Annotated in this window: 41 protein-coding genes; 9 read left to right on the top strand and 32 right to left on the bottom strand. The window is 50.6% G+C overall.

Annotated features, from left to right (window positions below; translation table 11 throughout):
- Positions 1–437 precede the first annotated feature (437 nt).
- From A372_RS0116215 to leuC, 16 genes are all read right to left on the bottom strand, one after another.
- Entirely contained in the window at positions 438–2,318 is a 1,881-nt protein-coding gene (locus A372_RS0116215; protein ID WP_019421928.1) for an ABC transporter ATP-binding protein, read from the bottom strand.
- Entirely contained in the window at positions 2,315–4,087 is a 1,773-nt protein-coding gene (locus A372_RS0116210; protein WP_019421927.1) for an ABC transporter ATP-binding protein, read from the bottom strand. The genes A372_RS0116215 and A372_RS0116210 overlap by 4 nt, the downstream gene beginning before the upstream one ends.
- Positions 4,088–4,359: 272 nt before the next feature.
- Positions 4,360–8,133 (bottom strand): dynamin family protein, encoded by a 3,774-nt coding sequence (locus tag A372_RS0116205; RefSeq protein WP_237728543.1) that lies wholly within the window; start codon positions 8,131–8,133, stop codon positions 4,360–4,362.
- A gap of 78 nt (positions 8,134–8,211) precedes the next feature.
- Positions 8,212–8,484, bottom strand: coding sequence for a hypothetical protein (locus A372_RS0116200; protein WP_019421925.1), 273 nt, complete (start codon positions 8,482–8,484; stop codon positions 8,212–8,214).
- A 26-nt stretch (positions 8,485–8,510) separates the two neighbouring features.
- Positions 8,511–9,179, bottom strand: coding sequence for an endonuclease III (nth, locus tag A372_RS0116195; RefSeq protein WP_019421924.1), 669 nt, complete (start codon positions 9,177–9,179; stop codon positions 8,511–8,513).
- Positions 9,180–9,251: 72 nt separating this feature from the next.
- Positions 9,252–12,014 carry an S-layer homology domain-containing protein gene (locus A372_RS0116190; RefSeq protein ID WP_019421923.1) on the bottom strand — a complete coding sequence of 921 codons (2,763 nt, stop codon included), beginning with the start codon at positions 12,012–12,014 and terminating at the stop codon, positions 9,252–9,254.
- A 142-nt stretch (positions 12,015–12,156) separates the two neighbouring features.
- On the bottom strand, positions 12,157–12,708 hold the full coding sequence (locus tag A372_RS0116185) for a GerMN domain-containing protein (RefSeq protein WP_019421922.1): 552 nt from the start codon (positions 12,706–12,708) through the stop codon (positions 12,157–12,159).
- Positions 12,709–12,773: 65 nt separating this feature from the next.
- On the bottom strand, positions 12,774–14,255 hold the full coding sequence (locus tag A372_RS0116180) for an N-acetylmuramoyl-L-alanine amidase family protein (RefSeq protein ID WP_019421921.1): 1,482 nt from the start codon (positions 14,253–14,255) through the stop codon (positions 12,774–12,776).
- Positions 14,256–14,580: 325 nt separating this feature from the next.
- Positions 14,581–15,198, bottom strand: a complete 618-nt coding sequence (locus A372_RS0116175) for an ATP-binding cassette domain-containing protein (RefSeq protein WP_019421920.1) — start codon at positions 15,196–15,198, stop codon at positions 14,581–14,583.
- Entirely contained in the window at positions 15,195–16,085 is an 891-nt protein-coding gene (locus A372_RS0116170) for a hypothetical protein (protein WP_019421919.1), read from the bottom strand. The genes A372_RS0116175 and A372_RS0116170 overlap by 4 nt, the downstream gene beginning before the upstream one ends.
- Complete coding sequence (locus tag A372_RS0116165) at positions 16,072–16,659, bottom strand: RNA polymerase sigma factor (protein WP_019421918.1); 588 nt, start codon at positions 16,657–16,659, stop codon at positions 16,072–16,074. The genes A372_RS0116170 and A372_RS0116165 overlap by 14 nt, the downstream gene beginning before the upstream one ends.
- A gap of 48 nt (positions 16,660–16,707) precedes the next feature.
- Positions 16,708–17,415, bottom strand: a complete 708-nt coding sequence (locus A372_RS0116160; protein WP_026011110.1) for a hypothetical protein — start codon at positions 17,413–17,415, stop codon at positions 16,708–16,710.
- Positions 17,408–19,531 (bottom strand): hypothetical protein, encoded by a 2,124-nt coding sequence (locus tag A372_RS0116155; RefSeq protein WP_019421916.1) that lies wholly within the window; start codon positions 19,529–19,531, stop codon positions 17,408–17,410. The genes A372_RS0116160 and A372_RS0116155 overlap by 8 nt, the downstream gene beginning before the upstream one ends.
- 64 nt (positions 19,532–19,595) lie before the next feature.
- Positions 19,596–20,459 (bottom strand): ABC transporter ATP-binding protein, encoded by an 864-nt coding sequence (locus A372_RS0116150; RefSeq protein ID WP_019421915.1) that lies wholly within the window; start codon positions 20,457–20,459, stop codon positions 19,596–19,598.
- A 654-nt stretch (positions 20,460–21,113) separates the two neighbouring features.
- The gene (gene leuD, locus A372_RS0116145; RefSeq protein ID WP_019421914.1) at positions 21,114–21,722 is read right to left on the bottom strand and encodes a 3-isopropylmalate dehydratase small subunit; all 609 of its coding nucleotides are present in this window, start codon (positions 21,720–21,722) and stop codon (positions 21,114–21,116) included.
- A 15-nt stretch (positions 21,723–21,737) separates the two neighbouring features.
- Positions 21,738–23,162, bottom strand: a complete 1,425-nt coding sequence (gene leuC, locus A372_RS0116140) for a 3-isopropylmalate dehydratase large subunit (protein ID WP_019421913.1) — start codon at positions 23,160–23,162, stop codon at positions 21,738–21,740.
- Between the two features lie 137 nt (positions 23,163–23,299).
- Between leuC and A372_RS0116135 the strand changes: the two genes are divergently transcribed.
- The gene (locus A372_RS0116135) at positions 23,300–24,241 is read left to right on the top strand and encodes a LysR family transcriptional regulator (RefSeq protein ID WP_019421912.1); all 942 of its coding nucleotides are present in this window, start codon (positions 23,300–23,302) and stop codon (positions 24,239–24,241) included.
- Between the two features lie 10 nt (positions 24,242–24,251).
- Here the strand turns inward: A372_RS0116135 and A372_RS0116130 are convergent, their stop codons facing one another.
- The gene (locus tag A372_RS0116130) at positions 24,252–26,066 is read right to left on the bottom strand and encodes a glycoside hydrolase family 3 N-terminal domain-containing protein (protein WP_019421911.1); all 1,815 of its coding nucleotides are present in this window, start codon (positions 26,064–26,066) and stop codon (positions 24,252–24,254) included.
- Between the two features lie 59 nt (positions 26,067–26,125).
- Entirely contained in the window at positions 26,126–26,974 is an 849-nt protein-coding gene (locus A372_RS34075) for a carbon-nitrogen family hydrolase (protein WP_019421910.1), read from the bottom strand.
- A 175-nt stretch (positions 26,975–27,149) separates the two neighbouring features.
- Between A372_RS34075 and A372_RS34070 the strand changes: the two genes are divergently transcribed.
- From A372_RS34070 to mtnB, 8 genes are all read left to right on the top strand, one after another.
- Positions 27,150–27,650 carry a hypothetical protein gene (locus A372_RS34070; RefSeq protein ID WP_019421909.1) on the top strand — a complete coding sequence of 167 codons (501 nt, stop codon included), beginning with the start codon at positions 27,150–27,152 and terminating at the stop codon, positions 27,648–27,650.
- Between the two features lie 133 nt (positions 27,651–27,783).
- Positions 27,784–28,977 (top strand): pyridoxal phosphate-dependent aminotransferase, encoded by a 1,194-nt coding sequence (locus tag A372_RS0116115; protein ID WP_019421908.1) that lies wholly within the window; start codon positions 27,784–27,786, stop codon positions 28,975–28,977.
- A gap of 580 nt (positions 28,978–29,557) precedes the next feature.
- The gene (gene proB, locus A372_RS0116110) at positions 29,558–30,673 is read left to right on the top strand and encodes a glutamate 5-kinase (RefSeq protein ID WP_019421907.1); all 1,116 of its coding nucleotides are present in this window, start codon (positions 29,558–29,560) and stop codon (positions 30,671–30,673) included.
- Between the two features lie 14 nt (positions 30,674–30,687).
- A complete protein-coding gene (locus A372_RS0116105; protein WP_019421906.1) occupies positions 30,688–31,935 on the top strand; it encodes a glutamate-5-semialdehyde dehydrogenase in 1,248 nt (415 codons plus the stop codon).
- An 89-nt stretch (positions 31,936–32,024) separates the two neighbouring features.
- Positions 32,025–32,906 carry a pyrroline-5-carboxylate reductase gene (proC, locus tag A372_RS0116100; protein WP_019421905.1) on the top strand — a complete coding sequence of 294 codons (882 nt, stop codon included), beginning with the start codon at positions 32,025–32,027 and terminating at the stop codon, positions 32,904–32,906.
- A complete protein-coding gene (locus A372_RS0116095) occupies positions 32,903–34,120 on the top strand; it encodes a 2,3-diketo-5-methylthiopentyl-1-phosphate enolase (protein ID WP_019421904.1) in 1,218 nt (405 codons plus the stop codon). The genes proC and A372_RS0116095 overlap by 4 nt, the downstream gene beginning before the upstream one ends.
- Complete coding sequence (locus tag A372_RS0116090; RefSeq protein ID WP_019421903.1) at positions 34,117–34,779, top strand: 2-hydroxy-3-keto-5-methylthiopentenyl-1-phosphate phosphatase; 663 nt, start codon at positions 34,117–34,119, stop codon at positions 34,777–34,779. The genes A372_RS0116095 and A372_RS0116090 overlap by 4 nt, the downstream gene beginning before the upstream one ends.
- Positions 34,780–34,840: 61 nt before the next feature.
- Positions 34,841–35,485: a methylthioribulose 1-phosphate dehydratase gene (gene mtnB, locus A372_RS0116085; RefSeq protein ID WP_019421902.1), complete on the top strand. Its 645-nt coding sequence runs from the start codon at positions 34,841–34,843 to the stop codon at positions 35,483–35,485.
- A gap of 685 nt (positions 35,486–36,170) precedes the next feature.
- Here mtnB and A372_RS0116080 read toward each other — a convergent pair.
- The 14 genes from A372_RS0116080 to panB all read right to left on the bottom strand — a co-directional run bounded on the left by A372_RS0116080 (position 36,171) and on the right by panB (position 51,274).
- Positions 36,171–36,851: a DnaD domain-containing protein gene (locus A372_RS0116080; RefSeq protein WP_019421901.1), complete on the bottom strand. Its 681-nt coding sequence runs from the start codon at positions 36,849–36,851 to the stop codon at positions 36,171–36,173.
- Positions 36,852–37,010: 159 nt separating this feature from the next.
- The gene (asnS, locus tag A372_RS0116075; RefSeq protein WP_019421900.1) at positions 37,011–38,306 is read right to left on the bottom strand and encodes an asparagine--tRNA ligase; all 1,296 of its coding nucleotides are present in this window, start codon (positions 38,304–38,306) and stop codon (positions 37,011–37,013) included.
- Positions 38,307–38,322: 16 nt separating this feature from the next.
- Positions 38,323–39,534 carry an acetate kinase gene (locus A372_RS0116070; protein ID WP_019421899.1) on the bottom strand — a complete coding sequence of 404 codons (1,212 nt, stop codon included), beginning with the start codon at positions 39,532–39,534 and terminating at the stop codon, positions 38,323–38,325.
- Positions 39,531–40,403, bottom strand: coding sequence for a 3-hydroxyacyl-CoA dehydrogenase family protein (locus A372_RS0116065; protein ID WP_019421898.1), 873 nt, complete (start codon positions 40,401–40,403; stop codon positions 39,531–39,533). Before A372_RS0116065 ends, A372_RS0116070 begins: the two co-directional genes overlap by 4 nt.
- 132 nt (positions 40,404–40,535) lie before the next feature.
- Entirely contained in the window at positions 40,536–42,050 is a 1,515-nt protein-coding gene (locus A372_RS0116060) for an AAA family ATPase (RefSeq protein WP_192813615.1), read from the bottom strand.
- Complete coding sequence (locus tag A372_RS0116055; RefSeq protein WP_019421896.1) at positions 42,019–42,579, bottom strand: hypothetical protein; 561 nt, start codon at positions 42,577–42,579, stop codon at positions 42,019–42,021. The genes A372_RS0116060 and A372_RS0116055 overlap by 32 nt, the downstream gene beginning before the upstream one ends.
- A gap of 242 nt (positions 42,580–42,821) precedes the next feature.
- Entirely contained in the window at positions 42,822–43,343 is a 522-nt protein-coding gene (locus A372_RS0116050; RefSeq protein ID WP_019421895.1) for a cell wall elongation regulator TseB-like domain-containing protein, read from the bottom strand.
- Positions 43,344–43,359: 16 nt separating this feature from the next.
- Positions 43,360–44,670: an amidohydrolase gene (locus tag A372_RS0116045; protein ID WP_019421894.1), complete on the bottom strand. Its 1,311-nt coding sequence runs from the start codon at positions 44,668–44,670 to the stop codon at positions 43,360–43,362.
- On the bottom strand, positions 44,667–45,314 hold the full coding sequence (locus A372_RS0116040) for a redox-sensing transcriptional repressor Rex (RefSeq protein ID WP_019421893.1): 648 nt from the start codon (positions 45,312–45,314) through the stop codon (positions 44,667–44,669). The genes A372_RS0116045 and A372_RS0116040 overlap by 4 nt, the downstream gene beginning before the upstream one ends.
- A gap of 8 nt (positions 45,315–45,322) precedes the next feature.
- The gene (dinG, locus tag A372_RS0116035; protein WP_019421892.1) at positions 45,323–48,208 is read right to left on the bottom strand and encodes an ATP-dependent DNA helicase DinG; all 2,886 of its coding nucleotides are present in this window, start codon (positions 48,206–48,208) and stop codon (positions 45,323–45,325) included.
- 118 nt (positions 48,209–48,326) lie between these two features.
- Entirely contained in the window at positions 48,327–48,971 is a 645-nt protein-coding gene (locus A372_RS0116030; protein ID WP_019421891.1) for a tetratricopeptide repeat protein, read from the bottom strand.
- 150 nt (positions 48,972–49,121) lie between these two features.
- Positions 49,122–49,508 (bottom strand): aspartate 1-decarboxylase, encoded by a 387-nt coding sequence (panD, locus tag A372_RS0116025; RefSeq protein WP_019421890.1) that lies wholly within the window; start codon positions 49,506–49,508, stop codon positions 49,122–49,124.
- 12 nt (positions 49,509–49,520) lie between these two features.
- Positions 49,521–50,408, bottom strand: coding sequence for a pantoate--beta-alanine ligase (gene panC / locus A372_RS0116020; RefSeq protein ID WP_019421889.1), 888 nt, complete (start codon positions 50,406–50,408; stop codon positions 49,521–49,523).
- Positions 50,405–51,274 (bottom strand): 3-methyl-2-oxobutanoate hydroxymethyltransferase, encoded by an 870-nt coding sequence (gene panB, locus A372_RS0116015; protein WP_019421888.1) that lies wholly within the window; start codon positions 51,272–51,274, stop codon positions 50,405–50,407. The genes panC and panB overlap by 4 nt, the downstream gene beginning before the upstream one ends.
- Between the last annotated feature and the right edge of the window lie 157 nt (positions 51,275–51,431).

The following is a 51,431-nucleotide window of genomic DNA, read 5'->3' as shown; positions in this document are numbered from 1 at the left end:
CCCACAGAGTTTGTTTGGTGTAGCAGGGGCTCTCTCTGTGTAAGGATGGTACACCCACAGAGTTTGTTTGGTGTAGCGGTAGCGCTCTTTCTCTGAGTGAATGGGAGAGTGTCGTCATAAGGGGAGAAACAAAGGATATCGATGTTAGTCCACTCCTCGAGTCGTATCGTGTGCATAAGGGACGTCATCGAACATACAAGAGCAGCGATTCATCCACGGCCGAATCAATGTCACGATGACTGTTCATTATATCTCAGGAAGTATGTCGGCAATACAGCACGCGGCGCTTTCTGAGCGATGGGGAGATTGGATCAATGTAAAGTAACGGAAACGAGAAAGGCCCATGATAGGATTAGGCTACTGCTAACCTTTTAACTAAAAAGGCAGACTGCCGAATTACTTCGTCAGTCTGCCTTGATGAACCCAGTGGCGCAGGCCTACATATATTTATATTGTGCTGCTACAAGTCCGTAGTACGTACCGCGCATGCGCATCAACTGCTCGTGCGTGCCCTGCTCTTGAATGACACCGTGATCCAGAACGACGATATTGTCGCAGCCCCGGATCGTCGACAAGCGGTGAGCAATAATGAATGATGTGCGCCCTTCCAGGAGCGTCTTCAGCGCTTCCTGAATCTTAAGTTCTGTCTCGGTATCAATGCTCGCCGTCGCCTCATCCAGTATGAGAATGCGAGGGTTCGCAAGCAATGCGCGCGCGAACGAGATCAACTGGCGTTGCCCCATAGAGAGAACGTTCCCGCGCTCCTGTACTTCCGTATCGTAACCGTCTTTCAGATTTACGATAAAATCGTGTGCGAAGACGGCTTTCGCGGCCTCCTCGACTTCCGTGTCCGTCGCATCCAAACGTCCGAAGCGGATATTATCGCGAATCGTTCCGGAGAAGATGAACGTATCCTGCAGCACGATCCCAATCTGGGAACGCAAGCTTTCCAGCGTTACATTCCGTATGTCAAAGCCGTCAATTGCAACCCGGCCTTCCGTCGGGTCATAGAAGCGGCAAAGCAAGTTAATAATCGTGCTCTTCCCCGATCCTGTATGTCCTACGAGTGCAATCGATTGTCCCGCCTGAGCCGACAAGGAAATGCCGCGCAGCGCTGGACGTCCCTTCTCATATTCGAATAGAATGTTCTCGAATGCGACATCACCATGAACCGGCGGCAGCTGCATCGCATGATCCTCTTCGCCTACGGACGGCTGTTCGTCCATGAACTCGAAAATCCGCTCGGAAGACGCCATCGCGATGAGCATCTGTGAATACATCTGACCTAGTCGGTTAATTGGTTCCCAGAAGTTTCCAACGTACTGAGCGAAGGCGAATAGCACGCCGACGGTAATTACATCGCTTTGAATGAGATGAGAGCCGTACATGAACAATACGAATGCCCCAATGGCGCTCGTAATTTCGATGACCGGACCGAATGTTTGGTTCAACGCGGATGCACGGTCCCACGATTTCTTGTTCACACTATTCATGTGATCGAAGTAATCCATGTTCGCTTGCTCTTGTGTGTATGCTTGCGTAACACGAATACCTTGAATCGCCTCGTTTAAGTGCGAATTGATGCGCGACTGCTTGATCCGCACATCCTGCCAAGCGAAACGGATACGCTTCCGCAGCTTCGTCGATACAAGAAACATAATCGGCACGGTAATCATAACCGCCACCGCGAGTTGAACATTCAAGAACAATAAAATAATGATAATACCGAGCAATTGCATACAATCGACCAATGTATTGACGGCCCCGTTCGTAAACAGTTCCTGCAAGGAGTTGACATCATTCGTCACCCGGACGAGCACGGAACCTGCCGGCCGTTTGTCATAGAAGTGAAAGGACAGCTTCTGAATGTGCTTGAACAAGTCGGCGCGCAAATCGTAAATGATGCGCTGTCCGATTACGTTCATAAATTTGATGCGGAACGTGTTTGCCCCCCACTGTATAATATACAGTCCGAGTGCGGTACCTGCGATGATATAAAGCAGTCGCAGAGAAGGATTGCCGTCCGCCGGTTGAATGGCGTGGTCAATCGCATAACTGATGAGAAAAGGTATTGCCAGCTTCGTTATTGTCCCAAGCACCATCATCACGATCAGAACCGGGAGCAACTGCCGTTTATACGGCTTCATGTAGACGAGCAGCCGCCGCATCTGCGCCCAGTTAAACGGCTTCTCGATGACGTCATCATCTTGATAGACGAAGCGTGAACGTTTCGTTGTATCGGCCGCAGCGTCAGAGTTAACGCTTCCATGGCCTGCAGACCTTCGCTCGGCAGCCGCGGATGGGTTTCCTCCACTCATGCTCTCACCTGCTCTCTCGTCGACTCAGACTGCCCTTCGAGTTTGTCTGCGTATTGAATATAGAATACATCTTGATACGTTCCCGGCTCTTGAATGAGCTGCTCGTGCTTGCCGCGCTGTACGATACGGCCTTGTTCCAGCACGATAATCTCGTCGGCATGGCGCAAGGACGAAATACGGTGTGCAATAATGAAAACGGTGCGTCCTCTCATGACCTCCTTGAAGCCGGCTTGAATTTCATGCTCGGTCTCCATATCTACGGCGCTGGTCGCATCATCCAAAATAAGAATCTTCGGATCTTTCAAGAGTGCCCGCGCGATAGCAATCCGCTGTTTCTGGCCTCCCGACAACCCCATGCCGCGTTCTCCGACAATCGTATCGTAGCCTAATGGCAGTTCCATAATGAATTCGTGCGCCTTCGCCAGCTTCGCTACACGAATGACATCGTCCATTGTCACATCATCGCGGCCGTATGCGATATTGTTATAAATCGATGATGAGAACAGGAACGTTTCCTGAAATACGGTCGCCATCTGGCTGCGCAAGCTATTTAAATCAATGTTGCGGATATCGTGACCGTCTAGCGTAATTTTTCCTTGCTTCACATCATAAGCCCGCATCAGAAGTTGAATGACGGTTGACTTACCGGAGCCTGTACCGCCAAGCAATCCAATAACTTTGCCTGGTGTGGCGTCTAACGTAATATGACTGACCGCGTCAACCTCTCCTTCATAGCGGAAGGTGACGTCCTCAAATTTCACATGGCCTTGAACCTTATCGTCTTCCAGCATAATAGGGTTCGATCGGGTCTCGATATCAACCTGAGTCTCCAGCAGTTCCAACACACGTTCACCAGAAGCCTTCGACTGCGTATAGTTATTAATGTGGAACCCAATCCCCCACATCGGTCCGATAATGTACCATATCATGCTAAAGAAAGCAACCAGCTCGCCCAGCGTCAGCGAACCGTTGATTACTTTCGTTCCGCCCATAGCAAGCAGCAGCACGATGCAGAAGCAAGCGAGCATTTCCATAATCGGAAAGTAGCGGCCCCACAACGTGGCAGCGAAAATCTGATTATCTTTGTATGCCTCGTTGCGCGAGGAGAACTTCTCCACCTCAAAGTTCTCGCGCGCAAACGATTTTACCGTACGCACCCCGGTAATATTCTCTTGTACCGCTGTCGTCAGCTGGCTGAAGGTAATTCGCATTTCGCGAAACGCGGGATGAATTTTCGATTCGAACCGCATCGCAACAAATACGAGAAGTGGAATTGATACGAGCGTAGTTAGCGTTAACTGCCAGTCTATGGAAAACATCATGGCAGCACCAAAGACTACCATCAGCACCATATTTAATATTTGCGCAAACCCAAATCCGACAAAATTGCGGATCGCTTCTAAATCCGCGGTCAAACGAGACATTAAATCGCCCGTCCTCGCTTTGTCGTAATAGCGGAACGACAAAAATTGCAGCTTACGGTAACACGCGTTGCGCATTTCGTACGCAACGTGGTTTCCAAGGCGCCCGCCGAAGAAACCGTGCAAAAATTGTAGGGTGCCTTTTACGCTGACAACGATAATAACCGTTAACGCCAGCCAAGGCACCCATTCGAACCGATTTTCTGCTATAACGTCGTCGATTAAGATGCGCAGCAGATTGGGATATACCAATCCAAGCGCGGTCGCGACCATTAAGCAGAACACCGATGCGAACAGCAGGCCTCTCTTCGGCCAATAAAACGAGCCGAGCTGCTTGAAGACGTTCATTGGACTTCTCCTCCCCATTATTCGTTCTTCGTGAGATGTAATGCAGTTTATCATCAGGCATATTCAACGGCAAAACGGCAATTTCGTCATAATATCGACTATCCCTCCTTAAATCGAGATTACTTGGAACGAATCCAATCGTTTCTTTTAAATCGTCGGTTTTCCTTTAATCCTAACCCCTATCCACAAAAGAAAGCTTACCCTGCTTAGTACAGGGCAAGCTTCTAAGGAACATTGATGCTGATTTGATATAGAAACTACAACAATTCATCTCATGATAATGTCCGTTCTATTGCCTTCATGACGGCGCGCAGCGGCTCCGGATCGTAATCGGTTCGGGAAGCATCCGCCAATCGGTCGGCATGCACGTGCACCGCATCAGCAAGCTCGGAATGGAGCACTCGGACAGTGTCCGTGAGATGGTACGCAATATGCTCTACGAACCGCTCCCGGTGTTCCTGAATAGCTGATGTTACGGCTTGCAGAGCACGTTCCTCAAGCGCTTGCCTCAGCCCATCGCGTCCCCCGCCTTCAAAGAATGATTTGCTGTTGCGGAAGAAGCTGCGGAGCCAACGTGTCGTCATGTCCTTCAGCCAGTCCCCTTCCGTTACATCCGGCGTTGGCCAAGACGGCAACGATTCGGCGGTCACAGCAAAGCCCGGCAAGTATTCCTCCACCTTGCCAGCCAGCTGCATACGATAGCTTACCGCAAGCCGCTTCGCGGATTGTTCCAGTCTTAACGTCGTCGCGTACAGCTCATTCGTCAGTTCCTTCATAAACGTACGGGACCATTCCAAGTAACACCGCTCCAAAGCCGTATCAATGTTCTGTTCATCCTTGCGCAAGGAGGCCGGGTTGAACGCATAAGCGAATCCGTCGTTGAAACGATATTGCAGCCGCTGTCTGACATGGTACAGCAGCTCATCCGCTTCCTGCTCGATGCGCTTTCGTTCATCCCGCCGCAGCCATTCATCGCACCGCCTGATCGATTCGGCTTCTGAAGACCGGATACGCTCCGTCTGCTTCGCCCTCTCGGATGCATTCGCATGCGCAGCATCCCACATAGCTTTGAGTTGAGAATCCACTCTTCGTATATCGTTCAGTGCCGCATCGACGCTGAGCGTTGCTAGCTCCTCGGAAGCAAATCGCATGAAGGCCTCCTCGAAGTCGGCAATTCCGGACTGAGCCAACGGACCGGTTAGCCCGCTCAGCTTCGCATCTAACGCCTGCAGGCTCGACACCGGGAACAAGCGCGGCTCCCGGATACCGAACTCAAGCAAACGCCCGCTCACATATTCCATGACGCTGTTCAATTCTTCATCAGAAGCAGCGAGGTCAGCCGCGTTCACGACAAAGAACATTTTATCCAGTTCAAACGCATCCTTCACCCGCCCGAGCTGAGTCAAAAATTGACGGTCCGCCTGCGAGAAAGCATGGTTGTAATAGGTGACGAACAAAATGACGTCCGCATTCTTCATATACTCAAAGGCTACTCCGGTATGGCGGGCGTTAATGGAATCCGCTCCTGGTGTATCGACGAACACGAAGCCTTGTTCCGTTAAGGGGCTGTCGATAAACAAATCAATCCGTTCCACGAAGGCGGACTTCCATTCCTCTCTGACGTACTCACGATATTCCTCCGCGCTAACGTGCAGGGATTCGCCGAAATGCTGCCGTGCGCCCTCGTAGCCTCTCTTCACCGCCTGAATGAAGCTGTAATGCGGGCGGCCTGACGGATGCAGTGTATCCGGGCGATAGCGGTCGATGGCTATGAGCGCCTTCTCCATGCTCATGGTAGACGTATTAGCCTCGCCCATGCTTTCCAGCGCGAAGCGAAGATCAGCCAGCATCTTCGCTTCGCTCTTCATTGTGACGCGCGCCGTGTCATGCGGGTGCGCGTCTGTCGGCGCCGCAATCGTATTGATGGCGGCGGTCGTTGGATTGGGCGAGACCGGCAAGGCGTCTCGGCCCATCAGGGCGTTCGCGAAGGAGGACTTGCCAGCGCTGAACGCCCCGAACAACGCGACGGTGAAGCGGTTCGTGCCGAGCCGCTCCGCCTTGTCGCGCAAGCCCTGCGCAAGCGGCTTCACGGCAGGAAGCCGTTCGAGCGCGTCCGCCGCCTGCTTGAGCCGCGTCGCGGCTTCCAGCAATCTGCGGCGGGCACGGCTTGCATCCGCTGCATGACGCGATGCGCAGTCTGATTCCGGCAAATGCGTCGGCGCGTTGGCGCCGCTCGCTGGCGCCAGGTTCATCGGTTCAGGAGAAGATATACCTGAACCAGTCACGCGCTCGTCAGACGTCGTGTCAGGCTGTCTAAGGAGCAGGTCGTCCCCTTCTGCCTCAACATGCTTGGGTACCGGCAGCAGAGCAGCCAATCCGCACGCGGACACATCGCTTGCTTGAACAGCTTCCCATGAGCGCAGCATTTGCTCTGCTCTGCCTCGAAGTTCACGCTCGCGAGCTGTGATGCGGCTATCCGTCTCTAACTCAGCGTCCAGCTTCGCTGTTCTCTTCCGCAGCTCGTCTGCTTGTGAGCCATACTGCATACCGAGCGCGTACAAGTATGGCTCCGCCTGCTTCATCACTACCCGGCGCAGGAGCGCCTTCGCTTCATCACTGATGGCGCGGCTATAGGTTAGCGTATACTCCGCCGTCCCCCACGCGCCAGGCTGAACCTCCTGTTGCAGCCATGCTTCATCCAGCTGCGGCAGGGCAGCTTCCATCTCCGCTTGCGCTGACAGCTCTTCCGCTCCCGCTTGACGAGCCAGCTCCCTTAACAGCTGGATAACGTGCACCTCCGCATTCGCGCGCAAGCCTTCCTTCCACAAGGCTCCAAAGGCTTGCAGCCGACGCTCCCGCTCGGCGGCGGTCTTGGCGGCTGTAAAAAACAGCCCGACCTTAAATCCAGGCTTCAGCGTCTCCAAGTATGTCTGCGCCATATCGCGCGTTACTGCCGGCGTAAGGTTCGCGTCGCGCAACAGCTTCTGCACAGCCGTCTGAAACGACGACTTTATTGCTTCTGCCTGCCGATCCGCTTCATCCAGCTGTGCTGTCAGACGAGCATGCTCTTCACGCAAGCCTGCAACTGCTTCTGAGCCGCCCGCCTGCTCCACCCATAATTGCCGCTCCTGTTCAAGCGGCTCCGCCAATTGCTTCGCATGCGCTTCGATTAATTCACGAGCAGCCTGCTCTACGCCATACCTGATAAGCCGCTCGCGGTCTTGAACGCTCTGCCGCAAATAACGCTCGAGCGCCTTCCATTCATTGTGCGGATGGTTCGGCTCCTTTAACGTTACAAAGAAGACGGCAGCCGGATGCAGCTGCCACGCTTCCAGAGCGCGGCTTACATCGTCTTGATACGCGACGAACGTAAGCTCCTGCTCCCGATGCTTATCGATTTGATTGACGATCCATACGAGCGGCTTGCCCGCATCCGCCACTTCCTTGGCGAAGGCGAAGTTATATTCAGATTGGACGTGATTGTAATCCGTCACATAAAATACGACATCAGCCAAGTGCATGGCAGCTTCCGTGGCCGCCCGGTGTGATTCGTCCGTGGAATCCACTCCAGGCGTATCCAGCAGGGCGACTCCGTTCTTCAGCCAATCCACGGCATCGTATATGATGACACGTTCTACCGTTTCGCCATCGCGGCATACTTCAGCCAACTGCTCAAGCGGAACCGTTTCGGCAGATTGAGCCTCGCCCGCTGCGTTCCGGCGGATAACCTCGGCGCGACTGTCACCGTAGCGTACGGTCACGACATTGGCGCTGGTCGGTATAGGACTCGACGGCAGTAAATCTCTGCCGCACAACCGATTGATAACGGTCGATTTCCCTGCGGAGAAATGCCCGCAAAAAGTCATCATTAACGTTTGTTCCTGCCATTTCGCAAGCAGTTCACGCATCTTGGCGCTCTGCAGCATATCGCCAGTCTGTTCCATGGAGCTTGCGTTTTCCTGCAACCAGACTGTAAGCGAATCTGCGCTGTCCACTGCAGCTGCGGCTGCTGTTCTCCATTGCTCGTGATTCGTTTTTACCATCATTGCATCCCCCGGTGACCATAAATATATATAGAAAAAACCGAGTCAATCGGCTTCCTCTTTTTGCCTTTGACTCGGTTTCTAGTGTACCATATTTTGCTGTTCGGGGAGAATGATTTCGAACTGTTCTCCGTGCTGCAATATCGTTATGTCTTGATCCTTGACGCGCATGACTACGACATCCCGCTTCTGCCGCATCCGTTCTACATATTGCTCGGGCACTTCACCTGCTCCATATATCGTTATGCCGTCAATTTCCCGCTCCTCGTCATCTTGAAGAGGAGTTTGAAGCACCTTTTCATAAATATCAGAGAACTGTTCAAAATCATTCGTATAAACCGAAATGCATTTCATCACGACCGACTCCCATCCGTATTCATTTATTTTCCAGTCTTTCTCGGTTTGGTCGCTTTCATACGTGCTTTCCCCACTCGACAGCAATCGATCAGCGGGCAAATTTCGCACCGCGGAGATTGCGCTTTGCAATGATAACGTCCAAAAAAGATTAACCGATGATGCGTAATTGTCCACTCTTCCCGTGGCACTTTACGCATCAACTTCTTCTCGACTTCCAACACGCTGTCAGTCTCATCTGCCAGCTTCAGCCGTTTCGAGACCCGCTCAACATGCGTGTCCACCGCCATCGCAGGTACGCCAAACGCGTTGGATACGACGACATTCGCCGTCTTCCGTCCGACCCCCGGCAGCTCTGTCAACAACTCATGCTCTTGCGGCACTTCGCCATTGTATTTGTCAATCAGCATCTGACAAAGCTTTTGAATATTTTTAGCTTTGTTCCGAAACAATCCGATGCGCCGTATATCCGATTCCAATTCTTCCAGTGGAACAGCTATATAATCTTCCGGCTTTTTATATTTCTCAAATAACGTTGCCGTCACTTTGTTCACAGTCTCATCCGTGCATTGAGCAGATAAGAGAACCGCAATCGTTAATTCGAACGGATTTGCATGATGTAACTCGCAATGCGCGTCAGGAAACATTTCCGCTATCGTATCCAATATTCGGCGTACGCGCGCGCTGGTTGCCACCCTTCCCCACTCCTTTCATCTAAAAACCGTCTCACCCTAAGGATGAGACGGCTCGTTCAACCCAATTGTATTTTAAGACAATTTCTCGATTTCAACAACCTGATTGTTAACAAAATAAAGCATAATATCTGTGCCCTCTTTCAGGGAAGAGAGGTTTATTTTGTCACCACTGGAGTGAATGTACGCATTTGGAGTTATTTTGAAAATGTAATTATTTTCCGAAAGCGAACGTTTTACATACAACTCACTATTTTGTGTATCATAGCGTGAATAGCTGCGCTTCGTGCCGCTAACCAGCTTCGCGACCGGCAAATCTTTCGCATCTTTGCGTACTTCAACCCGGTCTCCCGTTTTGAGTGCGCTCAGGTTCGAAGAAGACTGATCGACTTGAATTTGCGCATTTTTGCCGAGCTGATGCACCGACACATCGCCTGCATTGTCGCGAACCGTCAAGACGCCGGTGTTCGTATCGATCGAATCCACACGTCCGTAAGTAACTTGAACTTGACGCACTTCAACGATGGAACGTCCGTCCAATACGACATTTACGAAATCATTTGCTTTAATGTCTTCCAGCTTAATGCGATTGTCCTTCAAGTCATATACCGGTACGCCGCCGACATAGAACTCTTCAATAGTCGTGCCTGAAGAGCGCAACCGAATGCGGTTAGCGGAAGTGTCGCGGGACACGACTTCAAACTGCTCCGTTTGGCGAACAGCCAACGAGGAGATCGAAATCTGATCGTCCGTCAAGTAAGCGACAATCTTATCGCCATTGTTCAGATCAGTCAACGTCATATTGCTCTTGCCGTACTTCTCGACACTGAGCGTCGTGTTCTTAAATGGCAGCGTCACTGTCTGATCATTGGCAAGCTTCATCGTTACCGTCTTGGCGGTCGTGCTTGCAAATACGAACGTGCCCTCGAATTTGTTAACGAATTGGACGAGAATCGCATTTTTAGCCGTATATTGAATGTTCGCTTTGCGTTTGCCGTTTCTTAATTCGCTCGCAATATCATCCAGCGACACACGGTTCCCATTGTTTTCAAAACGAGTGCCATGGTTCAGGCTCAATACGTAAGGGTCTTTTTTCTCATCGACAACCGTCAACAGGTTGTTCGTCTTGTCATAGTTGAGAATCGTGACGCCGATAAGCATTTCGACTTTACGATTGACCGCCGTAATGCGCGATACGAGATCTTCGCTGTTCATCGTCAGCTCTACGCGATCCCCATACTCTCCGGCAATCAATTCATCGAAGGACGGGTTTTTCATACCTTCCATGACGATTTCGACATCACGCGCCAACATTTTTGCTTCCAGCTTGCCGTTGTCTTTCTTCACCGTCAGGCTAGTCTTTGCGGCGCCTTTTTCGTACAATGTGCCGGTAATCGTCATTTCCGCCAATTCAGTCAGCTCAATCGACTGAACAATGCTGTTTTTCACCACATATGTAATCGCGGCTTTTTCTTTCAAATCCTTAATGCCGTTCGTAAAAATCTGATCCTTGTATCTGACAATAGCGTCATCCGCTACCGTAAACGTCTCAGTGTCGCCGCTTTCCGGTTGAATCGTTATCGACTTGCTGGTGGCATCAACCGACACAATCGTGCCTTTGCCTGATTTGTTCACAGGACCGGACTTCACTTGAATTTCAATGATTTTGCGTTCGGTCGTGAACGTTTCGCGTTTCATTTCCAACACGCTGTCTGTCGTCATTTTGGAAGGCTCGATCGCATTGCCGCTTGCATCTTTAATTACGGTCGTGTTATCGAAGAAAACCTCCGTCAAATCTTCCGTTCCGTCGCTCTTCACATACATTTTATTGTCTCTGGCGACTACATATTTCAGTGTGGCGCTCGTCGTCTCTACTTTAGGCTGCGCATCGATTAATTCCACATAGGAAGCTACGCCCCCTTCTCCAACAACACGGATTTTCGTGTATAGAGCGATGTCGCTTGCCTTGATAGACTCTTCACTATCACCCTTGTAGTACGTCGTCTTGCTGTCGCGGCGGTACGTCTGTGACTTCCCGTCTTCGGTATAAAGACGAATCTCCTGATCGCTCAGGCTCATGGCATATCCGTATGTTTCCGTGGCATGCTGAATCGACGCAACCTTATCCCCACGGCTGAAGAACGTCGCGAGTTGATCACGCGTTACTTTTCCTTGCGGTTCAAAACGGTTGCCGGCCATGCCTGTCGTTATCTGCAAATCAACCGCCGTATTTACATAGCCGAGTGCAGACGAACTGATTTTGTTGTTGTCAGCGAATGAGGTTGGCTTATTTTGTGCCTTCGCTTCTGCTTCTTTGCCGACCGCGCGCACCAAAATCTTCGTGATCCATTCGCGCGTTACCTTCTCGTCGCCCCAAGGCTTCTTCGGATCCGGATTCGTCATCTCTTCCTTCTTATCCAGCAGACCCTTCTGGAACGCAAGCACGACGTAAGGCTTGAAGTAATTGCCTACCTTGAAATCTTCCGGCAGCGCAACCGTTTCCGTCGTATTCAGATCTCCTTCAAGTCCCATGAAGCGAATGGCCATCGTAATCGCTTCTTGCTGTGTAACATCGTCACCAGGACGGAACTTCCCGTTGTTTCCTTTCAGGATTCCTAATGCCGCAAGCTTATGTATATGCTTCTCTGCCCAGTGTCCAAGCTTGACATCGCTGAACATTGGGCTGACACCGGACGCGGTTGCAACCTGATTATTTGTTGGAGTTCCTGATTCCGCAGCCATTGCGATAGGCAATGATGTCATCGTTAAAGACAAGGCTAACAGCGCGCTCCCGATAGTTCTTGTCTTACGCATGCGGTTTTCGTGATTCAATTTCATTGTGCATCCCCTTCCACGGTTATTACGTTAAGATGTTCTTTTTCGACAAGAACAGGGGCAATTCCTGCCCCTGTTCTCCAATAAATATAGGTATTTTTAAGTGATTCATCATAATCGTTGTTCAATAGACACGTTTAGCCGATTAGCGCTTAATAGGATGCTCTAGCGTAACATGCCCCATGAGGCTCTCTACCGCTTCACCGTCTACTAGAACGTCAATCGCTTTTACTTCATTGAATTGGAACAGAGTCTTTGTTAGCGCCTCAAGCGCAAACTGCTCTCCGCCCGCTCCCAAATGGCCGTCTTCCGGAATATGAACGTCAATGACAAGCGTTTCGTTATCCATCTTGACTGACTTGAATTCGATTTTCTTCCACAATGGAATGTCGCTGTCGTTATCGGAAGATTGCAGCGCTTCGAGGACAGCTTTGTACTTCTCCTCGTCATTTGCGTACTGAATCTTCTTCTCATACGTCTTTAATCCCATCAATTCTTCGTCAGAGACATATACTTGTATGGATTGTTCTTGTTTATTATCTTTCTGCCCATCTGTCGGCGGCTGTTCCGTCGTCGGTTGTTCTGTCGTTGGCTGTTCCGGCTGCCCCGCATTCGTGGTGGGCTTAGAGCCGCACCCGGCAACGAGCGCAATGGACAATACGACAGCGGCAATTCCCCACCATTTACGTGTTGTCATCACTAATGACCTCCTTTACACCGTTCATAACGCAGCGCAGTGAAAAAAGTTGCATCTCCGCGGAATTAGAGCAAGCCCAAATAGTCTTGAATTCCTTTGACGATGTTCTCTGCGACGCGCGCTTGGAACTGCTCATCAAAAAGTTGGGATTCGTCATATTCATTCGTCAAATATCCAACTTCAAGCAGAATGGCCGGCATTTTGGTCTCGCGAGTGACATGGTGATCGGCCTTGCGCACCCCTCGGTCTTTGAGCTGCGTGCCTTCGACAAGATGCTCGTGCATCGTGTCGGCGAACGCTTTGCTTGCCGATCGCCAGTAATAGGTCTCGGTACCGGTTACCGAAGGTTTATCTTTAATGCTGTTGGCATGGATAGAAACAAATAAGTCCGCTGCCAAATCGTTGGCTATTTTAGCTCGATCGCTCAGCTCCACAAACGTATCGTCTTCGCGCGACAATACGACGTGGAACCGATCGTCTTGACGAAGCAACTCGCTCACTTTCAAGGAAAGCGCCAAATTGAAATCTTTCTCATACCGTTTCTTGATGCTTACGGCGCCTGAATCGTGATCGCCATGCCCTGCATCGATAACGACCGCGTATTTGCCGTCCGGCTTTGTCGGCTTCACAGGCTCTCCACCGCTGCCAGTGCCTGGAATCAGCGAAATGGTCGTCAATCCCTGGTCATTCGTCGCAACTTCTGCTTGAAGCGCATAATTCGCATCGATAACAAAACGAACGGTATTCGGATCGTTACTGAACATCGCAAAGCGAATTCGCTGCACATCTGGGTAGTCTGTAATTAACATTTCCCCTTGACCGCCATCACTGAAACCGAATCTTTCATAAAATGTGTCCGAGAATATGGTTCCCGGTAAATCAATAACGACACGATCAGGGTCTGTCATCGTCATAATTTTCGGTTTTACGTTGTAATCTGAAGCAATATGTAACTGGTTGTTCATAAATGAAAAATCGGTAATATGCGCATCTTCCGAATTCTCGTTGTGATTCGTTCCATCGGACGAAGTGTCTCCGCCGCCGCCATTCGCATCTTCACCGCTAGGTGTGCCCGCTGTCGGCGGAACGACGTCTGGAGATGACTCATCTGCTGTAAACAAGTACACCGACTTCGTATCCTTGTCCCACTCCACCGTCAACCCCATGTTCTGCCCGACGAAGCGGAGCGGAACGAGCGTTGAGCCTGCTTTGACGATTGGAGTTACGTCCAATTGGACTTCTTTATCGTTCACTTTGGCCGTCTTCTGATTAACGGTCAGGTTTAAGCGTTTGCTATCGTTATATATGGTTACCGTCTTCGCCTTCCCGTTCCACCCAACCTTATACCCCAACTCTTCGGAAACGACGCGAATCGGAATCATGACCGAATTATTACTCATCGTGATTTTCTCCGGCAATTTAATGGAATTGCCGTTCAGGTACAAGCTCGGTTCAGGAGCAGCTTGAGCTTGTCCCATGTCGGGAAACAGTACGCACAATAACATCATCAGTAGCAACCCTACACCTAATTTTTGTCCTCTCTGCATCTTCACCTCTACATCCTTTCATGTTGTTCCGCTCTATATGTCTGTTTATTAAGAACGGACGTATTATTAGACGTATAAAAAGGACAAAAGTTGCGTAATTTCAACATAATTTGGTTAAAAATATCGTCCTCTACTTAAATGTAATTCAACATCCGTCTGCCACGCAAGAGGGTTCTTTAAATAAACTTTGACTTTCTTTGCGCGCAAATGACAAAAACCCGCGCTTCGGCATCGACATTCCTCGCATGAGGAACTACGAGACGGGCGTGGGCTTTTATGAACATGACTGCCACCAATGGATATGATCTCATCAGTGGATGAGTATTTAGGCGCTGACGGGAGAGCCGTTGTTCAACGCCACGGTCTGATTCGGTTCCCACATTTCGGGCTCGTGGGAGGACACAATGACGGTCCTTGCACGCGCATACAAGGCCAGCAAGGCAATGATACGCCGCTGTTCCGGGCCATCCACGTGTGTGAGCGGTTCGTCGAGCACCAGCATATCGGGAGCCCCGAGCAGTGATTGGGCGAGCATAAGACGGCGTTGATACCCGAGAGAGAGCCGGTTCACCCGGGTTGCGCGCTCACCCTTCAATCCGAATAATTCCAATAACTTCAGGTGGGAGGCCGTGTCCGTCACGCCTTTCAATCCGCCCATATAAGAGAGAAATGCCAGTGCGGTCATATCCTCATACGGTATGGCTTCCCCGGGAACGAAGCCAATTCGCCCCCTCACGTAACTTAGCCGCTCCTGGTACGGGATGCCGTTGCAGCTAACCGTTCCCTTATCCGGCACGTCCGCAGAAGCAATGATTTGCAGCAGCGTTGATTTGCCCGCTCCATTCGGACCGGTAATGAGGTGCAGCCCCGTGTTGAATCGTAATTTCTCCACGTAGAGCCGGAACGCTCCCCGCGCTTTATACACTTGGTTAAGCTCTATCATGCCGGGCGCACCTCCTCACCCGCGGCATACGCACAAGCCAAGGAACGCCGCCACGCCGCCATCAACAACATGCCGCCCGCAGCCAACACCAGACAATCCGCTAGAGCTTGATAATCGAACCTGGGCTGTGAAGAGAGGTAGAGCATTGCTTCGCTTACTCCGTACCATACTGCCCAACCGATGACAGATGCCGCTACCCCCGCTTGCCACCCCAGTCTGAATGTAACGTAGGTCAGCAGCCCACAGACGAATACGGTAGGTGCCATCCACGAGAGTAGGAATGGGAAGAACAGCAGTTCATTCAGACTGGCGTAGACAATGATAGAGCCCGCGATACCGAGCAGCAGATTGCAAGCAAGCACGATAACTGTCCTTGTCATCCAAATGAGTGCCGGTGGATACGGGGTGACTGCTTCTACCAACCGCATCCCTTCATCCTGCGGGCGGACCGCATACAGCCATCCTGCCAGCATGAACAACGGTACCGCGTACGAAAATGCCCCTCTCACCAGATCTGTGCCCATCTGACTCATCGAGACCGCACTAATCAGCATGGCGAATAAAGCAAAACTGGCAATCCAGTACCAATGCGAATATAGATTCAACTGCAGCTTGACGAGCGCCGACATGCGCGGATCCTTGCGCGGCTCAGATGCTAACCAGGCAAATGCGTCTCGGTGCTGTTCAGCAGCGTGCTTCTTCTCGGCCAAGCTGTGGAACGACGGCCTTAAGCTGGACAGCAGCCGATCCGTATCATCCGGCAAGGGTGAGGATACGACGTAAGGCGGCATGGCAAGACGCACTTCGCGCTCAAGCTCCAACCATTCCTCTTCGTTTCCGGAAAACATCTCTGCCTGTTCAGGAGCCTCCCGTTTATCTTTTTCCATGCGCTATTTCCTCCTTCTCGTCTGGCGATGGCTCTCCCTCTTGGTTCAGCAGTGTTTTCAGCTTCCGCAGAGCGGAATACAGGCTTGCTTTCACCGCGCTTAATCCCATATCGAGCGCGTCGCTAATTTCTTGCAGCTTCAAATCGTGATAGAAGCGGAGCGTGACGATTTGGCGTTGCGTAGCGGACAGCTTGTTCATGACGCGCAGCAGTTCGCGCCTCGTCTCCTGACGCTCAACGAGTTGCAACACACCGGCATCGTTCCGAACCGCCTCTTCAACGAAATCGTCGACAAGACTCTCCTTGCGCACTTCCTGCTTGCGGAACTGATCTTTGCATAAATTGCCGGCTACACGGTATAGCCAAGGCCGGACCTGTTCTGGAACGGTTCCTTTCTCCATCTGACGGATTAGCCGAAGAAACGTTTCCTGCACGGTATCCTCCGCTTTACGCCGGTCATGCAGCATTCGTTCCGCATAGGCCTGAATCGGTGCGTGGTAGCGCCGGACAAGCGTCTCAAATGCCGCTTCATCGCCATCTGCCATCGCCTTGACCAACTGTTCATCGGATATCATCCTCCCCCTCCTGTCCGTTGGCGACATGCCGCTCATTTTTATTTTTGTCTAATCGGTGTCATGGCTGACAGCCCACCGTTCCCTCTGTTCCAAACCGATAATGCTCACTACAGCCAGGACGATTGCCGCCACCGCGAACCCGATCCGATTGACCGTGAATACTGTCGCATCCGGCAAATGAAACGTCATCGCACTCGCGCTTCCAGTCAGCGCCCCCTTCGTCATCGATTCGAGCATCCACCATCCGAATGCAGCCGAAATTCCAACGTACCAGCGGCGCGTCCATACCATGACCGCGAGCGTTAGCGCAGCAAAGAAAACGACGGCCGGCGCCACCATAGCCACCAGCTCCCACCAAGAAGCCGGGCGGAATACGGCTTCCGTGCCGCCGTACACATGCACGTTCACGGCCACCGTGCCGAAACGAAACTGATATACGGCATACCAGATCGCTTCATACAGCAGCACGGCCAGCACGGAAAGCGATAACTTGCGCATGACGAGACTAACGTGCGAGATTGGCCATGTGCTCACCAGCTCCATCATGCCAGCGGACCACTCCCGCTGCGTCAAGATCCCTGTCATCATTACGGTGAATGGAATCGCAGCCCATTCATGCATGTAATGGGCTGAAGGCGGATTCGCCTGGCTACACAGCAGGAGCGCCGCGAGAACGAGCGCCACGGCCCCTAGCGGGAGCGGTATCCAAGATACGCTTCCCCTCACATCCAGAACCCACAGCGCACGTTTATTCATCGTCACTTACCCGTTCCCATGCTTGTTCCAGCATGTCAATCGTTATTATCGGGTACTTCTCCGGCGGATAATCGGCGTTGCCGTAGTAATCGATATGCAGCCCATTAAAACGCTCGTACCATTCCGCCAACAGCTTTTTCAACCTGTTCGCGCCACCGTTGTCCAATGCTGCATGGAATTCGCCTTCAAGCTTGACAAGACGCTTTACATTCTCATTGTCCTCTTCTCCACGGAAAGACTTCGAAAATGATATATACGGCGATCGCTGCGACTCCTGCTCATCCAACCCAAGCTTGTCACGGGTGTGCATGACTGTGAATAACGACCGGAGTTCCATTACGAAGGTGGGCTTCTCATCGTACGTTAACGATATGTTGAGCGCATCGTCACCGAACAGCAGACTGTTTATGATGCGCACAAACTGATAATTGTCCAGATTATGGTGCTTCAGTTCCGAAATAAGCATCGTATTGCCAGACACCTCTGTACCATATATCGATTGTTCCAAATAGCGCATGGGCATGTACAGAATTTGATTGACGCGCGGGTGAACAGGAAGCCATTCTTCGAAATAAGACATCGCCTCATCTACCTGATCGGCCATGCGTTCGGCTTCCCTGCGATTGCTCGGTGTCGTGACGATACGTGTGCCGTCCCTGCCGATTGGTATTTCAATGAAATAGCCTGCATATAGATGCACGCTTTTGGCTTGCTTGCTGGAAAAGTGCCAGCTTCCGTCGTCTGCCTGTTCTCCAGCTAGCGTGGCATAAACCGGCCGCTCGACCCCTTTCACAATGACATCGAATTCCTGCGGCTGCATCGCGATTCGGGTCCGATTCACGCGAATTTCCCGATTCGCATAACCATACATCAGATGATTTCCCGGTATGGGATACCATGCCAGATTTCCGTTCAATAATACCGTGCCATCTTGCAAAGCATGCGTAATTGCCTCTCCTCCATTGGAATACAACCTTTGAACGCCGGATATGTCGTATCGGAACGCAATCGTTACGCGATCGTTCGCTTTCTTTCCGGTCTTCACCATAACAGCCGTACCCTGCCGATCATACTCCGCCGGTGCGCCGTCCACCGTTACTTCTTGAAGACGGAACGGAATATCGAGCGTAAACGGAACGGTTCCATCTGCATTCTTGTTCAGAGAGCCTGTCAGCAACGTCGTAATGACAGCACTGTCATCGCCGTCGGCTTGCACTTTAATTTCTGTCCTTTCCGCCTTAAACACCATTTCACTAGAACGTTCCAGCTCTTCGCCTGCGTTCTCCTCAACGTAACGTTCCGTCTCCTGCTTATACGTACCAAGTGACTCATATCGTTCGTTCCACAGCATCCCGTATGGCAGTGCGGCAAGAACCGCCAAGCCGATGCAGATCCAGCACGCCCGTCTCCACCAGAGCGGTTGCATGCCCGGCTGATTCCGCATATGTACGGCAACGGCGGACACGAACAGACAAATGACGAAGGCAAAGGCAAGGATGATAAATGCAAGCCATTCCTGACGCCGCCACACTTCGCCCCACGCCTCCAGCTGCCAACTGCTCGACAGATTAAATTGATTCAAGTGCAGCAGCCGCATAAACGGGAGCGTCAAAATGTCCAGCAGAACCAAATCGATGAAATACGTGCCGAACATCCATCCGCACAGTCCGATCAAATAGACGACGCGATGGCGGATGCAGGCTGCCAGCGCCATGCCCAGCACGAGCGTGATGAGGTAGGACATTTCATAATGGGATACAAATGTCCACACGTGTGTCATATAGATGCCAGTCTCGATTCCGTGCGAGACGGCAAAATAGACGTATACTACCGCCATGACGACGGTGAATAAGCTCATATAGACGAAGCCGGCGACCCACTTGGCCGACCAGATGACCATTGAAGACCCAGGCAGCGCGGCCATCCATTCATATGACACCTTCCCGATATCGCGACGGACGAACAGGATGCCGAGCACAATTGGAATCACCAGGCTTAACGAGTGCTTCACCTTGTGAAAATCGTGCACATAAAGGTGCAGATCCTGTGACTGCGGCAGCGCGGCCTTCATCAAATCCCCTGCAAGCCATGCGCCGAACAGCAAAGGCAACGCCATCCATATCGGACTCCGCCACAACCAGCGGCTCTCAATCCTCCATTGCGTTAACCACCTGAATCCGTTATTCACTGCGCTCACCGCCGATCAGAGCCAAGTAACCGTCCTCCAAGGTGGGCACAGCAGAAGCGGCGTGTGGAACGGGAGGACTCGAGCTGACGATCCGGCACCGCACCCCGGTCGCCGTCCGCCTGGCGCCAACGATCTGACTCGGCTCGAACTCCGTAAATTCGTTGTCGCTCAATTCAACTTCCCACACTTGCCCCTCCCCTATCTTCACAAGGCCTTGCGGGTGTCCCGCATACCGCACTTCTCCGTGGGACATGACGGCAAGCTGCGTGCAGCTCGTCTCGATGTCTCCCACAATATGCGTGGACAGAATGACCGTGCGCTCTCGGCTGAATCGGTTCAGCAAATTGCGGAACCGGACGCGTTCCTCTGGGTCCAGTCCTGCGGTAGGCTCGTCAACGATAAGCACCTGCGGACAGCCGATCAGCGCCTGCGCGATGCCGATACGCTGCCTCATGCCGCCGGAATACGTTTTGACCGCTAGAGATGCCTTGTCTGCCAAGTTCACCTGCTCGAGCAGTTCATCAACGTGGCGTTTCCGTTCTTTGCCGCTGCCGATTCCTTTCATGATCGCGACATAATCAAGGAATTGCCGTCCCGTCATTTGCGGGTGAGCTTGAAAGGATTGCGGCAAATAGCCTATCATGCGCCGTATGGTGTCCGCTTCCCGCGCCAAATCACACCCGTTGATCGTAATCGTGCCGCTCGTTGGCTTGAGCAGAGTTGCCAGCATTCTGAGTAAAGTGGACTTCCCCGCTCCGTTCGGACCCAAGAGACCGAACATGCCATGGCCGATCTTCAAATGGACCGACTTCAGGGCTTGTTTGTTTTTCCCGTAGCTCTTGCTCACGTTATGCATGTGTATCACAACCGTCATCCTTCACTATAATTACTCAATACCGGTATCTGAGAAGTATAACGTCGGAGTCAGCCCAAAAGTCACCATCGGTTTCATTTTTTTAACGAAATAATGAATTCATGCATCCGGCACAGACTTAGGGACACACGATTTGCGTGGAGAGAGCACGATGCAAATTGTATGGAGTAATTTATGACAGGGAAGGTGTCATGTGGAACGTCTAAATATTAGATTAATTACAATAGACCTAGGAGATGGCCCTACATAATACCTCAAGATACTGGAGAGGCGGTACTCTCTCCGTTCGGCGTTTCCGATCACTCTCCCCTTCGGTCAGCAACAACGATTCCCGTATGTCTCAGGCACTAGGCGATGTTATCGAACGGTATTGATCCTCCATCGTCTGAGTAGCAAGATTACTAGAGACTTATACACCAAAGTTATCCTCTCCCTACGGAGGATGCCCCTACTGAATGAGAGGGAGAGTGGAGAGAAGTACTTGGCAGCGTATCGTTATTAGCTGGAAATGCGATCTTCTTTTCATACAACTCATCTCGTTCATGAATATCGGCACGTCTCCTTTTTTATGCAAAAACAACCTCCGGTTCCGCCGAAGCGGCAAGCCGAAGGTTGCTCTGTTTATGAGGGCATGAATTATACAGGATAAGCGAGACGGTCAGCATGCTTTGCTTCATACGAAGCAATCGCGTCGCCATGCTTCAGCGTTAGGCCAATATCATCCAATCCTTGCAGAAGGAATTGACGGCGGTGCTCATCCAGATCGAAAGAGTACGACAATCCGTAATCATCCGTTATCGACTTGTTCTCCAAGTCGACATGAAGCTGATAACCTTCATACTGAGCCGTACGTTGGAACAATTCTTCCACCTGCTCTTCAGAAAGCTTCACTGGCAACACACTGTTTTTGAAGCAGTTGTTGTAGAAAATATCCGCAAAGGATGGCGCGATGACACAGCGGAAGCCGTAATCCAATATTGCCCACGGGGCATGTTCGCGTGAGGAGCCGCAGCCGAAGTTGGCGCGCGAGATAAGCACGCTTGCGCCTTGATAACGCGGCTTATTCAAATCAAATGACGGTATAACATCGCCTTGCTGGTCGAAGCGCCACTCGTAGAACAGAAACTGTCCGAAGCCGCTGCGTTCAATTCGTTTCAAAAATTGTTTTGGAATAATCGCATCCGTGTCTACGTTCACCCGATCGACAGGTGCGACGAGACCCGTTAATGTCGTAAATGATTGCATGAGTCCGTCCTCCTCCTAGTTCAGCACTTCCGCTTTGAATTCCCAATTGCGCACATCAACGAAATGACCTTTTACGGCAGCGGCGACTGCCATTGCCGGTGATACGAGATGCGTGCGTCCGCCGCGGCCTTGGCGACCTTCGAAGTTGCGGTTCGACGTTGAAGCGCAGCGTTGGCCTGGCTGAAGCACGTCAGGATTCATTGCCAAGCACATGCTGCAGCCCGCATCGCGCCATTCAAAGCCTGCATCCGTAAATATTTTGTCCAGCCCTTCCGCTTCGGCTTGCAGCTTGACTCGGCCAGAGCCAGGAACGACAATCGCCGTTACGCTGTCACTCACCTTATACCCTTTGGCCACCTCAGCCGCAGCGCGCAAATCTTCAATCCGTCCGTTCGTGCAGGAACCGATAAAGACATAGTCGACTGCAATATCCGTTATGCGTGTGCCTGGTGTCAAATCCATATATTCTAAAGCTTTCTCTGCAGCTTTTCGTTCATTTTCCGTCGCAAAGTCAGCCGGGTTCGGCACCGACGCCGTAATATTCGTTCCCATACCTGGGCTCGTTCCCCAAGTGACTTGCGGAATTAAGCTATCCATATCGATGTCAACAACACAGTCGTAAGACGCGCCTTCATCTGTAGCCAACTGGTTCCATTGCTCGACCGCAGCATCGTACGCCGCGTCTTGCGGCACATATTGACGTCCGCGCAAGTAGTTGAACGTCGTCTCGTCAGGAGCGATCAGCCCTGCACGAGCGCCGGCTTCAATTGACATGTTACATACCGTCATGCGCTCTTCCATCGACAGCTCGCGAATCGCTTCACCGGTATATTCAATCACATAACCTGTTGCAAAGTCAGTACCATACTTGGCAATAAAAGCCAAAATCATATCTTTCGCGGTTACGCCTGGTTTGCGCTTGCCTACGAAGCGCACTTCCATAGTCTTGGACTTGGCTTGCTGCAGGCATTGGGTCGCAAGCACATGCTCCACTTCACTCGTACCGATTCCAAATGCAAGCGCGCCGAACGCGCCATGCGTAGATGTATGGCTGTCGCCGCATACGATCGTCTTGCCCGGATGTGTCAATCCAAGCTCCGGTCCCATGACGTGAACAACCCCTTGGTCGATACTGTTCAGGTCGAACAAAGTAACTCCGAATTCCGCACAGTTCTGCGACAACGTATCGATCTGCTGCTTTGAGATCGGATCCGAAATGTTGAACCGGTCTTTCGTCGGAACATTATGGTCCATTGTTGCATAAGTCAAATCCGGGCGGCGAACTTTGCGGCCGCTCATGCGCAAACCTTCAAACGCTTGCGGTGATGTTACTTCGTGCACCAAGTGCAAATCAATATACAAAATGCTCGGTTTGCCTTCTTCTTGTACGATGACATGCTGATCCCAAATCTTCTCGTACATCGTTTTCTTTGTAGACATTTGCCTCACCTCATCGGTTGTTTCCTCTATCTCTTTGCAAACAATATAGCATTTCTTTCTTCATTGTTCCAAGATATAATAACTATAATGATAATAGGTTGAACCTATAACCTTATTAAGGAGGCTCATACAATCCGATGGAATTCCGCCAGCTCCAATATGCCGTCCAAATCGCCCAAGAGCGAAATTTCTCCCGAGCAGCAGAGAAGCTGCATATCGCCCAGCCTTCTTTGAGCCAGCAGTTGTCCAAGCTAGAGAAGGAAATCGGCGTGCTGTTGTTCCAACGTACGACGAACTCTGTGGAGCTGACGCATGCCGGAGAAGTGTTTGTTGATCGTGCGCAAAAAATAATGGATGCCATGGAACAGTTGAAAAGTGAAATGTCCGACATCAGCCAGACTAAAAAAGGAAAGGTCGTCATTGGCACGATGCCGATTACCGGTTCACATATTCTCCCGCACGTTCTGCCGCAATTTCATTTGCGCTACCCGGAAATCAATCTGATGCTCGTCGAAGATACCTCCACTTCGAATCTGGAACGAATGACGGCCCAAGGCAAGAACGACCTGTGCCTCTTGTCCCTTCCACTTACGGATGCATCATTAACGTATGAACCCATCGTTGAGGAAGAGATCGTGCTTGCTGTACCGAATCAGCATCCCTTAGCCCACCAGGCCACGCATGCGAGGCGGAAGCTGCAGGAAGTCGCGATGGAGGAGCTGCGGGAAGAGCCATTCATTCTATTGAAACGTGGACAAGGCTTCCGGCAAATTACACTCGATCTGTGCAAAAAAGCGGGCTTTACTCCTAACGTCGTCTTCGAGAGCAGCAATATCGAAACAGTACAGTCACTGGTGGCAGCAGGCATGGGTGTTGCCTTGGTGCCCTCATTTATCGCCACGGCGCCGCGAAGCGAGTTCGTGCCTGTCTATGTTCCGCTTGCAGGCCGCCCCGCACGGACACTTGTCATTGCCTATCGGGAAGGACGGTATATGTCCAATGCCGCGGAAGCATTTATGCAGACATTGAAAGACACCGTGGCGGCACGCTTCGGCAGTCGCGCACGCGTGAGTGAATAGGGAGCGCACCCTATTCACTCCCCCTTTCAGGCAGTTCCACCGGCAGCTTGCCCTGTGGCAGCCTGTCGTGAAACAAAGCACTCGCGCCTGCCCTTACGTTACTGTCTGCAGCACCATATATCGCGAATCCGAGAGGCGCATTGGACAGTGTCACGATATCATATGGCGTACCGGCCGCGATGACAGCAGCAGGCTTCTTGTTGTCTAGAGCTAGCTTTAGTGCCGCTTTCAACTTACTTGTTGCTTTCGGTTGCAAATAAATATCTCGCGTGACAAATAGGACGGCATCACTCGATTGCACTGCTGGCGCCAGCTTGTTATCCGACAGGAGCAGACCGTGGCATGCCAGCTTCCCCGTCCCTTTATACAGTGATGTTGCCGTATCTTCAATCGCACGACGGACTTGTCCAAGGCTGCGCTCGTCATGCCCGATCACGGTAATCACTTTCATATGTCGTTGGATGAAAGCTTGATTGCGGTACGTATCCAGCTTCGTCCCCCATGGAGTGAGCGCCTGTGAAGCAATGCGATCGGCAAGCTGATGGGATTGATCGGACGAGAGAAATTGTTCCGCTAGCTTAATTGCTTCCTCTGTTTCTATCGATTGCTTCCGCTGCTGACCTATGACACCATACTTCAGCTTGATGCGCAAAATCCGGCGCACACTCTCATCAATCCGCTCCGCTGATATTTTCCCTTCGTCCATAGCTTTGCGTATTCCTTCGACAGCTGCACTCGGCTGCGGCGGCATTAGCAGCACGTCCGCTCCCGCCTGCAGCGCCAGCACCGCCGCTTCAGCACTGCCGAAATGATCGGAGATCGCCTTCATATTGAGCGCATCCGTAACGATAGCCCCTTGAAAATTCATCTTGTCACGCAAAATGCCAGTCAAAATGCGCGGGGATAAAGTTGCGGGCAGCGTAATCTGACTTTCGTCTTTCTTCGAGCGGACGGCGGACGGCTCTAGCTGCGGCGCTTGAATGTGCGCGCTCATAACCATATCGGCTCCAGCTTCAATGGCAGCGCGAAACGGAACCCATTCCACTTGCTCGAACCGCTCTTCTGCAAAAGAAAGCTTAGGCAAGCCAACATGTGAGTCAGTTGCCGTATCCCCGTGGCCTGGAAAATGCTTGACGACCGCAGGCATTCCGCTCTGATGCATACCGGAAATAAACGACTGCACATACGCTGCCACTGCTGTCGGATCAGAGCCGAAGGAGCGGAGTCCGATGACCGGATTGTTCGTGTTGTTGTTCACATCCGCGACCGGAGCGAAATTGAGATTGAATTCCAGCTTCTCCAACGTCTCGCTAATCTGATTGGCCGTCTCAGCCGCCAAGGCGGTGTCACCGGATGCGGCAATCGCCATATTTCCATTACCATCATTGGCAAAAGACAGGCGAGTAACTGAGCCGCCTTCTTCATCAACGCCAATCCACAGCGGGATGCGCGCCGTATGCTGCAGCTCACGGTTCTGCGTTATCGTCTGCCGCACATCTGGCAGGTCCCTGCGGAATAAGACTACCCCTCCGGGCTGGAGCTCCTTTAGCCCAGCTATAGCGGATTCACCCGGTTTTTCTCCTTCTAGCGCATCCAAATCGACGATGAACAGTTGGCTGATGCGTTCATTCAATGACATCCGGGCTAGCCGTTCATTCACCTGTATCTCTATTTCTGACGGCTTGTTCTCGTAGTCTGACGATGTGGTTCCGTTAGATGCAGAGGAAGCCGCCTCATTATCGCTGCCCTTATGCGGCGATTCCGCCCCCCGCCAGTCCCTGAGCCACGCAGCTCCCAGCACGAACAGAACCAAGACAGCAAGCACACCCCATTTCTGCCGCCGCTTCCCATGCCTCCTGTGACGATCTGATCTAGACCTCATCATTAGCTCGGCAATACGGCAGTATTAGGTCCGACAGCGCCATATAGCGTTTCTCTGCGATCTTCAAACACCGGTATGCGTCCTCGAACCTCTTCTACTAAGGAGAGTTGGATGTGCGCTTGCACGAACGCTTCTTCCTCGCCGGCCCCGGCTAATATTTCTCCCCAAGGATCTAGTATGACCGAGCTGCCGAAGAAGGAAGTCTCTTTGCCGTCCGCTCCCTTGCTGCTTCCCACCCGATTGCATGCCACCATATACATCTGGTTCTCAATCGAGCGCGCTGTCAGCAACGTCTGCCAGTGATGCAGTCGTGGATGAGGCCATTGTGCCGGAACGAATAATACCTCGACGCCTTGTAGAGCAAGCGTGCGCGTCAGCTCTGGAAAGCGGAGATCGTAGCAAATAATAACGCCGCAGCTTACCCCATCAAGCGTAAATTGCCCAAGCGCTTCTCCCGCAGTCAAGTAATGATGCTCATCCATCAAGCGGAACAGATGGGTTTTGTCATACATCTTCACGATTTGACCTTGCCGATTCAGAACGTATACCCGATTGTATATCCGGTCCTGTTCGCGCACAGCTACCGAACCTCCGACGATATTGACTTGATATTGTGCGGCTAGGGCAGACAACATCTGTATCGTTTGTTCCCCTTGCTCGTCTGCCAATTCATGAATCCGTTCCAATGCGTATCCTGTATTCCACATTTCCGGAAGAACGATTACGTCTGGCTTATCCTCTTGCTCCATGACGGCCCGTATTTTGTTCAAGACTTGCATTCGGTTGCGGTCTGGTTCACCTATAGCGATATCCATTTGAATGGCACATATTTTCCATTGTTCAGGCTTCATCTCTTTCTCTCTCCTCTGTGATGCATTCTGTATGAATCGATACTTCATTCATAAATTCACCTTATATTTTGCTTAACACTTTCTTCCATCATACCTTTTCATGGAATGGAGTCAAGCTGGGCAAAGTAAGGAAGCAATCGAAATGACGGCTTCAGCTTAGAAAGGAGTATTTCTTATGCGCAATACACGAGACACATTGCGGTTATTTGTTCTCAGCCTCTTGATATTCTGTATGACAGTCCCCGGTATCGCATCCGTTGCTTCAGCTTGGGATCCGACCAGTGAAAAGGGTGACGCCGTTCCTCCACTTCAATTGTTTGATATGCAGCAAGAGCGGATCATTAAGACACTGCCGAACAGCGAAACGTATCAGACGGAAGCTAAAAAATGGCTTGGTTCCGTGAAAGGGTTAGCTCCGCAAATCACAATCGGGCACAAATGCGGTTATATTATCCGTGTCCCTTTGAAAGACCCGGCTCAAGTAAAGCTGCCGAAAGTCATTTTAGAGGTCAAGGACGTATTTTTAATCTATTGCCCAGATAAAGAACCGCTGCTCTTAATTTTCTCCACAGAGCGGAAGCCGTTTTTACTTCAATTCACCGCAGATGTAAAGCCGTTCATGCAGCAGTTGCTTACTCCGCAGTCTTCGGGCAACGTGAAAGAATCAAACGGTTGAAATGCGCATTCTGACCTGCAAATGGATGCCTAAGCAATAAAAAAGTGTACACTTCAGGTAAAACATGCTACGTTATCGTTAATATTTTAAATAACTACCTTTAACACGATAATGAGTTCTGGAGTAGATGACTATGAATGAAGCAATACACCGTTCGCACCCCATCATCCCCGCCGAACGGATGAAGCAATTGCCGAAGCAATTTTTCGCCGATTTAGTGCAGCGTACGAATGCCCGGATTGCCGAAGGTCACGATGTAATTAACCTCGGACAAGGCAATCCGGATTTGCCGACTGCCCCGCATATCGTTGAAGCTCTCCAACAAGCGGCCGCTAACCCAGTATACCACCGTTATCCTCCGTTCAGTGGATTTCGCTTTCTCAAAGAAGCGGTTGCCTCACGCTATAAAGCCGACTACGATGTCGATTTAGACCCTGATACGGAAGTAGCCGTTTTGTTCGGAGGCAAGACCGGTCTGGTAGAGATAAGTCAAATCTTATTGAACCCTGGTGACGCTTGTCTCGTGCCTGATCCAGGTTATCCTGATTATTGGTCCGGTGTCGCACTCGCTGGGGCGGAAATGGTCATGATGCCGCTTCTGAAGCAACATAACTTCCTGCCCGATTACGAATCGATCGGCGAGGAACAGTTACGTCGTGCGAAGCTGATGTTCCTGAACTACCCGAACAATCCAACATCCGCCATCGCGAGCTCTTCTTTTTATGATGAAACGGTGCGCTTTGCCCAACGTCACGGCATCATCGTTGCGAGTGATTTCGCATATGGTGCGATTGGTTTCGACGGTCACCGGCCGATTAGCTTTCTGGAGACACCGGGAGCCAAAGAAGTTGGAATCGAGTTCTATACGATGTCGAAGACCTATAATATGGCGGGCTGGAGAGTAGCCTTTGCCGTCGGCAACCGTGAAATTATACGCCTAATCAATCTTATGCAGGATCATATGTACGTCAGCTTGTTCGGCGCGGTACAAGCTGCAGCGGCAGCTGCTCTAACCGGGCCGCAAGATTCGGTGCGCGAACTATGCGCTATATATGAACGGAGGCGCAATACATTCTTCGAGGCGCTGCACCAGATCGGCTGGCAGGTGACTCCGCCTGCAGGTTCATTTTTCGCTTGGCTTCCCGTGCCGAAGCCATATACTTCCACGGCGTTTGCGGATCTGCTGCTGGAGGAAGCTAATGTAGTCGTCGCACCAGGCATTGGCTTCGGTGAACATGGAGAAGGTTATGTCCGTGTCGGGCTGCTAGCTCCTGAGACTCGTCTGCGTGAAGCGGCCGAACGCATCGGACAGCTTGCTCTATTTTGAACGATTCTGTAAGCTTGAAACTTAATAATACTGTTCTGTCTGAATACTACTGTCTAATTATTCGCAAACCGGGAATAGAGCTTCTTTACATCACTTGGAATCACATGGTATTCTATTCATAACATTTATCGCTTTGCGGCGATACCAGGAGTAAGAATATATTAACGTGATGACAGGACCAGTATGTAATGTTAGTCGCGCCCAGAGAGCGGATTGCCGTAGGCTGTGAGCACCGCCGTGTAGCCGTTACAGAACCTATCCTTGAGCGGTCAGTATAAGCGCATTGTCGCAAAGCTGAACGGACGCCTCCGTTACGGGCATTCAAGTGGGATGATTAGCTTGCTGAATAATTTGACTCGGCGTCTGATTCTATACATGATGCGATGCGGACAAAGCTTCGGCAGTTGATCTCAATGAAGGTGGTACCGCGGAAGAACGACTTTCGTCCTTTATAGGACGAGAGTCTTTTTTGTTACACTCCCTCTTCCACAGCAGCGCGTTCGGGCGGTAGAACGGAAAATAATCCTCCTGCCATGGCGCTCCAAAATATAGGCCAATGTAAATATTCAGGCGGAAAGTGATGGTTATGGTACAAAATCAGCGCATTGTAGTCAAAATTGGAAGCAGTTCACTTACCTCGGATCAAGGCGGTTTGAAACGAGAGCACATTTCATTCTATGTCCGGGAACTTTTTTCTCTTATCGAGCGAGGGGCGCAAGTCGTACTTGTCACGTCTGGTGCGGTTGCGGCAGGATTTCGGCATATCGGCTACCCCAGCAGGCCGAAGCTTCTGCACGAAGGGCAAGCGGCAGCTGCCGTCGGGCAGGCGCTTTTAATGCAAGCTTATCAGGAGCAATTTCAGCAGTTTGGTATCCCCGTTGCGCAAATCCTATTGACTCGTACCGACTTCGCGAGCCGGAAACGCGGACATAATGCTCACATGACGATGGAAGAGCTGTTGAAGCAACGGGTTGTTCCGATTATTAACGAAAACGATACCGTTGCGGTCGAAGAATTGAAGTTCGGTGATAACGACAGCTTGTCTGCACTCGTGGCCAATCTGGTGCATGCGGACCGTCTCGTCATCGTGACGGATACCGACGGCTTGTATACTGCTGACCCGCGGCACGATCCGAGCGCAACACGATTTGAGCGCGTTGAACAAATCAATGATGAAATATACGCTTTCGCAGGCGGGGCGGGATCATCCGTCGGAACTGGCGGAATGCGTTCAAAGCTAGATGCGGCCCGCATCGCAATGCGTGGCGGAGTGCCTGCATTCGTCGGCAAGGTCAGCGAAGCGGGCGACCTGCTTCAAGCCGTGCAAGGACACGGTAAAGGCACGTATTTCGATACGCATCTGCATGCGCTCCCAATGAAGAAGCAATGGCTTGGGTTCCATTCCACTCCCGATGGCCGCATCTTCGTCGACGCCGGTGCGGCGCATGCCTTGATTGACAACGGCTCCAGCCTGCTTCCTGCCGGCATCCGTGAGGTCGAAGGCGAGTTCCATCAGGGTGATGTGGTCGAAGTAATCGGACCAGATGATCGGCTCATCGGAAGAGGAATCGTCAATTATGATGCATCGCAGCTGCGGACTGCTGCAGGCTGGTCAAGCGAAGAAGTATTGAAACGAATTGAGGTGCCTCGCATCGAGGTCATACACCGAGATGAATGGGTAACTTTACGATCATAAAGGAGGAATACGGGATGAGTGAAGTACGTCAAAAGGCAGCTCTGGCCAAAGCAGCGGCTGCCGTGGTGAATCGGCTGACCAGTGACGCGAAGAACGAAGCGCTGCTTCGCATGGCTGATGCGTTGGTCGAACAGGACGCTTCCATTATCGAGGCCAATGCACGTGACTTAGCACGCGGACAGGAACAGGGCATTCCCCCTTCCCTGCTGGATCGGCTTGCATTGAACGAGCAGCGAATTCAGGATATGGCCGAAGGACTGAGACAAATCGTTAGTCTCTCGGATCCGGTCGGCGATGTGTTGGAGACGTTTGACCGCCCGAACGGCTTGCACATTGAGAAGACTCGCGTCCCGCTAGGCGTAATCGGCATCATCTACGAAGCTCGTCCGAACGTCACCGTGGATGCGGCGGGTCTGTGCTTAAAGACCGGAAATGCGGTCGTGTTGCGCGGAGGTTCTTCCGCGCTTGAATCGAACAAACGAATTGTTGAAGTGCTGCATGATGCGCTTGCCAATACAACTCTCCCTGCAGATGCGCTGCAGCTCATAGAGGATCCGAATCGCTCCTCTGTAGATGAGATGCTGAAGCTGAACGGACTGCTTGATGTTATCATTCCTCGCGGCGGGGCATCACTCATTCAAAATGTCGTGCAAAATGCAACCGTACCGGTCATCGAGACGGGTGCCGGTATCTGCCACACGTACATTGATGAAGATGCCGATCCGGAAATGGCGGAAGCGATCGCTTTGAATGCGAAGGTACAACGTCCTTCGGTATGCAACGCGATGGAGACACTGCTTGTGCATCAGCAGTTTGCAGAACGTCATTTAACCGGGCTGCTCGAAGGTTTTCAGGTTCACAACGTTGAATTGCGCGGCTGCGAACGCACACTGCCTTATGCTCCGTGGGCCAAAGCTTCAGCGGAACAAGATTACGCGACTGAATATAACGATTATGTTCTGAACGTGCGCATCGTCGATTCATTGGATGAGGCGCTCCAGCATATTGCACGCTACGGCACGATGCACTCCGAATGCATCGTAACCGATAATAAAGAACGTGCCACTCGCTTCTTGCAAGAGGTGGATGCAGCGGCTGTGTATCACAATGCATCAACGCGGTTCACGGACGGATTCGAATTCGGCTTTGGAGCGGAAATCGGCATCAGCACCCAGAAGCTGCATGCTCGGGGCCCGATGGGATTGCCTGCCCTTACCTCTGAGAAATATCGAATTTATGGCAAAGGTCAAATTAGAGAGTAAGAATGGAATATTAGATGCGTGTACTTCGCGATTAAGAGGGGCTTTTTGAACCATAGAAGATAAAGCATGAAGCAAAAGAAGGAAGAGAGATGAACAGCATGGACCTAAAACAGACACAAGTGAATGACACCTTCCGCTCGCTTCACTTCTGTATCTTCGGAGCCGGCTCCATGGCGGAAGCCATCGTGCGCGGTATGACAGAACAACAATTGACCGCACCAGACCGCATCGCGGTCATCAATCGCAGCAATGCAGAACGTTTGCACGAGTTGCAGGACCGATATGGAGTTACGATCGAGCTAACGGCAGAAGCCAAGCAGAAACGGCTTGCTGCTGCAGATATTATCGTACTCGCCATAAAGCCAAAAGATGCGGCTGCCGCCCTGCACGATCTTAAGCCGCTGCTGCGCGCGGACACGCTCCTCGTATCCGTCGTTGCCGGCTTGAGCATCGCGACGATGCAGCACATTATCGGTTCAGCGCCGATAGTGCGCACGATGCCGAACACGTCCAGCAACATTGGCCTCGGAGCTACCGCGCTCTGCTGCTCGCAAGAAGTGACTGCCGAGCAAAAATTTGCTGCTATGACGATGCTGAATGCAATGGGTATTGTAACTGAGGTGGAAGAACCGTATTTGAACATCGTCACCGGCTTGTCCGGCAGCGGCCCCGCTTACGTCTATTACTTAATGGAAGCTATGATACAGGCGGGAATGGAAGGCGGTCTATCACAGGAGCAATCTCACGATTTAACCGTTCAAACCGTATTCGGCGCTGCAGAAATGGTCAGACGGACTGGAGAAGAGCCTGCCACGCTTCGCCGTAAAGTTACCTCTCCCGGCGGCACGACACAAGCGGCATTGGAGGTGTTGGAACAATATCAATTTGCGAACGCGATGAAGACTGCCATTCATCGGGCTGAAGCAAGAGCGCAGGAGATGGGAGAACAAATTGGGAGGAACATGGAATGAATGATCACTGTGTTGCCACGTACCGTCTGTACGACGACCGTGCCGATTTTCACAAAAAAGCCGAAGGTATCGCTGTCGGCTTGACCGTCGGAAGCTGGACCGATCTTCCCGAGGCGAAGAAAGCTGACATGAAGAAGCATCTGGGGCGGGTCGTGTCCGTGCAAGATCATCCTTCGGACATTCCCGGAGAGCGCTGTGCGGATATATCCATCGCCTATCCGGACATCAACTTCAGCCATGATATTCCGGCCTTGCTCGTTACGATCTTCGGCAAGCTGTCCATGGACGGACGGATTAAACTCATCGATGTGACATGGTCCGACGATTTCAAGCAGGCCTTTCCCGGGCCGAAGTTTGGAATGGAGGGCGTCCGCAAGCTCGTCGATGTCCACGACCGCCCGCTCTTGATGAGCATCTTCAAATCCGTCATCGGACACGACTTGAATACGCTGCGGGAACAGTTCTATCAGCAAGCGCTTGGTGGCGTCAATCTCATCAAGGACGACGAGATTTTGTTCGAGAATCCGCTGACACCAATCGATAAAAGGGTTCAAGTCTGCATGGAGGCAGCGCAAGAAGCGGAGCAGCACACCGGCAAGAAGCTGCTCTACGCCGTCAACCTGACCGGACCGACATTCAGCCTGCGCGATCAGGCGCTCCGGGCCATTGAAGCTGGAGCCAATTCCCTGCTCTTCAACGTGTTGAGCTATGGGTATGACGTGCTCCATGCATTAAGCCAAGATCGCGACATTACGGTTCCGATCGCGGCTCATCCCGCCTTGGCCGGCGCGTACTGCTCTTCACCGCATCACGGAATTTCCGCTGCGCTCGCGCTCGGCAAATTCATGCGGCTCGCCGGTGCTGATCTTGTGCTCTTCCCTTCTCCCTATGGCTCGGTTACGATGCCGAAGGAAGAGACGCAAGCGATCCGCGAGGCACTTACGACTGCAGAAATCGGCGTGGCATCGAGTTTCCCTGTGCCATCCGCTGGCATTCATCCGGGCATCGTTCCGCTCATTATCCGCGATTTCGGCACCGATGTCGTCGTCAATGCAGGCGGTGGCGTGCATGGACATCCACTCGGGACTGCGGCCGGCGGCCGCGCTTTTGTTCAAGCCATCGAAGCCGTCATGCAGGGTTCATCACTGGACAGCTATGCCGCGGATCATGAAGAGCTCAGAGCCGCAATTCAAGCATGGGGGGTAAAGCAATGACTGCGTCCAAGAAGCGTGTCGTCTTCTGTGACTTTGACGGCACGATTACTGTAAATGATAATATCATCGCAATTATACGTCATTTTAATCCAGCAGGTTGGGAACCAATCGCTCAGGACGTCATTGCGGAGCGGAAGACTATACGTCAAGGTGTCGGGGAATTGTTTTCCTTACTCCCTTCATCCATGCGTGATGAAGTGATTCGTTTTGCTACTTCCCAAGCGATTATTCGGCCAGGGTTCGAGCAGTTCGTACAATTTTGCCATGAAGAGAGCATCGATCTGTACGTAACAAGCGGTGGCATCGATTTCTTTGTCTATCCGCTGCTGGAGCCATTCGGCATTCCATCTAATCGTATTTATTGCAATGGCAGCGACTTCAGCGGTGAAACGGTCCGCATCACATGGCCGCATGACTGCCAGGAGCCTTGTAATAATGATTGCGGCATGTGCAAGCCGACGATCGTGAGAAAGTTCCCTCCCGAACAATACGAGCGGATTGTCATCGGCGATAGCGTCACCGACTTCGCCGCTGCCAAGCAGGTCGAATTCGTCTATGCCCGCTCGCACCTGATCGAGAAATGTGAGCAATTACATATTTCATATGCTCCGTTCGATACGTTTTATGACATTATCGAACATATGAAACATAACGAATAGCACAAAGAAGATCGAAAGTGTCAGCGAACGAATTTATAATTCAGTGAATGGAGGCAGCAAAATGATATCTATCGGGAATCTCACATTAGAAGAGAAGCAGCGCGCCCTTGCCGAGCTTCGTTCCATCAAGGAACAATTTGCTGCACGTGACTGGTTCCCGGGAACAAGCGGCAATTTGTCCGTACGTGCCAGTGACATCGAAGAGGGCCGCTTTCAATTTGCTATTACGGCAAGCGGTAAAGATAAATCGATTCATACCCCCGAGGACTTTTTGTTTGTCAATGAGCATGGGAAGCCCACAGAGTGCACACAGCTCAGACCGAGCGCAGAGACACTCATTCATTGTGAAATTTATCGAATGACGGGCTGTGGCGCCATTTTCCACGTGCACACGGTATGGAATAACGTCATATCGGAGCTATTCTGGGATCAGGAAGCTGTTCCTGTGGAAGGTGTCGAGCTCATTAAAGCATTCAATATATGGGAGGAAGACGCCCGCATTGCAATTCCGATCGTGCCTAACTATGCGGACATCCCTCGCATCGTACCGTGCATCACGGAGAAGCTTGACCCCCGTATACCGGGAATTCTGCTGCGCAAGCACGGAATTTATGCATGGGGCGCCAATTCGTTTGAGGCAAAACGCCATCTGGAAGCGTTCGAGTTCCTGTTCGAATACGTATACCGTATGCAGGCGCTGCGTTAGCGCTCATTCCATTTTTATTTCGGCATAATATGCCCGTCCATTTGGACGGGTTTTTTGATGTCATGCCAACCGTTGTCTACTATGTCTGTATCCAATGTCTAGCCTGTCGTTGTGTATGCTTTCCAAGTCCTTATGTTCATTCTCCCGTCCGTTCAGAAACAGAGCCAGCAAAGAGTTCATCCCGCAGTTTGATAAGGCAGAGCTTATGCATACTTCATACTTCATACTTCCTCTTATGCTCGTTAAGTGCTGCATTAGTGACAGCATCAATCGGTTGCTCAGAATCGTTTCTTAGTCTTCTCCTCCAGAATACGTCTCCAAAAACCTCATGACGGCCCATCAAAATTCAGTTGTATGCTCGCTTGTGTAGCGTCAAGTGTGACAGGTTACGTGTCCGCTTTTTTCTGAACGTGTACAGGTTACGTGTACACGTTTTCTGATTGTGGGGGAGAGTGAACAAAGCATGGCGATTAGAGATATTATTACGGTACGCCTAACGCGTTATCAACATCAGCATAACCGTGCCAGATGCAGCACACATGCTCCGCGTCACTCATCCCGAATATGTCTGCGAGGTGGTGTTGAAGCTCCATTGCAAAATCGGTTCAGCACAAGGTTGAGCAGCAGCACATCCGTTCAGTTGTATAAAAAAAACCGCGCTGCATCTCACATGCAGTGCGGTTCATTATCTTCCGCCGGAGCGGAACTTCTGCGTATACGCCTTGGCATCTTCAATGGAGTGGACGCGGTTGCGATTCCATTCCAGTAAAATACGGTCGATGTAGCGGAAATGTACTTTCCCCGCAAAGACCGCTTCCTTCAATGCCAACAGTATCAATTCTTCCGGATAACGATCCTGATCAATCCATCCAGCTATCGTCTCGCATTCCATTGGTGACAACGGACGGCCAAATTCTTTTTCAAAAATATTGAACAGATTAGGCGGTTCGGCTTCGGAGAATGAAGTTACAGTACGCAGCTTCTGGCGTTCGGCGCGAAACTCTTCCGCCATGACGACGGCAAGCTTCTCCCATAGGCCGGTTAAGTTATACCGTTCGTATTGCACGTCCGTCTCTGGATCTATTTCCTCATCAATATTTAAGAAGCCGTCTTTCATTAGCTTCTGCAGCGATTTAATGACCGCATCCGGGGAAGATCCCATTCGCTCCTGAAGCTCATCAATAGTAGGAAAGTCTTTCATTTCCTGCTGCTTGAAGCCGATGAGATGAATGAACAGCATCACATCTGTATCACTCAACTTTAACTGCCGACAATAGCGCAGCAAATGATATGGCACGCTTACGCTGCCGGATTGCAATCCGAGCGCCATTCCTTTGGCGAAGGTTCGAAAAGCGTCCCCACTCATACGTTAATCCCCTCTCCGCTTTATACTTATCCTATTGTCGCACAAAACGAAATTTTTAGTAAGTCACATTTGGTAACGTTTTCAATCTTTTTATGTGCCGCTAATAATAATCCCGTACCGCTGTATGCGATACGGGATAGCAAGCTTGCTTCACATGCATTATGGATATAAACGATACAGCATGCGCGGGAATGGAATCGTCTCACGCACATGATCCAGACCGCAAATCCACGCTACGGTACGTTCAAGTCCGAGCCCGAAGCCGGAATGTGGAACAGAGCCGTATTTGCGTAAATCCAAGTACCATTGATACGCTTCTGAAGAGAGCTCATGGTCGCGGAATCGTTCTTCTAGAAGCTCAGGATCATCGATCCGCTGCGAACCTCCGATGATTTCACCATAGCCTTCCGGCGCAATCATATCAGCACAAAGCACGACGTCCGCACGATTCGGATCTGGCTTCATATAGAAAGCTTTAATGTTCGTCGGATAGTGCGTAATGAAGACCGGTGTCTCATATTTCTCCGCAATTGCCGTCTCATGCGGCGCACCAAAGTCTTCTCCCCATGGAATATCAAAGCCTTGCTCTTGCAAAAACTTGATCGCTTCATCATAGGTAATGCGCGGGAATGGCGCAACCACTTTTTCAAGCTTGGAAGTATCGCGTCCCAATGTTTCCAGCTCCGCACGACAGTTCTTCAAGACGGATTGCACGATATGGGATACGAACTGTTCCTGCACCCGCAGGTTCTCGTCATGATCTACGAACGCCATTTCTGGCTCTATCATCCAGAACTCAATTAAATGACGACGAGTTTTGGATTTCTCGGCACGGAATGTCGGTCCGAAGGAATACACTTTGCCGAGAGCCATCGCTGCTGCTTCCATATACAGCTGTCCGCTCTGCGTCAAAAAGGCGTCTTCTTCAAAATATTTCGTATGGAACAACTCGGTTGTTCCTTCGCAGGAAGAAGGCGTCAAAATTGGCGGATCTACTAATGTAAAGCCGCGCTCATCGAAGAACTGCTGAACCGCACGGATAATTTCTCCGCGGATCGTCAAAATGGCATGTTGCTTTGGCGCACGCAGCCACAAATGACGGTGATCCATCAAGAAATCGACGCCATGCTCTTTCGGCGTAATCGGATAATCTTCAGTTAATTGGATGATATCTACGTTCGTCACTGTCATTTCATAACCGGATTTCGAACGTGGTTCCTCACGCACAACCCCAGTTACATATAATGAACTTTCCTGAGTTAAGCTCTTTGCAGCTTCCCATACTTCTTCAGGCACTTCGCTCTTTACTACAACACCTTGAATGAAGCCGGTGCCGTCACGCAGCTGCAAAAATTGAATCTTGCCGCTGGAACGTTTGTTGTGGAGCCAGCAGCCCATGCGGACTTCTTCGCCTACATGGCGGCTCACTTCGCGAATGACACAAGTTGTCGCCATCGGTTCGCTCTCTCCCTTATACGTTTTTTGCTTCTTTCACGAGGCGATACGTATCGCGTGCAATCACTAGCTCTTCATTCGTCGGAATGACAAGCACTTCCACTTTCGAATTCGGCGTAGAGATGCGGCGCGGTTCTTTAGAGCGAATCTTGTTCAGTTCCCGATCGATTTCAACGCCAAGGAATGTCAACTGCTCGCACACATGTTGGCGAATCACGATAGAGTTCTCCCCTACACCGGCTGTGAACACGATTGCATCTACTCCGTCCATCGCAGCCGCATAAGCACCGATATACTTCCGAACACGATAAGTGTACATTTCAAAAGCCAATGTTGCATTTGGTTCGCCTGCTTCCATACCGTCCGTAATTTCGCGCATATCGCTGGATATGCCAGAAATCGCCAACAAGCCGCTGTGCTTGTTCAGCATGGAGTTCACTTCGTTCACAGTCAAATCTTCCTTCATCATCGTGAATGGCACAACAGCAGGATCCAAATCACCGCTGCGTGTTCCCATCATCAAGCCTTCGAGTGGTGTCATCCCCATCGAAGTGTCAACGGATTGTCCACCTTGCACGGCCGTCAAGCTTGCACCGTTACCGATATGACATGTGATGATTTTCAAATCTTCGATCGGGCGTCCGAGCGTTTCTGCCGTACGTTTGCTTACATAATCGTGAGATGTGCCATGGAAGCCGTAGCGACGGATTTTGTGCTTCTTGTAGAGCACCTTCGGAATGGCATACATGTAAGCTTTCGCAGGCATCGTCTGATGGAAAGCCGTATCGAATACGACCGCTTGCGGTACGTTACCCATGTTCGCTTCGACCGCCTTGATCCCCATCATGTGAGCCGGATTGTGAAGCGGCGCCAACTCGAACAAACGGCGAATTTCCGCTTTTACATTCGAGTCTACAAGCACGGAGTTATTGAATGATTCACCGCCGTGAACGACCCGATGGCCAACGGCTTCAATTTCGCTTGTAGATTTCACGACACCGACTTCTGGATCCGTCAACTTGTCCAATACTTTGCGAATCGCGATTGTATGGTCCAAAATTTCGCTGACTTCGGTAATCTCATCCGTATGGTGAGGCTCATGTACGAGAATGGAAGAATCCATTCCAATTCTTTCCACCCGGCCTGCTGCTAATACTGACTCATCCGTCATGTCATACAACTGATATTTAAGCGAGGAGCTTCCCGCATTAATGACTAGTACTTTCATAATCTATCCCCATCCTTGTCATAGTTGAAAAATCCGACGCCCGTCTTCACGCCGAGGTGACCGGCGCGGACCATTTTTTTCAACAATACGGACGGACGATATTTAATGTCGCCGAATTCACGGAACATGCGCTCCATCGCTGCCAGTACGGAATCGAGACCAAAGCGGTCAGCCATCTCTAATGGACCATATTGGAAATTGTATCCGATTCGCATCGCATTGTCGATATCTTCTGCAGATGCGACTCCTTCTTGCAGCACATGTAATGCTTCGTTAATTAAGTTACAAATAATCCGTGTCGTGACGAAGCCCGGCGATTCATACACCATAACGCCTTTCTTCTGCACAACTTCTTCAACAAACCGCTTCGTCTCATCAAATGTAGCATCTGATGTTTTTAACCCGCGGATAATTTCGACAAGATCCACTTTCGAAACTGGATGAATGAAATGCATACCGATAACTCGCTCCGGATATTTCGTAGAGCTCGCCAATTCGGTCAAAGACAATGTCGATGTGTTGCTTGCCAGAATGATATTGCTAGGGCAGACGCGATCCAGCTCCGCAAATACGCTTTTCTTCGCTTCGATATCTTCGGAGATGGTTTCTATAACCATATCGCATGCACTAAGTTCAGCCAGATGCGTCACCTTATGTATGCGCGAAAGAATTAATTTTTTTTCCGCTTGAGTGATAGCCCATTTCTCCAGCTGTTTGTCCAAGCTCGTTTCAATCATTTCGTATGCATGGTCCAGCTTTTCCGGCGTTTGCTCCACTAGCAGCACGTCCAGGCCTTTCACAGCAAGCATTTCTGCAATGCCTTGGCCCATTGTACCGCCGCCAATGACGCCGATTTTTTTGAAAAACATGGTCTCTTCCACCTTTCATGTTGCTATGCTCTGCATAGTGTACCCGAGATATAGCTCGCGTTATCAGTGCATAGGTACCTAATATTATCTTAACATGATTGTTGAAAATAAAAAGAAATAACCAGCGCATTTTCACGCTGGTAATTGTTTCTTGTCACATAATAGACACCGGAATTTCTCACCGCTTACGTACTCTTCTTCAATCAAATGCTTCAGACAGCGCTCGAATGCTTCCTGGTGCTCTTTCAACAGCTCATGCGTGCGATTCGTCAAATCTAACATAATCGCCTGTGTCTCTTTTGTCAAGACATCGGGAGACAGATGCTTCAGGCGTACAATTCCCAAGCTGGTCAAGCCTGAATTAATCATCGTCTCGACAATATTAAGCGCTTGATCGAAGTCTCCCTGGGAGCCTGTACTGCGGTTCCCATAGAACATTTCTTCAGCAGCAGCTCCACCCAGCGCGATCATAATCTGTTCTTCTAAGAACGGCTTCGTATACAAATAACGTTCTTCCTGCGGCTGGTGTCGGACGTAGCCAAGCGCTTGACCTCTCGGACTTAATGAAACTTGAGATACGCTTCCCGGACGGACTAGCTCCGCCATAATTGCATGACCCAATTCATGAATTGCGACCCGGCGCCGTTCTTCCTGATTCGTCTCGCGGTCGCTCTTCTCTCCCATCAGCACCTTATCAATCGCCTGCGATAAATGTGCTGTCGAAATCAAGTCAGCCTGTTCACGCATCGCATAGATCGCGCCTTCATTCAGTACACTTTCAAGCTGTGCACCGGAAAATCCGAACGTCTCTTCCGCAATCCGGTCCAGATTGACATCATCGGCCAGCGGTTTGTTATCCGCATGCAAATCCAAAATGTGACGACGGCCTTTCTTGTCCGGCATATCCACTTGAATATGACGGTCGAACCGACCCGGACGCAGCAGGGCGCTGTCGAGCATCTCTTTACGGTTTGTCGCTGCCATCACGAGAATTCTTGGCGTCTGATCCGCATATAAACCGTCCATTTCCGTCAACAATTGGTTCAATGTCTGATCGTATTCCCGCTGTTGCCCGCCTTCACGTTTACCGCCGATAACGTCAATCTCATCGATAAAAATAACTGCGTTCTCTTTTTTCTCCTTCACAGCACGCTGTCTCGCGTCCTTAAACAGCTCTCGCACCCGGCCAGCACCGACCCCAACGAACATCTCTACGAACTCACTGCCGGATACTCCAATGAACACCGCGTCTGCGTAATGGGCCGACGCCTTGGCCATCAACGTCTTCCCTGTCCCCGGAGGACCAGTTAGAAGAATGCCCTTTAGAGGACGTATTCCGAATTTACTGATAGCGTCAGGGTGAACCAGGAAGTCCAAAGCTTCTACCAGCTCATTTTTGGCACGTTCTTGACCCCCGATGTTATCGAAGCTCATTGCAGTGACTTTAAGACTTCGTGAATCTTTGCGGCCAGAGGTTGCTGCCATACCCGCACCACGACGCTGCGCTACGAACGCCAATACACCTATTGCGGCGGCAGCCAGTACGATCGGCCACACATTCACTCCAAGGAAAATAATGAACAACAGGAGTGGAATGGATACGCCGATGACCCACTCAGGCCATCGCATCGATTGTCGATTTCTCATACGGCCACACCCCCATCCGTGTACCTTCTAACGGCAGCAGCAACGTCTTGCTGCCTTGTCCATCCTTCACCGTAATATATACATACTGGTTGTCCATTTCCGTCTGAACTTCTATCCCCGGCTGCTGCAGCTGCTGCAGACGTGATGGAATTTGACTATATTTTTGATGTACCATCGCTTCAGCGACATCAAACAATGCCTGGGACCACCATTTATCGATTTTCGGCGTGCTATGGTCATTCATATATTCAATAACTACCTTTTTCCCTTTTGCTTGCTTTTCCAAGTCGCCATTCAGCTGCTGAACCAATTCACGGACATCGACACCCGGCTTCGTCTGAATTTGAACCTTCATCGCGTCGGTCTGCCAGTCAACATGATATTGTGTAATCTCAGCATGCTTTTGCACGATCTGTTCCACTGGCTGCTTCACAAAATTAGTCTGATACAACGCCCATCCACCGAACAGTACGGCGCCCGTCACAATCATAATCAGGATGGTAGGCGCGATACGAACTTTTTTCGTCATGCTGAAATACCTCCTCACACTCTAATCTATCTACATGAAAACGGCGCTTGTTGAATACATGAAATATATCATTCAGTACATGTTAGAGTATATCATAGTATATACACTGAAGTTGAATGTAAAGTGTACCATAGCTGCCAATCCCCTTGGCAACAAAAAAAACACCGTATTCTCGCTGCAACGCTTCAATCGCGTCACTTGCAAGAATACGGTGTAATGAGCACTTGACAGGTGGTTCATCGTTATTTATTAGGCAGCCCGTAGATTTCTCCGATCGGTGAACCGTCGGCGAACAGATAAAATTGATAATAATAGCGGTTGGCGCCCTGTTCGTCCGCTCGCTCCAGCATCGCCTGCCATACATATTGCCCGTCTTTATATCCGGGAATAAGCCGTACGATGTGAACCTTGTTATATTGCTCTTTTATTTTTGCTTTCATCGCATCTTTTTTTATTCCTTCAAAGGCGTACATAGATACGACTTTCTTCGGAAACACCCACACCAGTCGTTCTTGGTCTTGTTCATCTTTACCTTCAACAACATAGACAATGTCGTCCCATACGCTCTTCTCGACACCGGATATTTCTGCGAGCTTTACACTATCATTCGCTTGGCGAATGATATCAGCTTCTTTCACTCGCTCATCAGCATTTATATATTGCACATACATATATACGGCAGCAATGAGAAGAATCAGAATAAGAACCGCCAGCGGGATATACCATTTCCATTTGGAACGCCGACGTGTGCGGCTTCTTACCATGAATAAATCCCCCCGCTTATCGCTGCAGCAGCTGCTCGAAGCATTGCTGCGTCTCATGACGGATACGTTCTTCATCTAACGTCAGGCATTCGCCATTCTTCACGACCTGTTCTCCATCAATCCACACATGCTTCACATCTTTAGCCGAAGCGGAGTAAATCATGTGAGATACGAGATCCGTATGTGGAATGAAGTGAGCTTGATCGATATCTACCGCAACCATATCTGCCTTCATACCGACCTCAAGCAATCCTACATCAGGAAGCGAAATCGTCTTCGCCCCGTATACGGTACCCATGCGCAGCGCTTCTGCAGCCGGAATCGCGGTTGGATCTCCCGATACTCCTTTGTGTATAAGCGCAGCAAGCCGCATTTCTTCGAACATGTCTAAGTTATTGTTGCTGGCCGGACCATCCGTTCCGAGAGAGACGACAACTCCTGCGCGCAACAATTCAGGAACCCGAGCTACACCGCTCGCCAACTTGAGGTTGCTGCCTGGATTATGAGACACAGCTACATGGTAGTGAGCCAGAGTCGCAATTTCTTCATCTGTCAAATGTACCCCGTGTGCAATGAACGACGGCCGGGAGAAGAAGCCTAATTTCTCTAAATGAGCAACCGGACGGAGCCCATAATCCTTCACGTTCTGTTCCACTTCCGCCTTCGTCTCCGACATATGTGTATGAAGAGGTAAATCCATATCATGTGCCGCTTGCACGAACTTCTCAATGAATGCCGGCGGACACGTATATGGCGCATGTGGCGCCAGCACGGTTGTAATCCGTCCATTCGCCTTGCCGTTCCAGTCTTTTGCGAATTGAACCGCTTCTTTAAGCTTCGCATCCTGGACGTCTTCAGGACACAGCCCGATTGCGCCGCGCATTAGACAGCCCCGAATGCCAGACTGTTCGCAGACTTTAGCGACTTCATCCATATGATCATACATGTCGACGAACGTTGTGGTTCCGCCCTTAAGCATCTCAACGACGGATAATGCGGTTCCCCAATACACATCCTGTGACGTAAATTTCGCTTCCATTGGCCACATTTTCTCCTGCAGCCACGATTGCAGCACCATGTCGTCACCATACCCGCGCAGGAGCGACATCGCAGCATGACCATGCGTATTGATTAAACCAGGCAGGAAGAACAGACCTTTGCCGTTTATTCTCTCTGCATCACTCGTATCGAACTGCGCGGGAAGTGAATCTCCCAAGTGGACAATTCGATCATTTTCAATAACCATCGTTCCCTTGGTTGAGGTTTGCCCGGATTGAGCATTAAGTACCGCAAAGGCGCCATTTTCAATAATGATTCGCTTTGTCATTGGACTGGAACTTCCTTTCCCTGATCCGTTAAATAATAAGCCAGGCTAAACAAATCCGTTGTGAAATCGGCAGTATGCACGCGCACATGAGACGGAACCTTCAAAATAACAGGCGCAAAGTTCAAAATGGCTTCTACACCGGCTTCGACGAATTGCTCCGCTACATATTGCGCTTCCGCGGCCGGAACCGTAATAATTCCGATACGGATGTGCTGATTTCGAACCGTTGTGATCATTTCGCTCATAGGTTGAACTTTCAGATTATTAATATCCGTGCCAATCTTGGACTCCATGGCGTCGAACACAGCTACGATTTTCATGTTGTCTTTCAAATAGACCGTGTAATTGCACAACGCATGCCCCAGTTTACCGGCACCGACCAGGCCAACGTTAATAATTTGGTCCAGCTTCAATATATGACGGATTTGCTGTATTAAATAAGATACGTCATAACCAATGCCTTTGCGTCCAAAATCTCCAAAATAAGCCAAGTCCTTGCGGATTTGCGCTGGATTTAAATCCAGCTTCTGGCCCAAATCCTGAGAAGAAACTGTCAATACTTCACGCTGCTTCAGTTCTATCAAATGACGCAAATAGACCGGCAGACGTCGAACAACAGCTTCAGATATTTTTAATGTTTTCATATCTTAAATCAAGTCCCCTCATCGCTCTTCAACGTCTTTTGATTATCGTCCAACCACGTTTCAATGCGCGGAACCAACTGCTCTGCAGCCATGTGCTCCATCTTTGGTCCCGGCAAGGAATATAAAAAGTGCTTGCCATAGCTTGTTTCGATCACGCGCGTATCATAGATGATGACAATTCCCTTATCCTGCGAGGTCCGCACCAATCGGCCGAATCCCTGCTTAAAGCGGATAACGGCTTGCGGCACGGAATACTTCCGGAATGGATTCTGATTTTGCCGTTTCAGCCGCTCTGATTTTGCCTCGACCAACGGGTGGTTCGGCGGCTGGAACGGAAGTCGAACAATCGCCAAGCACGTGAGTGCATCTCCAGGAATGTCCACCCCTTCCCAGAAGCTGCTCGTCCCCAGCAAGACGGAAGCGGATTGCTCCCTGAACCTGCGGGTCAGCTTGCTGCGGTTACCGCTGTCAATGCCTTGTCCAAGCACGTGAATCCCGTGAACGCTCAGCGCTTCCTTCAAAGGCGCATATACATCCCGCAGCATGCGATACGAGGTGAAGAGCACAAGCATTCGTCCTCTCGTTACTTGCGCGACATCCGCTATCGATTGCGTCAACATCTGGTTGAACTTTGCATCTGATGCGCCCTTTACGCTCGGGAAATCACGTGGGATAACGACTAATGCCTGTTCCCGGTAATTAAACGGTGACGGTAATATGACCGTGTGCAGCCGTCCATCCCGCTCCGCATCCTTCAGCCCGATTTGTTCTGCCACGAACTGGAATGATTTATCGACCGACAGCGTAGCCGATGTCAGAATTACACTTTTCTTCGGTTCAAAAAAATACCGTTTCAGTGCATCACTCACATCGACCGGGACTGCGTACATATGCATCGATTTATGCTTGAACTGGGAATTCCCTTCCATCCAGTAGACCGTTTCCGGGTCTTTCCCCTGCATAAAGTTGCGGAATTCATCCCGAACTAGGCCCAATTCTTTGAACAATCCCGTCACGTCCACGACAACGCCCTGAATTTCATCGTCATCGTAATCCTTCCATTCGTTGGCCAGCTTCTCTCCTGACCGAACAATATCGCTAAGCCGGACATGGATGTCGCTTTCCAGCTCGGTGATGCCGGCCCAAGCTTCTGGACGTTCGCCCGACGGCAACCGGAATACCGTCTGCCCGGCGGCTTCGGCTTGTCCGTTCTCAGTCGGAGGAAGCAATTGGAACAAGACTTCATTCAAACGGTCCCATTGTTCCTTCACGTCGACGATTTGCGTGAGCAGCTTGTCGATTCCTTCTGCCCAGATAAGCGCTTTCTCGTGACCGGATAGGCGGAGCCGCATCTGAAGCAAGATCAATGCTCCATTCTTGCTGTCTTTGAATAGCCGCGTTAACGGATGAATGAGTGAAAAATATTGCAAATGGATGCCTAGATGTTTGCCTGCCGTCTCTTCAAAATGATGAGCCTCATCTATGACCAAGTGTTCATAGGTAGGCAACAGACGATGTTCGGCAATGACATCGGTGAACAGCAGAGAATGGTTCGTTATAATAATGTCCGACAAATTCGCTTCATTCTTCGCCCGATGATAGAAGCAGCGCCGGAACCACGGGCAAGCCCGGTTCAGACAAGAGTCGCTATCACTGGACACCGTATCCCAGAAATCTGGACCTTTGTGGACCAAATGCAGCTCCTCATCATCGCCATGCTCCGTCTGGCTTAGCCAGACGAGAAACTGAGCAGCGGTTATGCTGTCGTCACGCGCATGAACGAACTCTCTATGATTTATTTTATGTTCAAATTTTCTCAAACACAAATAGTGACTGCGTCCTTTTAACACCGAAGCTTTGAAAGGAAACGGAACAATCTTCTCCAGAAGCGGTAAATCACGCTGTCTCAACTGTTCTTGCAAATTGATAGTGTGCGTGCTAACAATCACTTTCTTCTCTTGAGATACGCTGTAATATAAGGAAGGGAGCAAGTATCCAAGTGATTTCCCAGTGCCTGTTCCAGCTTCAATCAAGAGATGAAGGTCCTGCTCCTGGCATTCCATCACTTCGTTAAACATTTGTTCCTGAGCTTCACGCGGCTCGTAATTCGGCAACAGACTCGCCAAATTGTTCCTCACTTCATCCATAAAGCCACGGAACGTCACATTGTTGAGCGGACTGCTCTCTGAACCTTCACGCGGAGGAAGGGTATCCGTCCAATCCCCTTGCTTCAACGTTAGCTGACGGAATGGAAAGTTACCTTCCTTCTCGTCCCAATCGGACACGTCCCGCTCACGTTCATTTAGCTTCTCCACCAGCATCCACTTTAAATCGCGCTCTTCTTGATCGCCAAATACATCCACAATACGTTGCAGAGTCAGAAGCGGCAAGTCATCGATCGCTTGCAGGCAGCGGATAAATACATCGGCTGTCGCTCTCGCGTCGCTGTCGGCTTGATGCGGTCGGTCATGGATGATTCCGAATTCATGCGCAACCGATCCCAACTGATAAGACGGCAGTGAAGGGAACAGTATCCGCAGCAGCTCAATGGTGTCCAGAATACGTCCGGTAAACGGTAAATAACCGGTCTGCTCTAGAGCTTGGCGCAGAAATTGATAATCGAACGCAACATTATGTCCGACGAGCACGACGTCACTTAACAATGGAACAAGCCCTGTCATCGCTTCATCCAAGTCTGGCGCATCCTGCACATCCTCATTGCCAATTCCGGTTAATTGCGTAATGAATTCAGGAATTGTGATGGTCGGCCGAACGAGCGTATGATACTCGCGTTCCATCTGTAAATCGTGACCGAGAATGACGAGTCCGATTTGTATAATTTCATCGTTAGGCTGATTGCCTGTCGTTTCAAAGTCCAATACAGCAAATCTCATCTTAATATAATTCCTCTCGCAATTACTGTTATTAGCATAACAGATGTTCGGTCATTTGGAAATGACTAGAGGGAAACATCTGTGCGTACTTCGCACAAATGTTCCCCTCTAAATAATCTTATTGCATGTGGTTCATATTTCCGGCACCGTACTGCAGATGACCGCAATTCGACAGACACACCTTCAAATTAAAGACCGGTTCTGGCAATGAAGGATCCATCTGGTGGGCTTTCGCAAAATACTCTTGCGCCAGAGACAAGTTGCGCTGCTCCGCTTGAATACAACCGAGCGCATTATACGCGATGGCCTTCAAGCACTTGCTTTCCGTTAAAGGAATGATGAATTCGAAATGATGTCCGGCTTCCTGGCTTCGCCCCATGTTCAAATACGCCATGGCCAGATAAGCCCGCACTTCAATATTGTCCGGCTGATGAAGCGCCGCTTGCTCCAAATGCTTGACTGCTTCCTTATACATCATCAACAAATAATATCCTTGGCCCCGTTGAAAAGGATCGCCGTAATCGGGTGCCGAGATCTCTTGTTCCTTCTTCATCTTACCGCCAGCAGCATCCTTGCCGCGAGGACGCAGCTGCGCAAGCTTTTCTTCAAACTGCAGCCATTCCTCCACAATGAGATCGCTCATGGAGCGAAGCAATGACATTTGGTGATCCAATTCCTTTTTTTCTTTGCCTTGTGCATGAGGATACTGCCGAATAATATCATCCAACAATTCGTTCATCGTTGCGAATACATGTTGCAGCACGATTCATCCCACCTTTACAAGTGATGCGTATCGTCATCTTGCGGCTCACGTTCATTTTGTGTTAAGGGGATGCATTTCATTCGATGCTCCAACGTTTCCCGAGCAGTGCCTTCGCTTGTCAATTCCGATTCCTGATGATGCCGTTAACGATTAACGAACAGTCGCATACGTTTCGGTCTGCGTCGCGAGCTCGACCGGTTTATTGTCCGCGTCCACGAAGACGATTTTTGGATCATATTGCTTCGCTTCTTCATTCGTCATGGAAGCATAAGAAATGATGATGACATTATCTCCAGGCTGTACAAGGCGCGCAGCCGCTCCATTCAGACAGATTACGCCCGAATGTTTTGGCCCTGGAATGACGTAAGTCTCCAAACGGGCACCATTATAATTGTTTACTATTTGCACTTTTTCATTCGGCCAAATATCGGCACATTCCATAAGATGCTCGTCAATCGTAATGCTGCCAACGTAGTTCAAATTGGCTTCGGTAACGGTTGCCCGGTGAATTTTTGACTTCATCATTTCACGTAACATGGCACATTCCCCCTATTTGTTCTCCAGTAAACGGTTATCAATCAATCGAGTTCGACCGAACCGTACGGCCAGTGCAATCAATACGCGATGATCCGTATTCGCCAGCGTTTGTTCTGGCGATAGCGCTTCAAGCGACGGAAATCGCAATATTTCCACATAATCGATATCAGACAGCGGAGCTTCCTGAATCGACTTGATGATGTTGTCCCTCAGTTGAGGCGCCGTCATGTCTGGACGCTGTTCCAGCCAAGCTTCGACTTGACGCAACGTACGGGACAGCACCAATGCCTGCTCACGCTCTTCTGCAGACAAATAGATGTTGCGGGAGCTGAGCGCAAGACCGTCCCCTTCACGCACAATCGGGCACGGCACAATCTCGACGTCAAAGTTCAAATCCTTTACCATTTGCTGTATGACAGCCACTTGCTGGGCATCCTTCATCCCGAAGAACGCTTTATCCGGCTTCACCAGATTGAACAGCTTCGCGACAACCGTCGTGACACCGTCGAAATGTCCTGGACGGGAGGCTCCACAGAGCGGAGCCGTTACTCCCTGGACTTGAACCATCGTCTTCGTCGGTTCCGGGTACATCAATTCGGCGGTAGGAAGAAATACGATATCCACTCCGTTCTGTTCCGCCATTGCTAAATCATGTGCCTCATCTCTTGGGTATTGCTCTAAATCCTCATTCGGACCAAATTGAATCGGATTGACAAATATGCTTAATACGACGATGCCGCATTGTTTTTTTGCTTCCTTCATCAGACTGGCATGACCTTCGTGCAAAAACCCCATTGTCGGCACGAAGCCTATGGAAGGGCATTCGGCTCGATGTATCTTCTGTTGTGTGCACTGACGAACCGCATCGCGCAGTTCTGCCATCGTTCTTGCTGCAATCATGGAGCTTCCACCTTTCCATTCCCGTACAGCTCTCCAGCAACCTCGTCGTCAGCCGTGAAGGCGTGCGCTTCCTGCGGAAACGCCTGCTGCTTCACGTCCTCCACATAAGACGCGATGCTGTCTCGAATCGTCGTTCCGATGTCGGCATAAGTCTTGACGAAGCGCTTCTCGCGATAATCCGAGGTATAGCGCAAAATATCGTGAAAGACGAGCACTTGTCCGTCACAGCGCGCTCCCGCGCCAATTCCTATAGTTGGAATTGACAGCCGCTCCGTAATATAGGCCGCCACTTGTTCTGTTACGAGTTCAAGCACAATGCCAAAAGCTCCGGCACGCTCTATTGCGAGAGCATCTTCAAGCAAGCGCTTGGCGTCTTCCAGCGTCTTGCCTTGAATACGGTACCCTCCCAATTGATGAACGGATTGCGGCGTCAGTCCTATATGTCCGAGCACTGGCACGCCTGCTTTCACACAAGCATCCACCATCATTGCAATCTCCGCGCCACCCTCCATCTTCACGGCGTTGGCATGCCCTTCCTGCATAATCCGGCGCACGCCGGACATGGACTCGGCCACTGAACTGTGGTAGGTCATAAACGGCATATCGGTTACGACAAACGTGTTGGGCGCTCCACGACGCACGGCGCGGGAGTGATATACCATATCATCCAATGTGACTGGCAGCGTGGAATCATAGCCGAGGACGACGTTGCCCAAAGAATCACCGACCAGAATCAAATCGACACCGGCTTCCTCAGCCAACTGTGCGGATGGGTAATCATACGCGGTAACCATGGCCAGCTTCTCACCTTGTTCTTTCATCGTCTTCATTTTCACAATACTTAGCGGTAGTTTTCGCTTGATCATATCGTGCTGTTCATCTCCTTTACGTCTCTTTTTAGAGGTTGGCACGCACTTTTTAGTGTGCGCAAAACAAAAAAACCTTTTAGCGTTTCCACTAAAAAGGTCCCAAAAGATAAAAAGAGGTCGCAAGCGGACGTCCTTCTGTCTCGGTCCCTTCGGC

Origin of the sequence: Paenibacillus sp. OSY-SE (genome assembly GCF_000283315.1) — a bacterium.
Classification (GTDB): Bacteria; Bacillota; Bacilli; order Paenibacillales; family Paenibacillaceae; genus Paenibacillus_B; species Paenibacillus_B profundus.
Note: the sequence above shows the minus strand (reverse complement) of the source record. Positions and strands in the feature narration are given on the sequence as shown.

Coding starts and splice junctions, on each gene's coding strand:
- A372_RS0116060 (WP_192813615.1), bottom strand. CDS start 42,050: ATGAGAAATCGACAATCGATGCGATGGCCTGAGTGGGTCATCGGCGTA.
- panC (WP_019421889.1), bottom strand. CDS start 50,408: ATGATTGCAGCAAGAACGATGGCAGAACTGCGCGATGCGGTTCGTCAG.
- proB (WP_019421907.1), top strand. CDS start 29,558: ATGGTTATGGTACAAAATCAGCGCATTGTAGTCAAAATTGGAAGCAGT.
- asnS (WP_019421900.1), bottom strand. CDS start 38,306: ATGGCGACAACTTGTGTCATTCGCGAAGTGAGCCGCCATGTAGGCGAA.
- A372_RS0116175 (WP_019421920.1), bottom strand. CDS start 15,198: ATGATAGAGCTTAACCAAGTGTATAAAGCGCGGGGAGCGTTCCGGCTC.
- mtnB (WP_019421902.1), top strand. CDS start 34,841: ATGATATCTATCGGGAATCTCACATTAGAAGAGAAGCAGCGCGCCCTT.
- A372_RS0116095 (WP_019421904.1), top strand. CDS start 32,903: ATGAATGATCACTGTGTTGCCACGTACCGTCTGTACGACGACCGTGCC.
- A372_RS0116080 (WP_019421901.1), bottom strand. CDS start 36,851: ATGAGTGGGGACGCTTTTCGAACCTTCGCCAAAGGAATGGCGCTCGGA.
- A372_RS0116040 (WP_019421893.1), bottom strand. CDS start 45,314: ATGAAAACATTAAAAATATCTGAAGCTGTTGTTCGACGTCTGCCGGTC.
- A372_RS0116150 (WP_019421915.1), bottom strand. CDS start 20,459: ATGCATAACGTGAGCAAGAGCTACGGGAAAAACAAACAAGCCCTGAAG.
- A372_RS0116160 (WP_026011110.1), bottom strand. CDS start 17,415: ATGAATAAACGTGCGCTGTGGGTTCTGGATGTGAGGGGAAGCGTATCT.
- leuC (WP_019421913.1), bottom strand. CDS start 23,162: ATGTCTACAAAGAAAACGATGTACGAGAAGATTTGGGATCAGCATGTC.
- A372_RS0116045 (WP_019421894.1), bottom strand. CDS start 44,670: ATGACAAAGCGAATCATTATTGAAAATGGCGCCTTTGCGGTACTTAAT.
- A372_RS0116135 (WP_019421912.1), top strand. CDS start 23,300: ATGGAATTCCGCCAGCTCCAATATGCCGTCCAAATCGCCCAAGAGCGA.
- A372_RS0116205 (WP_237728543.1), bottom strand. CDS start 8,133: ATGATGGTAAAAACGAATCACGAGCAATGGAGAACAGCAGCCGCAGCT.
- dinG (WP_019421892.1), bottom strand. CDS start 48,208: ATGAGATTTGCTGTATTGGACTTTGAAACGACAGGCAATCAGCCTAAC.
- A372_RS0116090 (WP_019421903.1), top strand. CDS start 34,117: ATGACTGCGTCCAAGAAGCGTGTCGTCTTCTGTGACTTTGACGGCACG.
- A372_RS34075 (WP_019421910.1), bottom strand. CDS start 26,974: ATGAAGCCTGAACAATGGAAAATATGTGCCATTCAAATGGATATCGCT.
- A372_RS0116070 (WP_019421899.1), bottom strand. CDS start 39,534: ATGAAAGTACTAGTCATTAATGCGGGAAGCTCCTCGCTTAAATATCAG.
- A372_RS0116055 (WP_019421896.1), bottom strand. CDS start 42,579: ATGACGAAAAAAGTTCGTATCGCGCCTACCATCCTGATTATGATTGTG.
- proC (WP_019421905.1), top strand. CDS start 32,025: ATGAACAGCATGGACCTAAAACAGACACAAGTGAATGACACCTTCCGC.
- leuD (WP_019421914.1), bottom strand. CDS start 21,722: ATGCAATCATTTACGACATTAACGGGTCTCGTCGCACCTGTCGATCGG.
- A372_RS0116165 (WP_019421918.1), bottom strand. CDS start 16,659: ATGATATCCGATGAACAGTTGGTCAAGGCGATGGCAGATGGCGATGAA.
- A372_RS0116180 (WP_019421921.1), bottom strand. CDS start 14,255: ATGCAGAGAGGACAAAAATTAGGTGTAGGGTTGCTACTGATGATGTTA.
- A372_RS0116115 (WP_019421908.1), top strand. CDS start 27,784: ATGAATGAAGCAATACACCGTTCGCACCCCATCATCCCCGCCGAACGG.
- A372_RS0116050 (WP_019421895.1), bottom strand. CDS start 43,343: ATGGTAAGAAGCCGCACACGTCGGCGTTCCAAATGGAAATGGTATATC.
- A372_RS0116215 (WP_019421928.1), bottom strand. CDS start 2,318: ATGAGTGGAGGAAACCCATCCGCGGCTGCCGAGCGAAGGTCTGCAGGC.
- A372_RS0116200 (WP_019421925.1), bottom strand. CDS start 8,484: ATGAAATGCATTTCGGTTTATACGAATGATTTTGAACAGTTCTCTGAT.
- A372_RS0116210 (WP_019421927.1), bottom strand. CDS start 4,087: ATGAACGTCTTCAAGCAGCTCGGCTCGTTTTATTGGCCGAAGAGAGGC.
- panB (WP_019421888.1), bottom strand. CDS start 51,274: ATGATCAAGCGAAAACTACCGCTAAGTATTGTGAAAATGAAGACGATG.
- A372_RS34070 (WP_019421909.1), top strand. CDS start 27,150: ATGCGCAATACACGAGACACATTGCGGTTATTTGTTCTCAGCCTCTTG.
- A372_RS0116065 (WP_019421898.1), bottom strand. CDS start 40,403: ATGTTTTTCAAAAAAATCGGCGTCATTGGCGGCGGTACAATGGGCCAA.
- A372_RS0116170 (WP_019421919.1), bottom strand. CDS start 16,085: ATGGAAAAAGATAAACGGGAGGCTCCTGAACAGGCAGAGATGTTTTCC.
- A372_RS0116105 (WP_019421906.1), top strand. CDS start 30,688: ATGAGTGAAGTACGTCAAAAGGCAGCTCTGGCCAAAGCAGCGGCTGCC.
- A372_RS0116190 (WP_019421923.1), bottom strand. CDS start 12,014: ATGAAATTGAATCACGAAAACCGCATGCGTAAGACAAGAACTATCGGG.
- panD (WP_019421890.1), bottom strand. CDS start 49,508: ATGTTACGTGAAATGATGAAGTCAAAAATTCACCGGGCAACCGTTACC.
- A372_RS0116185 (WP_019421922.1), bottom strand. CDS start 12,708: ATGACAACACGTAAATGGTGGGGAATTGCCGCTGTCGTATTGTCCATT.
- A372_RS0116155 (WP_019421916.1), bottom strand. CDS start 19,531: ATGGCGTTGCCTTTGCTGTTCGGCGCATGGCTTGCAGGGGATTTGATG.